The sequence below is a fragment of the Melioribacteraceae bacterium 4301-Me genome, from assembly GCA_041538185.1.
Taxonomy (GTDB): domain Bacteria; phylum Bacteroidota; class Ignavibacteria; order Ignavibacteriales; family Melioribacteraceae; genus Pyranulibacter; species Pyranulibacter aquaticus.
On the sequence record JBGORM010000007.1, the window covers coordinates 1 to 57671 of the forward strand.

At 32.4% G+C, this 57671-nt stretch carries 56 protein-coding genes and 1 tRNA gene (1 of these 57 running past the window's edge); 24 read left to right on the forward strand and 33 right to left on the reverse strand.

Annotation, left to right across the window (positions count from 1 at the left end):
- Positions 1–17: 17 nt before the first annotated feature.
- Together ABRY23_11690 and ABRY23_11695 are read left to right on the forward strand one after the other, a co-directional pair.
- Positions 18–89, forward strand: a tRNA-Lys gene (locus tag ABRY23_11690).
- Between the two features lie 16 nt (positions 90–105).
- On the forward strand, positions 106–363 hold the full coding sequence (locus tag ABRY23_11695) for a GIY-YIG nuclease family protein (GenBank protein MFA3783714.1): 258 nt from the start codon (positions 106–108) through the stop codon (positions 361–363).
- A gap of 324 nt (positions 364–687) precedes the next feature.
- On the opposite strand, the gene ABRY23_11700 is transcribed toward ABRY23_11695, so the two are convergent.
- From ABRY23_11700 to rimO, 6 genes are all read right to left on the reverse strand, one after another.
- Positions 688–1047 carry a YraN family protein gene (locus tag ABRY23_11700; GenBank protein MFA3783715.1) on the reverse strand — a complete coding sequence of 120 codons (360 nt, stop codon included), beginning with the start codon at positions 1045–1047 and terminating at the stop codon, positions 688–690.
- A gap of 4 nt (positions 1048–1051) precedes the next feature.
- Entirely contained in the window at positions 1052–1732 is a 681-nt protein-coding gene (locus ABRY23_11705; GenBank protein ID MFA3783716.1) for a ribonuclease HII, read from the reverse strand.
- 11 nt (positions 1733–1743) lie between these two features.
- Positions 1744–3507: an outer membrane protein assembly factor gene (locus ABRY23_11710; GenBank protein MFA3783717.1), complete on the reverse strand. Its 1764-nt coding sequence runs from the start codon at positions 3505–3507 to the stop codon at positions 1744–1746.
- Entirely contained in the window at positions 3482–4456 is a 975-nt protein-coding gene (locus tag ABRY23_11715) for a 1-phosphofructokinase family hexose kinase (GenBank protein ID MFA3783718.1), read from the reverse strand. The genes ABRY23_11710 and ABRY23_11715 overlap by 26 nt, the downstream gene beginning before the upstream one ends.
- A gap of 68 nt (positions 4457–4524) precedes the next feature.
- Entirely contained in the window at positions 4525–5802 is a 1278-nt protein-coding gene (locus ABRY23_11720) for a GWxTD domain-containing protein (protein ID MFA3783719.1), read from the reverse strand.
- A gap of 64 nt (positions 5803–5866) precedes the next feature.
- A complete protein-coding gene (gene rimO, locus ABRY23_11725) occupies positions 5867–7168 on the reverse strand; it encodes a 30S ribosomal protein S12 methylthiotransferase RimO (protein ID MFA3783720.1) in 1302 nt (433 codons plus the stop codon).
- A 247-nt stretch (positions 7169–7415) separates the two neighbouring features.
- Between rimO and ABRY23_11730 the strand changes: the two genes are divergently transcribed.
- The 6 genes from ABRY23_11730 (at position 7416) to ABRY23_11755 (ending at position 12362) form a co-directional block, all read left to right on the forward strand.
- A complete protein-coding gene (locus ABRY23_11730) occupies positions 7416–8351 on the forward strand; it encodes a type II CAAX prenyl endopeptidase Rce1 family protein (protein MFA3783721.1) in 936 nt (311 codons plus the stop codon).
- 2 nt (positions 8352–8353) lie between these two features.
- On the forward strand, positions 8354–8707 hold the full coding sequence (locus ABRY23_11735; protein MFA3783722.1) for a putative signal transducing protein: 354 nt from the start codon (positions 8354–8356) through the stop codon (positions 8705–8707).
- Positions 8704–9528, forward strand: a complete 825-nt coding sequence (locus ABRY23_11740; GenBank protein ID MFA3783723.1) for a phosphatidate cytidylyltransferase — start codon at positions 8704–8706, stop codon at positions 9526–9528. Before ABRY23_11735 ends, ABRY23_11740 begins: the two co-directional genes overlap by 4 nt.
- 217 nt (positions 9529–9745) lie before the next feature.
- Entirely contained in the window at positions 9746–10363 is a 618-nt protein-coding gene (locus ABRY23_11745; GenBank protein ID MFA3783724.1) for a DUF47 domain-containing protein, read from the forward strand.
- Positions 10364–10374: 11 nt separating this feature from the next.
- Complete coding sequence (locus tag ABRY23_11750; protein MFA3783725.1) at positions 10375–11370, forward strand: anion permease; 996 nt, start codon at positions 10375–10377, stop codon at positions 11368–11370.
- Between the two features lie 44 nt (positions 11371–11414).
- On the forward strand, positions 11415–12362 hold the full coding sequence (locus ABRY23_11755; GenBank protein ID MFA3783726.1) for an aldo/keto reductase: 948 nt from the start codon (positions 11415–11417) through the stop codon (positions 12360–12362).
- Positions 12363–12517: 155 nt separating this feature from the next.
- On the opposite strand, the gene ABRY23_11760 is transcribed toward ABRY23_11755, so the two are convergent.
- Positions 12518–13507: a D-cysteine desulfhydrase family protein gene (locus tag ABRY23_11760; GenBank protein MFA3783727.1), complete on the reverse strand. Its 990-nt coding sequence runs from the start codon at positions 13505–13507 to the stop codon at positions 12518–12520.
- Between the two features lie 6 nt (positions 13508–13513).
- Positions 13514–13978: a hypothetical protein gene (locus ABRY23_11765; protein MFA3783728.1), complete on the reverse strand. Its 465-nt coding sequence runs from the start codon at positions 13976–13978 to the stop codon at positions 13514–13516.
- Between the two features lie 170 nt (positions 13979–14148).
- Between ABRY23_11765 and ABRY23_11770 the strand changes: the two genes are divergently transcribed.
- Positions 14149–15648: an NTP transferase domain-containing protein gene (locus ABRY23_11770; GenBank protein MFA3783729.1), complete on the forward strand. Its 1500-nt coding sequence runs from the start codon at positions 14149–14151 to the stop codon at positions 15646–15648.
- A 37-nt stretch (positions 15649–15685) separates the two neighbouring features.
- On the opposite strand, the gene rpsT is transcribed toward ABRY23_11770, so the two are convergent.
- Positions 15686–15955, reverse strand: coding sequence for a 30S ribosomal protein S20 (rpsT, locus tag ABRY23_11775; GenBank protein MFA3783730.1), 270 nt, complete (start codon positions 15953–15955; stop codon positions 15686–15688).
- 148 nt (positions 15956–16103) lie between these two features.
- On the opposite strand from rpsT, the gene queE reads away from it, so the two are divergent.
- Both queE and ABRY23_11785 read left to right on the forward strand, forming a co-directional pair.
- Entirely contained in the window at positions 16104–16751 is a 648-nt protein-coding gene (gene queE / locus ABRY23_11780; GenBank protein ID MFA3783731.1) for a 7-carboxy-7-deazaguanine synthase QueE, read from the forward strand.
- Complete coding sequence (locus ABRY23_11785) at positions 16748–17170, forward strand: 6-pyruvoyl tetrahydropterin synthase family protein (protein ID MFA3783732.1); 423 nt, start codon at positions 16748–16750, stop codon at positions 17168–17170. Before queE ends, ABRY23_11785 begins: the two co-directional genes overlap by 4 nt.
- A 24-nt stretch (positions 17171–17194) precedes the next feature.
- On the opposite strand, the gene ABRY23_11790 is transcribed toward ABRY23_11785, so the two are convergent.
- The 7 genes from ABRY23_11790 to ABRY23_11820 all read right to left on the reverse strand — a co-directional run bounded on the left by ABRY23_11790 (position 17195) and on the right by ABRY23_11820 (position 24816).
- Positions 17195–17947: an NAD-dependent deacetylase gene (locus tag ABRY23_11790; GenBank protein ID MFA3783733.1), complete on the reverse strand. Its 753-nt coding sequence runs from the start codon at positions 17945–17947 to the stop codon at positions 17195–17197.
- A gap of 73 nt (positions 17948–18020) precedes the next feature.
- On the reverse strand, positions 18021–18803 hold the full coding sequence (locus tag ABRY23_11795; protein MFA3783734.1) for a tetratricopeptide repeat protein: 783 nt from the start codon (positions 18801–18803) through the stop codon (positions 18021–18023).
- 44 nt (positions 18804–18847) lie between these two features.
- Positions 18848–19810 (reverse strand): 3'-5' exoribonuclease YhaM family protein, encoded by a 963-nt coding sequence (locus ABRY23_11800; protein MFA3783735.1) that lies wholly within the window; start codon positions 19808–19810, stop codon positions 18848–18850.
- 33 nt (positions 19811–19843) lie between these two features.
- Entirely contained in the window at positions 19844–20350 is a 507-nt protein-coding gene (locus ABRY23_11805) for a UpxY family transcription antiterminator (protein MFA3783736.1), read from the reverse strand.
- Positions 20347–21831 (reverse strand): ATP-binding protein, encoded by a 1485-nt coding sequence (locus ABRY23_11810; GenBank protein ID MFA3783737.1) that lies wholly within the window; start codon positions 21829–21831, stop codon positions 20347–20349. Before ABRY23_11810 ends, ABRY23_11805 begins: the two co-directional genes overlap by 4 nt.
- Before the next feature lie 94 nt (positions 21832–21925).
- Positions 21926–23305, reverse strand: coding sequence for a sigma-54-dependent transcriptional regulator (locus ABRY23_11815; GenBank protein ID MFA3783738.1), 1380 nt, complete (start codon positions 23303–23305; stop codon positions 21926–21928).
- A 2-nt stretch (positions 23306–23307) separates the two neighbouring features.
- On the reverse strand, positions 23308–24816 hold the full coding sequence (locus ABRY23_11820) for a nitrogen regulation protein NR(II) (GenBank protein ID MFA3783739.1): 1509 nt from the start codon (positions 24814–24816) through the stop codon (positions 23308–23310).
- Positions 24817–24986: 170 nt separating this feature from the next.
- Here ABRY23_11820 and ABRY23_11825 point away from each other — a divergent pair, with 170 nt between their 5' ends.
- From ABRY23_11825 to ABRY23_11840, 4 genes are all read left to right on the forward strand, one after another.
- Positions 24987–26582 (forward strand): DUF4139 domain-containing protein, encoded by a 1596-nt coding sequence (locus tag ABRY23_11825; protein MFA3783740.1) that lies wholly within the window; start codon positions 24987–24989, stop codon positions 26580–26582.
- A 471-nt stretch (positions 26583–27053) separates the two neighbouring features.
- Positions 27054–29837: an excinuclease ABC subunit UvrA gene (uvrA, locus tag ABRY23_11830; protein ID MFA3783741.1), complete on the forward strand. Its 2784-nt coding sequence runs from the start codon at positions 27054–27056 to the stop codon at positions 29835–29837.
- Between the two features lie 39 nt (positions 29838–29876).
- Complete coding sequence (locus ABRY23_11835; GenBank protein MFA3783742.1) at positions 29877–30341, forward strand: EVE domain-containing protein; 465 nt, start codon at positions 29877–29879, stop codon at positions 30339–30341.
- Between the two features lie 222 nt (positions 30342–30563).
- On the forward strand, positions 30564–31436 hold the full coding sequence (locus ABRY23_11840; GenBank protein MFA3783743.1) for a mechanosensitive ion channel family protein: 873 nt from the start codon (positions 30564–30566) through the stop codon (positions 31434–31436).
- Positions 31437–31545: 109 nt separating this feature from the next.
- Here ABRY23_11840 and ABRY23_11845 read toward each other — a convergent pair whose 3' ends face one another.
- The 3 genes from ABRY23_11845 to ABRY23_11855 all read right to left on the reverse strand — a co-directional run bounded on the left by ABRY23_11845 (position 31546) and on the right by ABRY23_11855 (position 33367).
- Positions 31546–32058 carry a TlpA family protein disulfide reductase gene (locus tag ABRY23_11845; GenBank protein ID MFA3783744.1) on the reverse strand — a complete coding sequence of 171 codons (513 nt, stop codon included), beginning with the start codon at positions 32056–32058 and terminating at the stop codon, positions 31546–31548.
- Positions 32058–32630 carry a thioredoxin family protein gene (locus ABRY23_11850; GenBank protein ID MFA3783745.1) on the reverse strand — a complete coding sequence of 191 codons (573 nt, stop codon included), beginning with the start codon at positions 32628–32630 and terminating at the stop codon, positions 32058–32060. The genes ABRY23_11845 and ABRY23_11850 overlap by 1 nt, the downstream gene beginning before the upstream one ends.
- Positions 32631–32791: 161 nt before the next feature.
- Entirely contained in the window at positions 32792–33367 is a 576-nt protein-coding gene (locus tag ABRY23_11855; GenBank protein MFA3783746.1) for a DUF192 domain-containing protein, read from the reverse strand.
- Between the two features lie 71 nt (positions 33368–33438).
- Between ABRY23_11855 and ABRY23_11860 the strand changes: the two genes are divergently transcribed.
- Complete coding sequence (locus tag ABRY23_11860; GenBank protein MFA3783747.1) at positions 33439–34296, forward strand: alpha/beta hydrolase family protein; 858 nt, start codon at positions 33439–33441, stop codon at positions 34294–34296.
- Between the two features lie 32 nt (positions 34297–34328).
- Here the strand turns inward: ABRY23_11860 and ABRY23_11865 are convergent, their stop codons facing one another.
- The 5 genes from ABRY23_11865 to ABRY23_11885 form a co-directional block, all read right to left on the reverse strand.
- On the reverse strand, positions 34329–36026 hold the full coding sequence (locus ABRY23_11865) for a glycoside hydrolase family 10 protein (GenBank protein ID MFA3783748.1): 1698 nt from the start codon (positions 36024–36026) through the stop codon (positions 34329–34331).
- Positions 36027–36043: 17 nt separating this feature from the next.
- Positions 36044–37135, reverse strand: a complete 1092-nt coding sequence (gene aroB / locus ABRY23_11870) for a 3-dehydroquinate synthase (GenBank protein MFA3783749.1) — start codon at positions 37133–37135, stop codon at positions 36044–36046.
- Positions 37104–37679: a shikimate kinase gene (locus ABRY23_11875; protein MFA3783750.1), complete on the reverse strand. Its 576-nt coding sequence runs from the start codon at positions 37677–37679 to the stop codon at positions 37104–37106. The genes aroB and ABRY23_11875 overlap by 32 nt, the downstream gene beginning before the upstream one ends.
- Before the next feature lie 128 nt (positions 37680–37807).
- Positions 37808–38518, reverse strand: a complete 711-nt coding sequence (locus ABRY23_11880) for a hypothetical protein (protein ID MFA3783751.1) — start codon at positions 38516–38518, stop codon at positions 37808–37810.
- A gap of 128 nt (positions 38519–38646) precedes the next feature.
- On the reverse strand, positions 38647–40740 hold the full coding sequence (locus ABRY23_11885; GenBank protein MFA3783752.1) for a peptidylprolyl isomerase: 2094 nt from the start codon (positions 40738–40740) through the stop codon (positions 38647–38649).
- Between the two features lie 339 nt (positions 40741–41079).
- Between ABRY23_11885 and ABRY23_11890 the strand changes: the two genes are divergently transcribed.
- From ABRY23_11890 to phnE, 3 genes are read left to right on the forward strand one after another with little or no spacing between them, the layout of a single operon-like run.
- Positions 41080–42012: a phosphate/phosphite/phosphonate ABC transporter substrate-binding protein gene (locus ABRY23_11890; GenBank protein MFA3783753.1), complete on the forward strand. Its 933-nt coding sequence runs from the start codon at positions 41080–41082 to the stop codon at positions 42010–42012.
- Positions 42013–42015: 3 nt separating this feature from the next.
- Positions 42016–42777, forward strand: a complete 762-nt coding sequence (gene phnC / locus ABRY23_11895; GenBank protein MFA3783754.1) for a phosphonate ABC transporter ATP-binding protein — start codon at positions 42016–42018, stop codon at positions 42775–42777.
- Positions 42774–43850: a phosphonate ABC transporter, permease protein PhnE gene (gene phnE / locus ABRY23_11900; GenBank protein ID MFA3783755.1), complete on the forward strand. Its 1077-nt coding sequence runs from the start codon at positions 42774–42776 to the stop codon at positions 43848–43850. The genes phnC and phnE overlap by 4 nt, the downstream gene beginning before the upstream one ends.
- Positions 43851–43928: 78 nt before the next feature.
- Here the strand turns inward: phnE and coaD are convergent, their stop codons facing one another.
- The 8 genes from coaD to hrcA all read right to left on the reverse strand — a co-directional run bounded on the left by coaD (position 43929) and on the right by hrcA (position 49972).
- Positions 43929–44411: a pantetheine-phosphate adenylyltransferase gene (gene coaD, locus ABRY23_11905; GenBank protein MFA3783756.1), complete on the reverse strand. Its 483-nt coding sequence runs from the start codon at positions 44409–44411 to the stop codon at positions 43929–43931.
- A 15-nt stretch (positions 44412–44426) separates the two neighbouring features.
- Positions 44427–45005 carry a 16S rRNA (guanine(966)-N(2))-methyltransferase RsmD gene (gene rsmD / locus ABRY23_11910; GenBank protein ID MFA3783757.1) on the reverse strand — a complete coding sequence of 193 codons (579 nt, stop codon included), beginning with the start codon at positions 45003–45005 and terminating at the stop codon, positions 44427–44429.
- 20 nt (positions 45006–45025) lie between these two features.
- Entirely contained in the window at positions 45026–45946 is a 921-nt protein-coding gene (locus tag ABRY23_11915; protein MFA3783758.1) for a hypothetical protein, read from the reverse strand.
- A gap of 7 nt (positions 45947–45953) precedes the next feature.
- The gene (locus tag ABRY23_11920) at positions 45954–46511 is read right to left on the reverse strand and encodes a hypothetical protein (protein ID MFA3783759.1); all 558 of its coding nucleotides are present in this window, start codon (positions 46509–46511) and stop codon (positions 45954–45956) included.
- Positions 46512–46538: 27 nt separating this feature from the next.
- Positions 46539–46970: a ComEA family DNA-binding protein gene (locus ABRY23_11925; protein ID MFA3783760.1), complete on the reverse strand. Its 432-nt coding sequence runs from the start codon at positions 46968–46970 to the stop codon at positions 46539–46541.
- A 110-nt stretch (positions 46971–47080) separates the two neighbouring features.
- Complete coding sequence (dnaJ, locus tag ABRY23_11930; GenBank protein ID MFA3783761.1) at positions 47081–48196, reverse strand: molecular chaperone DnaJ; 1116 nt, start codon at positions 48194–48196, stop codon at positions 47081–47083.
- Complete coding sequence (gene grpE, locus ABRY23_11935) at positions 48189–48911, reverse strand: nucleotide exchange factor GrpE (protein MFA3783762.1); 723 nt, start codon at positions 48909–48911, stop codon at positions 48189–48191. The genes dnaJ and grpE overlap by 8 nt, the downstream gene beginning before the upstream one ends.
- Positions 48912–48925: 14 nt before the next feature.
- Positions 48926–49972, reverse strand: a complete 1047-nt coding sequence (gene hrcA, locus ABRY23_11940; protein MFA3783763.1) for a heat-inducible transcriptional repressor HrcA — start codon at positions 49970–49972, stop codon at positions 48926–48928.
- Between the two features lie 448 nt (positions 49973–50420).
- Between hrcA and purM the strand changes: the two genes are divergently transcribed.
- From purM to prmA, 4 genes are read left to right on the forward strand one after another with little or no spacing between them, the layout of a single operon-like run.
- Positions 50421–51422 (forward strand): phosphoribosylformylglycinamidine cyclo-ligase, encoded by a 1002-nt coding sequence (gene purM / locus ABRY23_11945; protein MFA3783764.1) that lies wholly within the window; start codon positions 50421–50423, stop codon positions 51420–51422.
- 42 nt (positions 51423–51464) lie between these two features.
- A complete protein-coding gene (locus ABRY23_11950; GenBank protein ID MFA3783765.1) occupies positions 51465–52823 on the forward strand; it encodes a YchF/TatD family DNA exonuclease in 1359 nt (452 codons plus the stop codon).
- A gap of 18 nt (positions 52824–52841) precedes the next feature.
- Positions 52842–54305 (forward strand): D-alanyl-D-alanine carboxypeptidase/D-alanyl-D-alanine-endopeptidase, encoded by a 1464-nt coding sequence (gene dacB / locus ABRY23_11955; protein MFA3783766.1) that lies wholly within the window; start codon positions 52842–52844, stop codon positions 54303–54305.
- The gene (prmA, locus tag ABRY23_11960; GenBank protein MFA3783767.1) at positions 54305–55153 is read left to right on the forward strand and encodes a 50S ribosomal protein L11 methyltransferase; all 849 of its coding nucleotides are present in this window, start codon (positions 54305–54307) and stop codon (positions 55151–55153) included. Before dacB ends, prmA begins: the two co-directional genes overlap by 1 nt.
- Positions 55154–55173: 20 nt before the next feature.
- Here the strand turns inward: prmA and ABRY23_11965 are convergent, their stop codons facing one another.
- Positions 55174–55593 (reverse strand): MarR family winged helix-turn-helix transcriptional regulator, encoded by a 420-nt coding sequence (locus ABRY23_11965; protein ID MFA3783768.1) that lies wholly within the window; start codon positions 55591–55593, stop codon positions 55174–55176.
- 829 nt (positions 55594–56422) lie between these two features.
- Here ABRY23_11965 and ABRY23_11970 point away from each other — a divergent pair.
- Positions 56423–57671, forward strand: the 5' portion of a protein-coding gene (locus ABRY23_11970) for an isochorismate synthase MenF (GenBank protein ID MFA3783769.1). 158 nt of this gene lie beyond the right edge of the window; 1249 of the gene's 1407 nt are visible here — the first part of the coding sequence; it begins with the start codon at positions 56423–56425; its stop codon lies off the right edge, out of view.

Consider the following 57671-nt stretch of genomic DNA (forward strand, 5'->3'; position numbering starts at 1 on the left):
ATGATGATAAATAAAACGGGCGCGTAGCTCAGGGGTAGAGCATTTGCCTTTTAAGCAAAGGGTCGGTGGTTCGAGCCCACCCGCGCTCACGAAGATAAAGCAAGAATGAGTTACAGCGTATATATAATTAAGTCATTAAAGACGGGCCTACATTATATAGGTCACACCTCAGATATTGAAGACAGATTAAGGCGACACAATGAAGACCGCAGTAAGTATACAAAAGGGAAGGGGCCGTGGGAAGTAGTAATAAGTTATCGATGTCGTACGAAATCAGAAGCTTACCAATTAGAGGTAAAATTAAAATCATATAAGAATCACCAGAAAGCGATTAACTACTTGAAAAACTTATCTCAGGGGTAGAGCACTACGACTTTTAAGGAAAGTCGGAGGGGTCGGTGGCTCGAGCCCACCCGCGCTCACGAGAGTAGAATCCTGCATATCAAGCAGGATTTTTTTATACTAAATTTTATTAAAGAAAGCCTTTTTTAGAATCGATAATCCTCTAAGCGTGAAAAATTTAAGCCCAACCATAATGTGAAGTTCTTATGAATACATAAGGGGTAAAAGAGTTTTGAAAATTGAACTAATTATCTTTATTTATGTTTATTATTTGAAAGGATTATTCTCTAAAGTTGGCTGCGAATTTCCACTTTTTCATTTTTCTAATGTATAATTAGGGTTTATTCAAAAAGCATTCTTAATATGTGTTATAACAGGTTCATTATTGTCTAACATTAAAATTCCAATAAAATCAAATCTGCAAATTTGGTCTTTTATATTGTTCTCGTAGAGATAAGCTTCAGCGGTTTTTTTGATTTGTTTAATTTTATTTTTTGTTATCGATGTCTCCGGGTAGCCATATTCAATGCTTTTTCTTGTTTTTACTTCTACGAAAACCAACTCGTTGCTAATTTTTGCAATTATGTCAATCTCGCCATGTCCATAAAAATAGTTTCTATCAATAATGCTAAAGCCTTTTTCTGTAAGATATTTACATGCGATATCTTCGCCGATATCGCCAAATTTCTTTTTGTTTTTGCTCATGTGGTTATATATTATTTTTTACGAGATCATTTAACAAAGGGGGATTTTCTTTATAATCTTTTTCTATAATTTTTTTAAGAAATGTTTTCCTGTGAAATTCAGATGCACCATATTTTTTAACAGCTTCAATGTGTGTTTTAGTAGCATAACCTTTATTACTTGACCAATAATATTCTGGAAAGTACATTGAAGCTTTGTCCATTAACTTATCTCTTATAACTTTTGCAATAACTGATGCTGCAGCAATAGCAAATGATTTCGAATCGCCTTTAATTATGGTTTTTGTAGGAACGTCAGAATAAAATGTTTTATTTCCATCAATTAAAATTAAGTCTGGCCTTAGTTTTAATTTTTCTACGGCAATTTTCATCGATTTAAGTGAAGCCTGAAGTATGTTAATTCTGTCAATTTCTTTATGGTCAACTATTCCAATGCCGAAACTCAATGCAGAATCAATTATTTTATTAAACAAAAATTCTCTTTGTTTGGCAGATAATTTTTTAGAATCATTTACACCTTCTAAGATTGTATCTTTGCTGAAAATTACTGCAGCGGCCACAACTGGACCTGCAATAGGACCTCTGCCTGCTTCGTCTACCCCTGCAATAAGTTTTATTTTTTTTGTAATAAAAGAATTATCGAAAGCCTTTAAACTATCATGAAGCATTGTTAAATTTTTTCGCATTTAACCCTATTTCAAAAGTTATTTATTAATCCAAAATGAATTTTGCCTTGACTAAATGAATCCCCTTTGCCGAGAGCGAAACTTACATTTAGTATGCCAAGGCTAGTTTCAATATTTAAACCCAATCCATATCCGTATTTATAATCGGATACAAATAAAATATTTTTTTGTAAATCTTCATTCCTAAGATAATACCCTGTATCAAAAAACACGAAAATAAATGTGCGTTTTTCTAATAAATAGCGGTATTCAAAATTAGACCAAAAAATTCTGTTACCTTGAAATTGCTTTTCCTTATAACCACGAAGAGTATTTGTGCCTCCCAAAAAATAAAGATCGCTTATTTCAAAATCGTTGCCCTTTAACTCTCTTGCATGCAGACCCAATTTAATAACTTGATTAGTAAATAATTGATGAAAAAGCTCTAAGTCTGCTTCAATTCGCTGGTAATTAATTTTAGTTTTAGTATCTGTAGTTATGTAGCTTGCCGGCCCAGTAATTCTTTTTGTGTTGGATTTTAAGCTGCTTATAAAAATTAAGCCTCGAGTTGGTGAGTAAATATCGTTGCGTCTGTCAATTTTAAAACTTAAGCCTGTAGTTAGTGTAGAGGAATTAAAAACCGTAAAAACGTTAACTTTTCGCTCTGTAGGAATTGTAGTTTGATTTGAAATTAAAAAGGACGCTGAAATTTCATCTGTTGCTAAAAATTCTAATTGAGCGCTTAAACTTCGTTGGATGTATGTAGAATCCTGCTTGCGTTGAAAAAATCCTGCCTCCAAGTTAAATGGATAATTAAGAATCCATGGCTCTAAATAGTGAAATTCAAGTTCTTGTGTTGATGGATTTTCCTGCTGCCATCGTATGGAAGCGTTTCTTGCAGTGCCAAATAAATTTCTTAAACCAATATTTACAAATCCAGTAAAATAGCCCGACTCGTTATATGAACTTGAAGGCACGTAACCTATAACGCCGTCAAAGTTATTTGTTTGTTGCTCTTCTATTTTAATGTTAAGAATCCCCTCGTTATTTGTGTTAAGATAGTACGTTGGTTTTTCAACTGATTTAAAAAAATTTAGCTTATTTAACTTATCGGGTATGTCATCAATTAATTTTTGAGAATACAGTTCACCTTTTCTAATGCCTGTAGCTCGTATTATCACATCGCTTTTTGTTTTTGTATTTCCAGTGATATTTATGTAATCTATTTTTGCTCTTACATTTTTGTCTATTTCCAGTTGCAAATTTGCTTGATGTTCGTTAGAAAGTGTATCATCAAAAAACTCTACCGAGATTATTTTAATTACGGCGAAAGGATAACCGTTATTTTCAAAAGAGTCTAAAATGTTATTGAAAGCAACATTGATATTTTCTCTCGAAAAAATTTTGTTTTTTAATTCATCTAAGTAATCTTTAATAACTGATGTATCCTCGAAGTTGGAAGTAAAATTAATATTTTTAATAAAAGTTGGATTTCCCTCATCAATATTAATCAATAATTTGTATGAGAGTGAATCTTCTTTGACAAACTGAATATAGTTGAAGGAAAAGTTATAAAAGCCTTCGGCTGATAAATTGTTTGCAATATTCTTTTTAACAGTGTCGATAAGTTCCTTATTGAATTTTGCCCCAATTGAAGCACCGCACCAATTTATGTATTCAGTTTCAGGAAAATTTACTGAACCTTTTACTTCAATTGATTTGATGGTTTGAGGGAATACAGAGTTTGTAATCAGAAGAACAAAAATTAATTTACGAGATTGTATTAGGTGTATCATCAATAATTTTCATTTTTTTACCGACAGATTTAATTTGTATTAAATCAATGTAATTTTCATACTCATCTACAGTAGAATTACAAGTTTCAATTTTTACTGCATTTGCTGTGCCGAGTGAAGTAGCAATTTTAAGTAAGTCATCGAATACGAAAGAATGATATAGGCCAAAAACAACTCCAGCTGTAAAGGCATCACCACTTCCAGTTGAATCAACTAACTTGATTTTAGGTGGTGATAGTTTATAATGGAAGTCAAATTTAGCAGCAAATACATCGTTAGAGCCATCAGTAAGAAAAGCAAGTTTAATTCCCTTAGAATAAAGGAATTTTAGGAAGTCAATTTTTTTTTGTTCGTTGCTTAAATCAATATTTAATGAATTTTCCAGTTCTGTAATATTATTATGAATAACTGTAGGTGCGGAATCAATACATTTTTGTAAATGGGTGCCGTAGGTATCTAATACTGAAATTTTATCAAGTTGATTTGCAAGATTAATGCCGTATGAAAAGATATCATCTGTTTGAGTGCAAGGAGAACTTCCAGAAAAAACTACAATTGAACAGTTTCTTATCATTTTTTCAAGTTTATTTTTGAACTCATTTGATTCTGCTTCAGTTATTAAATTATTTGGAGAAATAAATGTAGAAACCCTTTTAATTTTTTCTTCTACAGCTAAAAATGCTTCTCTTGTTTCGTTTTTAGTTGGCACAAAACTAAAGCTAATTTTTTCGTTTGATAATACCTTGCGAAGCAATTTACCAGTGTCTCCACCTAAAAAAGTAAGAGCATGATTTGGGATATTTAAACAGTTCAATTGTCGACTTACATTTATACCTTTTCCGCCTGCAGTAAAGTAAATACTTTTAGCTCTCTGTGTGTTCCCAAGTGTAACTGATTTAAAAGTTAACCTTTTTTCTAATAATGGGTTTAATGTAACTGTAAGCACCATAGCGTCTACGAGATTTAAGAAAAACTGAAGGTTTTATGTTGAGAAAATTCTTTTTGCTAACGACTTAATTATTGTCTATAGCCGGGCCAGCGACTGTAATCTGGGTTGACCAAGTAATAATCTCCAAAACCTGTGTTATCTACAAAAACGAAGTATCTGTTTTGCTCGTAATATTCCCAAATTTCATAAGGTTTAGAATCCATTTCAAAAGCGTGGCGTTCTACATTGCTTGGCGGTCCAAAAGTTACATAAACCATTCCCATATCTGTACGCCACCCTTCACCAATACCTCTAAAGTTTTTATTTGCGTAGTCAATTCTTCTGTAATATTCGTTGAGAATTGGATTTTCATCTGAATTTTTATTTGGCTTTTTAGAGTTCCAGAATGCCATGAACTTATCTAATTTTTCTTGATAAGTTTTTGAATTTTTTATTTCATCAATTTCTTTTGAGGAAGCAATATAAATCATCTGTTCAATTGCTTTGTTTAGGTTTACAATTGTACTGGGCAACCCGAAAATCCTAGAGTTTATAGTTTTAGTAACTGAACTTATAGTTTTGTTTTCCAAATTTTGTAGTGAGACTTCCAATTCATATTTGCCAATTATGAAGTTTTGGTAATTAATTGTGTAGTAAATTGGATTTGTCCCCTCTTTTATTGTAAGTGTGTCTTTAGTTTCAAAAATTTTATTGTCATCATTATCTTTTATTAAATAATTAACAAAAACATTACGATTAGTCGAAGAGTATATTTCATAAGTTAACTGGAGGTTCTTAGTTTTATTAGTTATTATTCTTGCAGCGTTTGGAACGATGTTTTCGACATCACTATTATGTATTATGTCACTTATCAGCAGTATATCGCTAATTCCAAGTGTGTCATTAATTTTTCTGATTGTTATAGGGAAAGTTTTTTCACTTTTCTTTTCAGAGTTATTATCTTCTATGTAACATTTTAATACGTATTTGCCAGGTGTCAAATCAAAATTTTTGTAACTGATATTGTAGTTGTTTTGAGAGGTCGTTTGTCTGAAGTTTGCTGTTTTAACTTGCTCTTGCCACATCTTTTCAAATAGAATATTTGATTTGTCTGAATCGTAAAAAGTCAACGTAACGTTATAAGTACCAAAGAAAATGGAATCCCTTTTTATGAACTGAATACTGCGATAAGGCACTTGAAGAAAAACATCGAAACGAGTCTTGCCGGGTAACTGGCTTTTATTACAAGTGTAATCAATATAAAAAGATGCAACAAGTTGCGTGTTCTCATCAGGTCTTGAAAGCTCAACTTGTGATAATATCATACTGTTTATAACAAAAAACAAAATTATAATTATATATCTCATTTTTTAAACTCCTCAAAACTGCGGCTAAAAATTATTTAGCTTCAGTTTTGTTAAAAAATTTTGTTCATTGTTTCATAACTATTAACTTACCAAATAAATCATACTCATTGCAATCGTAAATTTCAACATAATAAAAGTTGCCTATTGATAAAGAATTTTCAGAACTTAATATTATTTCTCCATCTACTTCTGGTGCATCTCTTTGCGACCTGCCTACATAATTATTTTCAGTAAAATCATCTATCAATACTTTAATTTTTTCACCGATGAAATTTTGATTTTTCTTGAGGGATATATTCCTTTGGATTTCCATCAATGTGGCTTTTCTTTCTTCCTTTAATTCATTAGGGATTGGGTCACCTAAAATAAAGCTTGGAGTTTTTTCTTCTACCGAATAATTGAACACACCAAACCTGTCAAATTCAAATTCTCTAACAAAATCACTTAGTTCGTTGAAGTCTTTTTCTGTCTCTGCTGGATAACCTACAATAAAAGTTGTGCGTAGTGTTAAATTAGGTATTTTTTCTTTCAACTTGTAAAGCAATTCTTTAGTTCTTCTTTGGGTTATTCCGCGTCTCATTGACTTTAATACTGAATCTGATATATGTTGAAGCGGTATGTCAATATATTTGCATATCTTTTCGTTTGAGGCTATGGTATCTATTAAATCATCTGGGAAATGAGAAGGGTAGGCATAAAGCAGACGTATCCATTCTATCCCATTAATATCAGAAAGTCTATTGAGAAGCTCAGCTATGTTTCTTTTGCCATATAAATCTTTGCCATAGTCTGTTGTATCTTGACCAATAATAATCAATTCTTTTACCCCTTTGGCTGCTAGGGATTTTGCTTCACCGATGAGTTGTTCGATAGGGACAGATTTATGAAAGCCTCGCATTAACGGAATTGCGCAAAAAGAACAAGGGTTATCGCATCCTTCTGAAACCTTTAAATAAGCATAATGCTTTGGCGTAGTTAATTCTCGCTCGCCTAAAAGTTCTCTTTTTAAATTGCCTCCTAATTCTTCAACTATTTCTTTGTATTTTTCAGTGCCAAAGTATGCGTCAACTTCTGGAATTTCTTTTGCCAATTCATTTTTATATCTTTCCGATAGGCAGCCTGCCACTAAAATTTTTTTGATTTTTCCTCTTTTCTTAAGTTCAACTGCAGATAAGATAGTGTTTATTGATTCTTCTTTAGCAGCATCAATAAAACCGCAAGTGTTTATTATTATTGTGTCAGCTTTTTTAGGGTCATCTGCTATATTGAGTTTGTTTAGTTTTAATTGATTTATTAAACGTTCGGAATCGACAGTGTTTTTTGCACAACCTAACGTTAGTACCGAAATTTTGCTTGAGTCTTGCATTAAATATTTGTTGTTGGTTTTTTAATTAGTGCAAAGATAGATAATTGAGAAATTAAAAGTAATGTAGGATTTTGACTACTGCTAAAAAACTTTAGAGGGGCTAATAAAAATATTACTACTGGAGATAGATGAGGAAGCTAAATAAAGATTATTTGGGTAAATTTTGTCTATATTATGCTTAAACAGAGTTTGTTTAAATACTAAAACACAATAGGAAATATTTTTTCTTTTTCATATCTTCACATATATGAACGATAGTGTAAATAATACTGAACCAGGTGGGGACAGGTTAAAAGTAATTTCTTCTATCAAACCTGTTACTGCAGCTTTTCTTTCCTTATTAGCCGTTTTTTTTCTTTACCAATTTGGCGGTGGCCTGCTTACAATTGCTATCTTCGGTTTGAATTTCGAAAATGCAGATGTAAATGCAATGCGTTTGTTAACTATGGGTGGACAAATATTGTTGATTTTGCTTCCTGCTTTAATTTTTGCCAGACTCGTTTATGAAAATGTTACTCAAGCCTTGCGTGTTAAGGTGCCCCGTTTTAAAGAGATAGCTTTATTTGCTATGGGCTTAATTATCATCACTCCATTGCTGCAGGAGTTAATCTTTATTCAAAATTATCTTTTCTTAAAGTTGGCTCATGTAAACAGTTTTTTTGGCAATTTAAAAGAAATTCTTGATAAAGTAGATCAAATGGTTGAAAAAACTTATGGTAATTTGCTTTCTTCAAATTCTTTTTTTGAGTCGTCATTTGTGATATTTGTTGTAGCTGTTACCCCTGCAATTTGTGAAGAAACTTTTTTCAGGGGATTCGTACAAAAAAGCTTTGAACAAAAATTTAAGCCGTTCTGGTCAGCTGTTATTACAGCGTTATTCTTCGGATTATATCATTTTAATCCGTATGGATTAGTTTCCCTTGTAATTTTAGGCATTTACTTCGGCTTTGCGGCTTATACTTCTAATTCAATTTTTGTTTCTATGTTTCTTCACTTCTTAAATAATTCGATTGCATTAACAGCATATTTTATTTTTGGAGAGGAAGAAATAATAAATACAAAAGTAGAATTGACAGATAAAGTTGCACCCCATGCAATCAATCTTTTTGCGTTAATAGTTATTTTTTCTTTTTTTATTTATTACATAAAAAAGTATTATAAAAAAACCGAATTAGCGAGGTAATTATGATTTGCCCCAAATGCGAATACGAGTATGTGGACGGAATAGAGGTTTGTCCGGATTGTGGAACTGAATTAGTCCCCGTTGAAGAGTTTGAAGGGCATTTAGTACATCCGGAAGATTGGGTGGTTGTATACAGCACAGATAGAACTTATGAAGCTGAAATGTTAAAAGCCAACTTAGAAAGTGCAAATGTAGAAACACTTATTCTTTCGCAAAATGATAAAAATTTCCCCACCGTGGGGGATCTTTCTGTTATTAAATTGCTTGTTAAGAAAAATCAGGTTCAAACTGCATTGGAAATAATTAATGATATTAATGCCAATTCTGAAGATAATAGTCAAAAAAGTGAAGAATGAACCTGAGCAATACAACAATAAGAGTTATAGTTGCATTTGTTGGTATTCCAACAATGTTATTTGTTTGTTGGTATGGTAAGTTTCTTTTTTATTTACTAACCTTAGCAATAGGTCTAGTTGCTTATTATGAATTTTCTAAAATAATCAGGAAAAAGAACAGCAATGCCAATTTAATCATAGGCTGTCTGGCCATAATTTCGATTGTTACAGAAGCTTATAATTCTTTCGTTGATTTTAAAGTGCTTGTCCTGTGTATCATTATTTTGACTTTATCTTTTGAACTTTTTCGAAATAAAGGTTCTGCAGTTAATAATTTGGGCGGAACTTTTATTGGAGTTTTTTATATCGGATTGTTCGCTTCGACTTTGATTTTAATACGAGAATATTACAATCAATCCGAATTTTTATACAATCGCGGCGGCTACTTAATTATTTCTGTTTTAGCGACCATCTGGATTTGTGATTCGGCTGCATTTTTTTTGGGCTCCAGTTTCGGTAGACATAAACTGTTTCCACGAGTTAGCCCAAATAAAAGCTGGGAAGGAGCCATTGCAGGATTTATGTTTTCTTTAATTACAATGATAGTAATGAAAGAATTATTAGTAAATTTTATTAGCATTTTGGACGCTGTTGTTTTGGGGGTAATTATTGGGGTTTTTGGTCAATTAGGGGACTTAGTTGAAAGCCTCTTAAAACGCGATGTTGATGTAAAAGATTCATCTTCAATTCTACCAGGTCATGGCGGTATATTCGATAGATTTGACTCGCTCCTTTTTAGCTCACCATTTATTTATCTTTATATGTTTTTCTTCTTTCGCTGATTTTCGCTTAGCTATATAGTATTAACTTTGTTAAAATCTTTAAGAAGTTGATTCAATAGAAAAGAGTTCATTTATACTAGAAGGATAAAAATGATTTGAATAAAAAGACGGTTTGACTTCTTAATTTTGTTCATCTGCCATAAAATAGATATTTTTAAAATATAGACTGTCATTATATAGTTCTTAAGCTTACTTAGAAGTATCAAAAAGGAGAGAGATGATTAAGTTTTTAATTCCAAAAGAAGAAAAATATTTTGACCATTTCAATGATATGATTGATAACACTTTTGAAATGGCAACATTAATCAAGGAATTATTTAGCAACTCAAAACTAAATTTCGAGGTTCAACAGAGAATATTTTCGTTAGAAAGGCGTTGTGATGAGGTTTCTGATAAGATATTAAAAAGACTTAATAAAACATTTATTACTCCATTCGATAGAGAGGATATTGTTAATCTTTCCCATAGGATAGAAAGTACAAGTGACTCGTTAAAAGCTCTTGCATCGAGATTAGAAATCCTGAATCTCGAAAGGAAAATTGAAGGTGCCCAAAAGCTTACCGATATAATTTATCTTCAAGTAAAAAATTTGCACGAAGCTATTCACGAGCTTAAACATAGAAATAATACGACAAATTTATGCAAAGCTGTACAAGATTTGGAATCTGAAGCAGACACGGTTTATAAAGAATCAATGAAAAATCTTTTTGCCAATGAAACTGACCCCATTGTGCTAATAAAGAATAAAGAAATATTGGATATGCTTGAAAAAACTGTAGACAAGCTGCAATTAGTTGCAAATGCTATCCTTACAATTTATGTAAAAAATAGTTAAATACTCTTATTATGGCTTTTCCTATAATAATTATCCTGTTAGCAATGGTATTTGATTTTTACAACGGCATGAATGATGCTGCCAACTCTATAGCTACTGTCGTTTCAACAAGAGTATTAACCCCATTGCAGGCTGTTGCATGGGCTTCATTTTTTAATTTTGCAGCCGCATTTACTTTTGGAGAAAGTGTAGCAACTACAATAGGAAAAGGTATTGTAGATGTTAACATAATTGATAACGTTGTAATCTTATCGGCGTTAATTGGTGCAATTTTTACTGCTGCTTCGGCGACCCACATGGGTTTGCCCATTAGCGTTTCTCATGCGATAATTGGTGGCTTGGGGGGTGCAGCACTAATTAAAGCTGGCCCAAGTTCAATTATTGCTGATGGGTTTATTAAAGTATTTGCATTTATTTTTTTAGCTCCAATCTTAGGAATGTTCTTTGCTGTAGTTTTCTCTATTGTTACTTTATGGGCAGTTAAAAATTTTCAACCGCGCAAAGTTGATAAGTATTTTAGAAAATTACAATTAATTTCTGCGGCTATTTACAGCTTAAGTCATGGCTCTAACGATGCTCAAAAAACTATGGGCATTATTGCTGTGGTATTGTTTACTAATGGTTTTTTAGGAAACACTTTCTATGTCCCTGTATGGGTAGTATTTTTAAGCTATACTGTAATAGCTCTTGGAACATTTATTGGCGGCTGGCGCGTTATTAAAACCTTGGGAATGAGCTTGACTAAACTTACACCATTCGGCGGCTTTAGTGCAGAAACATCAGCTGGACTTACAATTTTACTCGCTTCTTATTTTGGAATACCAGTTAGTACTACCCATACTATTTCTGGGGCAATTGCCGGTGTTGGTTCAGTTAAAGGAATGAGTTATGTAAGATGGAGCGTTGCAAGGAATATAGTTTGGGCTTGGGTATTAACTATTCCATTATCAGCTTCGTTTGCAAGTATATCATTTTTATTTATTAATTACTTAATGTCTCTTTTTTAATTATTATCATCAATTTAATCTGGACTAAAATATGGAGGTAAAAAATGTTAAAAAGAAAACTTGGTAAAAATGGACCAGAGTTGACAGTTATAGGTTTTGGAGCATGGGCTATCGGAGGTCCGTGGAAATGGGGCTGGGGAAAGGTTGATGATAACGAATCAATTGAAGCTATTCGCACTGCTTTAGATAATGAAATTAACTGGATAGATACTGCTGCTGTGTATGGACTTGGACATTCGGAAGAAGTAGTAGCTGAGGCAATAAAAGATAGAAGGAAAGAGGTTTTTGTTGCAACAAAGTGTGGTATGGTGCCGGATGGTAAAGGCGGAGCTAATATTAACAACCATCCTAATAGTATTAGAAAAGAAATTGAAGATAGTCTTAGAAGATTGCAAACCGATTATGTGGATTTGTATCAGATACATTGGCCCGACCCAAATGTACCTGTTGAAGATTCATGGGGAGAAATGGTAAAAATTAAACAAGAAGGGAAAGCTCGTTTTATAGGTGTATGTAATTTTGATGTTAACCTGCTGGAAAGGTGTATGAAGATTGAACATGTACAATCTTTACAGCCACCGTTTAGTATGTTGAGAAGAGATGTAGCAAAAGAAATATTGCCATATTGCGAAAAAAATGGGATTGGAGTCGTTGCCTATAGCCCTATGCAAGCTGGCTTGTTAACAGGAAATTTTCATACAAAAAAACTAGCTGAAGACGATTGGAGAAAAAATAATCCATATTTTCAAGAGCCATATCTTTCTAAGGCGTTAGAACTCGTTGAGCGATTAAGACCTATTGCTGCAAAAGCTGATAAAACTGTTGGTAATTTAGCAGTTGCTTGGGTATTAAGTCATTCAGCGATTACATCTGCTATTGTAGGCGCTAGAAATAAAAATCAAGTGCTGGAAAATATTAAAGCTGCCGAGTACGTTCTAACTAAAGAAGACCTTAGCGAAATAGAAAAATTATTAAAAGAGTTTGAGCTTTGATTTTAAAGTGACCTAATATAGGCTGGGCTGTCTTAACAAAATAATAGTTGTAATTTTTATGAGTTCTCATTGATTGATGATTTGAAACTGCATATCAAAAAATAAAGTTGTGTAACTGTTGTAATATGAAAACGTAAGGGTTGAACATTCCGTAGTTATTGAACTAAACTTTTTGAATGAGCAAAGACTGATGGTATTCCTCCTGTATGCCAGAATAATACGTTGCTTGTTGGGGATATTTCTTTATCCCTTATAATGTTAATTAGTCCACCCATTGCCCTGCCTGTATAAATTGGGTCTAAAATTATTCCTTCATACTTGGCAGTTAATTTTATTGCTTCAATTTCAAGATTGTTAATTACGCCATAGCCTTTTCCCTCATAATCGTGATTAACAATAACATCATCAGAAGCAAATTTTATATGTAGATTAAGCAAGTTTGCAATTTCGTTAGCAAGATTTAAAATACGTGTTTCAAGTAACTCATTTTCTATCTTTTCTTTGTCAATTCCTATTCCAATAATTTTTGTATCTAAATTAAAAACTTTTTTCCCTACTATTAATCCTGCATGTGTACCTCCCGAGCTGGAAGGGAAAATAATATAGTCAAATTTATAATTAAACTTTTTTTGCTGCTGCTTTAATTCATTAATAGCATATACAAATGCTGCAGCTCCAATAGCATTTGAACCACCGTAGGGAACCACGTAAGGTTTATTACCTTCTCTTATCAACTTATCAACGATTTCAGGAATTTTTTCTCCTTTTCGAAATTTTCCTGACCAATGAATCTCTGCTCCCAGCAAATAATTCATCAAAAGATTCCCCTCATAAGTTTTTGGCTTGTTTCCACCTAAAACAAGATGGCATTTTAAGCCGCTCAAGGCGCAGGCGGCAGCTGTTTGGCGACAATGGTTTGATTGTTCAGCTCCACCAGTAATTACAGTATCACAATTTTTTGAAATTGCATCAGCAATTAAAAACTCGAGCTTTCTTGTTTTATTGCCACCTAACGCAAGTCCTGTTAAGTCATCTCTTTTAATAAAAATTTTTGGCCCACCTAAAAAATTGCTCAATCTTTTTAGTTCATGAATTGGTGTGGGAAAAAATCCTAAATTAATTCTGTGTAATTTTTTTATACGCATAGTTATTTATCGAAAGAAATATCTTGCACCAATTGATAAATCTAAGTTTAAAGCTGTTGACGGCAATAAAGTAAAAACTGGTGCAGCTTCAAGAAAAATATCTATGGGATACTCTTTATTAAACCACGACAATCCTGCTAAACCCCGTGCGCCCAAACTGTTTTTATCGTTGTTAACAAATCTAATTCTAACACCAAAACCATAATATAAAACAAACTTTTCTTCTGAAGGAAAAATATCAAACTTATGATATAAGTAATCACTGTGAATGGAGACCGAAGAATTTTTGCCTACAAAAGAATATGCTAAAGCAAGGTCAACTGCATTGATTTCATTTAACCAGTATTTTCCAATTAAGCCGGTTGGTTCACCAATTATTAAACCAATGCCCGTTCCTTTTTCTTGTCCAGTTATTTTAATCGAACATAGAATGAACAAGGATGAAAGAATAATAAAAACCTTTTTGCTCATAAATGTTTTGTGTGATTAAAAGAATTATTACCAATTAACAAAATTTATTTTAAACAAAAAAATAACTCAAAGAAAAAGTAAATAAAAAGTCTCTGATAAAATGTTAATAATTGTTAAATTTTGATTAGTCTTAAGTAAGTTTCTTTCTAAGCTTTAACATTAGGTGAGACATGGAAAATCAAACGAACATACAAGCTTTATTAAATGAATATTCATCGCAATTTGATTACACAAAGAAATATACATCAATTATTTTAGCTGCCGGTCACGGGAAAAGAATTAAATCACAGACATCTAAAATGTTGCATAAAATTTGGGGAAGAACAACAGTAGAAAGGGTGCTTTCAGCTTGTAAAAAGGGTTTGCCTGATTCAAATATTATTATAGTGGTTGGAATAAAAGCTGAAGATGTGATTAAAACATTAGGAAAAAATGAGTCTGTAATTTATGCTTACCAGGAAGAACAATTGGGAACTGGTCATGCTGTTCAAACTGCATTGGGGATTATAGATTCGACTAAATATAAAGGAACTATTTTTATTCTACCTGGCGATATGGGCTTAATTGAGTCTTCAACTATAGAAAATCTACGAAAAGAGTATGAAAACTCTAAAGCCGACATGATGGTTTTAACTGGAATTTTTCAAGGACCTGTTGAAGAAAATTATTATGGCAGAATAGTTCGAGCAAAGTCTGCTAAAAATAAAAAAGATAAAAGCTTGCAAAACGTACTGGAGATAATTGAGTATAAAGACATACTAAGCATGAAAGATAAGGAAAAACATGTTATTAGCTATAAAAATAGATTATACAGATATTCCAAAAAAGAATTATTGGAAATTCGAGAGTTCAATTCGGGCGTCTTTGTATTTGATTTTAAAAAGTTATCTAAACTTGTGTATAAACTCAATACGGCTAATGTTCAAAAGGAAATTTACTTGACGGATCTTATTTTGCTGTTTAATAAACAAGGTTATAGGGTTCAAGCTGTTTCTCCGAAGGACCAAACAGAAATATTAGGCTTTAACAATAAATCTGTTTTGAAAAAAATGAACGCTGTTGCGCGCAAAAGAGCTTATGAAAGAATCAAAGATCTAATTGTAATAGATGACCCTGATGATTTTTTTCTGGATGAAGAAATTTTAACACAAATTGAAATGATGGATTCTAACGGAATTCCGCTTGATATTCAAATTGGACAAGGTGTTTACGTGGCTAAAGGAGCTAAGTTAAATTATAACCTAACTTTAATGAAAAATGTTTATATCGATGGAAATATTTCTTTCGGTAAAAATGTTGTAATCAAAGATAATGTTCAATTAACTTGTTTTTCTGGACAAACCATGGAAATTGGTAATAATGTTGAAATATTTAGCGGTGATATTATTAAAGGGAATGTGAAAATTGGCGATGATGTTAAGATAGAATCTGGCGTTAGAATAACAGGGAGCGATGAATATCCAACATTAATAGGAAAAAACGTGATTATAAAAGGTGTTACTTATATTTTCGGCTCAGAAATAGAAGAGAATTTTTTTGTTGAACATTGTGTGCTTGTAAGAAAAGTTTTATCAAAACCGCCAAATTTTAACGGCAACATATTTACGGTGAGGTATTATTTACCCGAAGCAGAAGGTATTGAAGCAATAAAAAATAAACAAACACCTTAGAAAAAGTTTTTCTCCTAAGGTGTTTTTAGAAAAAAAATTATGCTTCTTTGGTAGCTGAAAGAGTATTAACATATTTAGTTAATGCTGCCTTCTTGCGAGCCGCATTGTTTTTATGTAGTCTGCCCTTAGAAACAGTTTTATCAAGAAAAGACACAGCTTCTTTTAATGCGATTTCAGCTTGCTGTTTATCTTTAGTAGAATAAACCTTTTTGATTAACGTTTTTGCTTTTGAAAGCGAAGCTTTGTTCCTTTTTCTCCTTATTTCACTCGCTCTTGCTCTTTTTAAAGCGGATTTGTGTTGAGCCATTTTTCCCTTTTGTTTGTTATTTTTGGGGTGTAAATATAACTATTATACTATCTATAAATCAAACTTTAAGCATAGACTAAAAGATTGGCTGTTAATGAATATCCTAATTTATAGCTTATATTGCTGAACAAATAAAAAAGGATGTAATGTGAACGGCATACTAAAAGTAAATGAAATATTTTTTTCGGTTCAAGGCGAAAGTTCGTTGGCTGGATTGCCCTGCGTTTTCGTGAGGCTCACTTACTGTAATTTAAGATGTTCTTACTGTGATACTGAGTATGCATTTTATGAAGGTGTTGATATGAGCATTGATTCCATCATAGAAAAAGTGAAAGAGTATAATTGCAAGTTAGTGGAAGTTACAGGCGGAGAGCCTTTATTTCAAAAAGAGTCATTGAAGCTTATGGAGAAACTATGCGATAATAGTTTTTTAGTGATGCTGGAAACTGGCGGTAGCCTGCCTATTAAAGATGTAGATAAAAGGGTCAAAATTGTAATGGACTTAAAAACGCCTTCAAGTAAGATGATGAAAAAAAACTTATATGAGAACATTAACTACCTTAAGCCCACTGATGAAATAAAATTTGTTATCGGCAACCGCGAAGATTATGAATGGTCAAAATCAATTATTGAAAAATATAACTTGAATGATAAATTAACTGTTCTCTTTTCTACTGTTTTTGGGGAACTACAACCCCTTACTTTAGTGAACTGGATTTTAGAAGATAAGTTAAATGTCCGATTTCAACTGCAGATGCATAAATATATTTGGGAACCTTCTACAAAGGGTGTATGATGAAAATTGCTAAAGAATTTAGATGGGAAATGGGTCATAGACTTCCTTATCACAATGGTAAGTGTAAAAACCTGCACGGTCACTCATATAAAATGATTCTTGAGTTTGAAGGACAGGTAAATCAAGACGGTATGGTAATTGACTACTTCGATGTAAAATCTTTAATTAATCCTATTGTTGATGAGCTTGATCATTCAGTTCTTGTTTATGAGAAAGATTACGAGCTAATTGAATCATTAAAAAAATTAAACTCCCGCTTTGTGATTGTAAATTATCACACAACTGCAGAAAATATTTGCAAGTATTTTTTGGAAAGAATTAAGAATATTGATCTGCCTCGAAATATTTTTTCGATACGAGTTAGAATTTATGAAACAGAAAATTCTTATGCGGAAGACTTTATCCAATTAAATAACTAAAAGTAAGAAAGAGCATGCTGAATTTTATTGTTTAATTGCTCTTATTTTTTTTAATTCATCTACAATTAAGGGCAGCACTTTCCCGGCTTCTCCTAAAATAGAATAATTTGCATAATATGAAAATTCAGTATGCTCAATGTTAATTTCAACCATATATGCGCCGCTTTGCTTTGCCGATAACGGGATAAACGCTGCTGGATAGACGACTGCCGAAGTGCCAACTACAAAACAAATATCACACGCTTGTGCTGCTTTCTCGCTTTGAGTATATTGATCTTCTGGCAGCATCTCACCAAACCAAACTACATCAGGTCTAATTAAGCCGCCGCATTTTTTACATTTGGGCACTCCTTCGGTAATTTCAAGCTCGGGCGTGTTATAAAATGTACCGCAGTCAATGCAATAGTTTCGTTCTATGTTACCGTGTAATTCAAATATTTTTTTGCTGCCAGCTCTTCTATGTAAGTTATCTATGTTTTGAGTGATTACAACAACATCATCAAAGTAATCTTGAAAATCGGCAATAGCAAAATGACCGGCATTGGGTTTGGATTCGTGTATTATTTTTTTTCGATGTTGGTACCATTCCCACACCATATCCGGATTTTTCAAAAACGCATTGAAATTTGCAAGTTCTTCTGGTTTTAGTTTATTCCATATACCATCTTTACCTCTAAAGGTTGGGATACCGCTTTCGGCAGAAATTCCTGCCCCAGTAAAAAAAACTATCTTCTTTGCAATATTAAGTCTTTCTAAAAATTCTTTTTTGAATTCCATAGCGAAAAGCCAAAAAAATTGCCTTAGTTTTATATAACTATAAATTTTTCATAAGCATTTGCAGTTTATGCTTTTACTCATTTTTCCATTTATTTAGTAGCGACTTAGCTTCTTCTAATTTCTTTGGGTCTTCTTGATTTTTGATTGGTAGAGTTAATGCTTTGTTTAACATTGCCTTTGCTTCTTTGTATTTGTCCTCTCTGCCCAAAGAAACAGCATAGTCAACATAGAACATTATATATTCGGGATAAAGTTCTATTGCTTTTTTGTATTCTTTAAGAGCTACTTCATTATCAGCCCAGCCAAGACCAATAATTGAACGAGCAGGTTTCCATTTTTCACTTGCTTTTGCATGAGTTCTTGCTAACACATAATGGGCAATTGCTTGAACAAAGTTTCCGCCATTGCCAAGTTGAATAGCTTTTAAGCAATCATCTCTAACTGAATTTACGACTCCTGCAACTGAGAAAACCCCTTTAAAAAGAGCAATTCTGCCATTAGCTATTGCACGACGAACATAACTATTAGCTTTATCCGGACCAAGTTTTACGGCTTTTTCAGCATAATCCAGCGCTTTTTGATAGACGGCTAATTGAGCGTTTTCTTCTTCGCTTGTTTTGTTCGGCATTTTTTCGGCAATATCAACGTATGCTTTACTTATACGCCAGGTTACTTCCCAATTATCGGGATAAAGTTTTTCAGCTTTTTGAAAAACTGCAAGTGCTTTTTCATTTTCAAATTTGTCGGCAAATTGGTCGCCTTCGCTTAGTAATTCATCTAATGATTGTGCGCAAATGATGCTTGCTATAACTAATGAACTAATGATTAGCTGCAATAAAAATAATTTTGTTTTCATGTTTCCCTTCTGTTTTGTTGTTAAATTTATTATTAAAAAATCAATTAACTCTGATTATTTTTGGGAATAAACAATGAGGTTTCGGCAAGAGGAAGATATTTAGTCCAACTTACATCTTTATTTTTTTCTGCAGCTATAGCAAGTTTATATGCATTTGTCTTTGCACTTAGTTCATCAGCTTGGTAAAGTGTAATTGCTTCAAGTGTGCGAGGCTCTACAGGAGATGCAAATTCTAATTTGCCTTGATGGCTTAAAATTAAATGTAAAATTTGCTCTTTTAGCTCTTCAGGAAAATCATTTATCCGGTCAATCGCTTGTTGAACTTCTAATGCGGCTATCACAATGTGTCCTAATAATTTACCTTTATCAGTATAATCAAAAAAAGTTTGATATGTTAACTCTTCTATTTTGCCTAAATCGTGAAGCAAAGCACCACTGATTAACAAGTCTCTATTTAATTCTTTGTGAAAAGTGCACATAAGCTCGCATATTTTAGCAATCTCTATGGTATGTTCAAGTAATCCATGAATGTAAGCATGGTGCCATCCTTTACCAGCCGGTGCAGTTTGAAATTTTTCAAGAGTTTTTCCGCTGAAAACAGTAACTAACAACTTATTTAAGAAAGGATTTTTTACTGACTCAATAAAGCTATTTAGTTCATTAATCATTTCTTCCAATTTTCTATTGGACTTTGCCAAAAAGAATTCGAACGAAATACCATCGCTTTCAACAGCAGGTCTTATTTTTTCTATTTTTATTTGAGGGTTCCCGTTAAATTCTTCCATTTTACCAGCAATTTTAACAATCGAATTAGGCATAATTTGAGAATACGTTTCTTCAGCACGCTCCCAAAGTTTAGCTGAAATTGATCCCGTTTTATCTCTCAATTCCAAATTTAAATACGGATTACCACCCTTAGTAGTTTTTAGTTCAATTTTATCCACTACTAAAAAAAGAATAATTTCCTCGCCAGGCTTTATTTCATTCAAATTTTTTTGCTTGTTCATTCTATTTTATCAGCTGATTTATTTAGTTATAAATTATATGTATTTAATCACACTATCGTAGGGCAATGTTACTCTTATTGATCTATTCATCATTTCAATTGAAACGGAGAGGATTTGTTGGTTGTGGGAATTAAGAATCACTACTCCACTTACCCCTTGAAATGGGCCAGCTACTACTTTTACTTTGCTCCCTTTCTCAATTCTATTTACCACTACAATATCGTTAGTTTCACTTAGCATTTTTTTTATATTTTCAATTTCTGTCTGATGTATTATTGCTGGTTTGCCTTCAAACATTACACTTTTTACTATTGATGGCTGTTCTAACGAAATTAATCTTTCTTTTTCGGTTGAGTATATAAAAATATATCCTCTAAAAATTGGTTCGATTATTTTTTTCTTTCTATCGCTCCATTGTTTTATTTTCTTAATTGTGGGCAGATAGTGTTCAATTTTATGTTGTTCTAACTGCGCTGCAGCTTTAAATTCTTGACGCGGTTTTGTGTACAATACAAACCAATTTTTATTTTCGTGATTCATAAATTATTAAAAAGGCAATTATTAATAGCATCAACAAGTTGTTTTTCGTCTACTGGTTTGGTAATTATTTTTTGTACTCCCAGCCTTTCGTATTTACGTCTGGTTTCTTCAGTTAATGTATTAGCAGTTACGATAAAGGAGATATTGTAGTTTGCTTCCTTGTTATGAACTGCTTCAATTAGTTGTATGCCATTCATTAATTTCATATCGTGTTCGGTAATTATTATTGTTGGGATAATTTTTTGGAAAGCACTAATTGCTTCATAGCCGTTTTTTGCATAGGAAATTTCAAAGTTATTGAATTCTCTTTCGATAATATTTTTTAGTAATAATTTGTCTTTCTCATCGGCTTCAACGATAAGAATTACATTTTTTGCTTCGGGAAAAGTTAAATGAAACTCGCTGCCCTCATTTAATTGGGAGTAGAACCATACTTTACCACCATGTTTTTCCACAATTTCTTTTACAAGTGTTAAGCCCATACCACTTCCTTTTTCTCCAGTGGTACCAGCTAAAACAAATTTTTCATCTATTCTAAAAAGCTTGTTATAATTTTCTTCGGCAATTCCTACTCCTTCATCTTTAACAATAATTTCAATTACCCCTTCTTTAAAACGTTGTGAAGATATATAAATTCTTTTGCCCTCAGGAGTAAACTTAATAGCATTGCTAACAAGATTGAAAATTGCTTGTCCAAATAGTCTTTCATCTGCATTAATATTGAATTCTGGTGGGATGTCCTGCTTTATTTCTATATTTTTTCTTATTGAGTCGCCTGTAAGAGGAGTAATGGCATTGGCTACAGCCACTTTTACATTTAATCTGACGGGTTCAATTTTCACTCTTCCGGTTTTTAACCTAGACCAATCAAGTAAACAATTAATCAGTTGTAATTGACTTTTAGAAGCCTCGTAAATGTATTTTAAGTACTCCTCCTTTTCTTCTTCAGATAAATCTTTTTCATTTAGAAGAATTTCAGAGAACCCAAGCAGAGTAGTAAACGGAGCTTTTAAATCGTGGGATACGATTGAGATAAATTTATCTTTTGACGCATTTAATTCCTTTAAGGACTCGTAAGCTTTTTGCAGTTCATTCTCGTTGTTTTTATTGTTGTTGCAGATGTAAAGACTTTTTTGTTCTTGAATTTTCCCGGATTTATTTCTAACAACATGAATAAATTCCTTAAGCCATTTAATTTTTCCGTCCTTTGTTTGGATGCGGTATTCTAATTCAAAATTAGACTTGGAAAGATTATTGTTAATTTCTGCCAAAGATTTTTCTACTTTCTCTTGGTCTTCTGGAAAAACAATAGAGAAAAACCCTGATGGTAATTCTAATATTTCCTTTTCAGTGTAGCCTGTGCACGGCAGTATAGTATTAGTAAAATATTCTTTGTCGTTTTTTTTAATGGAATAAAATATTTCGGTAAATCCTTCTGTGAAGTAATTAAGCAGTGATATATAATTATTAGAGTTAGCCATTTGTTGGTTTTAATTGAAACTTATGTAATATAACAAAATAGCAGATTAGTTCATAAGATAGTATTAGCAAAAAATATTGTTTTATTTAATATTGTCAATCATCCTTGTTTTCGTCAGTAAATTTTGTTGGGATACCTAATTCATCCATTTTGCGATATAAAGAAGAAAGCCCAATATCCAAAGCCTTTGCAGCTTCTTCTTTGTTATAGTCATATTTTTTAATTGTTTTAATTATGTGTTCACGTTCAAAATTTTTAACAGCTTCTTTGAGTGAGTCTGGATAAGCCTGGTAAGCTGAATCACCCCTCAAGTAGTCAGGTAAATCGTCAATAGTGATAAAATCGTTTTTGCAGAAGATTATTGCTCTTTCAATTATATTTTCCAGTTCGCGCACCCCGCCTTTCCAATCGTAACCAATAAGAATTTTCATAGTTTCGTTATCTACGCCTAATATTTTTTTGCCCATTTCGTTGCAATACTTTTCAATAAAATGGTTCACTAATAATGGTATATCTTCTTTTCTTTCATTTAACGTGGGCAATTTAATTTCAACGACGTTTAATCTGTAAAATAAGTCTTCTCTAAATTGACCGTTTTTAATTTTTTCTTGTAAATCTTGATTAGTGGCAGCAATAATTCTTACATCAGTTGTAACAGGTTTAGTAGAACCGACTGGTATGAATTCTTTGTCTTCAATGGCGCGTAAGAGTTTAACTTGCAAATTTAATGGAAGGTCGCCAATTTCATCTAAGAATAAGGTTCCGCCGTCAGCGTATTTGAAAAGACCAACTTTATCTTCTGTAGCGCCTGTAAAAGCGCCTTTTTTGTGCCCGAATAATTCACTTTCAATTAAGTTCTCAGCTATCGCACCACAGTTAATCGGCAAGAAAATATTATCTTTTCTTTTGCTGTTATAGTGGATTGCTTTTGCGACAAGTTCTTTGCCTGTTCCGCTTTTGCCAAAAATTAGAACATTACTATTTGTCGGGGCTACTTGTTCTATTAGTCTAAAGATTTTTTTCATCGATTCACTTTTGCCGACTAGATTAGTAAACTTAGCTTCTAATGAAACTTTTTGTTTAAGAGCTTTATTTTCGAGAGCAAGTTTTTTATAGTTTACCAGTCGCTTGACGCGAATTATTAAATCGTCAAACTCAATTGGTTTAATTAAATAGTCGAAAGCCCCTTTTCTAAGTGAGTCAATTGCGGTGTTTACTGATGCATATGCTGTCATAATTATAAAGAAAATTCCGGGATGAGTTTCAGATATTTGTTCCAGCAGCTGCATGCCATCTATTTTAGGCATTTTTATATCAGTTATTACTATTTCGATATCATTATTACTGTTAATTATGTTAAGTGCCTCTTCGCCGTCGGAAGCTGTTAAAGTCTGAAAACCTTCTTCTTCCAATATCATTTTTAATGAATCGCGAATTGTTTTTTCATCGTCTACAATTAAGATTTTTGCTGACATTGTTACTCCTTCAACTTATCTGCAATTGGTATTATTACTGTAAAAGTACTTCCTTTGCCAGGTTCACTTTTAACTTTTATTTCACCATTAATTTTTTTAATTATGCCGTAGCTTACAGAAAGACCCAGACCTGTACCTTTGCCTGTTTCTTTTGTTGTAAAGAATGGGTCAAAGATTTTTTCTATAATATTTTTGTCCATACCGCAGCCGTCATCAGTAATTTCAATAAAAACATGATTGTCCTTGCTGTATGATTTTACGAATATATTTCCTTCGCCTTCAATAGCATCTAATGCATTTAGAAGTATATTTACAAAAACTTGAAGTAGCTGATCGGCAGGTACGGCAACTTTGGGTAAATTTTTTTCTAACTCACTTTCAAATTTTACCTTTTTAACGCGTTTATCATACTTTACAATTCCAAGTGCGGTCTTAATTATGTCTGTCAAATCAAAGAGTCCGATTTCATAAGTAGGTGGCCTAGAGAAATCAACAAGTTCTCTTACGATTTTGGAAATGCGGTCAATATTTTCTTTTATATTGGCCAATTGCTCACTAATAAATTCATCTTTACTTCTCCTTTGAAGAATTTGGACCAGTGAAGAGATTGATGCAAGTGGGTTACCAATTTCGTGGGCTACCCCGGCAGCTAATTGACCAATAACAGCCAATTTTTCGGACTGATTAACTTGTGCCTGTAGTTTTTTAAATTCTGTAAAGTCTTTAATAATTACATTTCTGCCTACGTATTCACCGTTGTTGCTTGGCAATTTTGTAACATTAAGTTTAACAGTAATAATATCCCCGTACTTTGTTTTTCGTTCGGTCTCAAATATTTTTATTTCTCCCTTTTCGTTTACAACATCTTGGATTAGTTTCAGTTCGTTTAGATATTTTTCACCAGGTGGCAAAAGCAGTGACGAGGGTTTTCCAATAACTTCTTGCTCAGTATAACCAAAAATTTTTTCTGCACCTTTGTTCCAAGCAATAAATTTTTCGTTATTATCTATTACCATAATTGCAGAATCTGATAAATGTAAAATGCTTTTAAGGTACTCTTGGTTATTGCTAAGTTTAGCTGCAAGTCTGTCTCTATCATTTTTTAAATCCTTTAATTGAGCTTCTTGGTGTAGCATCCCATACCTTGCAAAAGTCTGTTCAAAAAGTTCATCGACGTAGCCGTTAACTAATAAGGGGTCGAAATCATTTGAATGTTCACTTTCTATAAATGGTATGAATGAGTATCTGCCTGAAGTAAAAATTTGGCTGATTTCAAGCAAATTTAAATTCGAACTTGTAAAAAGATTGTAAGCTTCTATTAAATAATTGTCAGCAGCTGAATAATCAGATTTATCGATAATTTCCATGAATGTACGAAGACTGCTTTCAACAAATGTTGTAACTTGAGAGTCTGTAAGTTTGCCTTTTAGCAATTTAACAACCCTTGCAGTCCAATTCTCAGTTATTGAATCAAAATATTTTTTGAAGAAATCTAAAAGGAGTTTTTTCATTGGTTAATCAAGTAGACTTTTACTTGGCTTATTTTTTTAATAACTTATTATTTAAAATAAGTAATGCATGTTTCATTTGAAAGAAATCTGATTTAATTATAAGGTTAACATTAACTACAAGTGTAAATTGTGTATAATTAATAATTAGTGAGAAAATTAAAAGAGACATTATGAAAAAAACATTCATTTTTGCTTTAGTTTTATTTCAGTTAATTAATTCATTATTTGCATCTGAACAACTGATAGTTGAACCAAAATTAAAAACTGCAAAAGTGTTTATTAATGGGGCTCAGTTGTACTATACTGCTGAGCTGCAGCTTAAGAAGGGGGTAACAGAGGTTACATTAACTAATCTTGCCGAAGGAATGGATAACAACAGTGTTACAGTTACTGGTAATGGCAACGCTGTTATATTATCGGTGGTTCAGAAATATGATTATTTGCAATTACCTAAAAGAGATGCTGCGATTAAAATCCTGGAAGACTCACTGGAATCCTTAAATAATTTAATGAACACAAAAAAAGTAGAAAATGAAGTTTTATTAAGTGAACAAGATCTCATATTAGCTAATAAACAACTTGGCGGAAAAGAAGGTAAGGTTACTGTGAGTGACCTTCAAAACATGGCAGCTTTTTATAGAAAAAGATTAACCGAAATAAAAAATCAAATGTATAAGGTAGATTTAGAAATAAAAAAAATGCAGTTAGTAATTGACAGGATAAAAAAACAAATCGAAGAGCTGAAAAACAAGATTAATCAAAGAATAAATCAATTAGTGGTAACTATCTCTGCAAAATCTGATGTCAATTTCAACTTATATGTTTCTTACGTTATTTCCAATGCGGGTTGGAGTCCTTACTATGATATAAGAGTACCCAATATTTCTTCTAAGGCAAGGTTAAGTTATAAAGCTAATATTTGGCAGAAAAGCGGTTATGATTGGAATAATATTGAAATTATTTTGTCGACCAGAAATCCAAACCAAAGTAATCAAAAGCCGGAACTACAACCCTGGTTTATTGATTTTTATGAACCTGTACCTATTTTGAAAAAAGCCCCAAACACATTGATGGAAAGAGCAGTTACATCTGAAACTGAAGCTAAGATAAATGATAATTTACAAACAATGGCAGATTATACTGCTGTTGCTCAGAATCAGCTTGCTGTAGAGTTTTCCCCCTCATTAAATTTTTCTGTGCCATCTGATGGTAAGATGTATACATTAGAAGTTCAGAATAATGAGCTTCCTGCTGATTATGTTTACTATGCAGCGCCTAAATTAGATGATAATGCTTTTCTAATAGGGAGCCTTAAAGAATGGTCGAATTATAATTTGCTGCCCGGTAACGTAAACGTCTATTTCGAAAATTCTTTTGTGGGCAAAACTTACTTAAATCCGTTACTTGCAAAGGATTCGTTAATTATTTCGTTGGGAAGAGATCCCAATATTGTTTTGAGCAGAGCCGTATTGAAGGATTATACGGAAAGTAAATTTCTTAGTAACAGGGTGGAAAGAACATTTGCTTATGAAATTAAAGCAAAAAATAATAAAATGCTTCCCATAAAAATGTTAATTGAAGACCAAATACCAATCTCAAAAAAGGAAGATATTGAAGTTAAATTAATTAATGCCAGCGGCGCAAATTTTAACCCGGAGACAGGTTTACTTCAATGGTATGTTCAGCTGAAACCCGGAGAGACAATAACAAAACAATTAATTTATTCGATTACTTTTCCTAAAAATAAAATAATACAAAACCTCTAGGCAATTAGAGCAATAAATGTTTTTGACTATAAATTGCGGCCAGCTTGCTAATCCATCCGTTTATAGTTCTTTTTAGCAAGTGCTGAATGTAACTTAAAGACTATAAGTTTGTTTCAAATAATGTTACTCTAACAAAATAATATATATTTTTTCCTTAAAACAAAATTAATTATGAATTAACCTAAGCTTTTGAGCCTTTCTTTCAATTCCAAAAGAAATGAATTTTTTGAGTTGGTTGTTACTTCTTGATAATAAGCTGTCTAAAACACTTTTTACTCAGCTTACGAGGCGAATAAGTTATTGTATTTTTTTGAAAAAAATCACATGAATAATACTACAATCTCGCGCAATAAATTTTTATAATAAAAAATTATTATGGGCAGATACAACTAATTCAACTAACAAGACTTCTAATCAAAAAGAATTTTTTAGTAACTTAAAAAATCGATTTTATTAAAATTCTTTTTGTAAATGGACAATACAAATAAAATTATAGTAAAAGGTGCACGTCAACATAACTTAAAAAATATTTCTATAGAAATTCCAAGGAATAAACTTGTTGTGTTTACTGGAGTAAGTGGAAGTGGGAAATCATCTTTGGTGTTTGATACAATTTACGCTGAGGGACAGAGACGCTATGTTGAAAGTCTCTCATCGTATGCTCGTCAATTCTTAGAAAGAATAAATAAACCAGATGTAGATTATATAAACGGAATTTCTCCGGCAGTTGCAATTGAACAAAGAACAGGGGCTCGTAACCCCCGATCAACTGTAGGAACAACAACTGAAATTTATGATTTCTTAAGATTATTATTCGCGAGAATTGGTAAAACAATCTGCTTTAATTGTGGTAATGTTGTAAAAAAGGATTCAGTTACAACAGTTACAGAGTGGTTGGAAGAACAAATAGAAAACACGAAATTTTATCTTGGATTTCCACTTCATACTCATGAAGGAAGAACTATTAAAGATGAAATTGATTTATTGAAAAAAAAGGGATTTTTTCGCATTTACTCAAATGGTCGGCTAATAGATTTAACCGAAAACAAAATCCTTCCTAAGACAAAAGAGGGAATAATAGTAGTCATTGACAGATTTAAAATAAAAAAAGGTAAGATGCGCGAAATTCTTGCTGATTCGATAGAAACTACGTTTAAAGAAGGTGAAGGGATATTATCGATTATAAATGCTGAAGAAAAAACAGATTCAAATCAATCTGAGGAGATAAAAAATTTCACTAAGTTTTACGAATGCTGCGGCATCAGGTACGAAGAACCTGAGCCAAGATTTTTTTCTTTTAATAATCCTTTTGGTGCATGTCCAGTTTGTCAAGGCTTCGGCAAAACTATGGGTTACGACATGGACCTGGTTGTTCCTAATCCAAATTTAAGTATTATGGAAGGTGCTATTGCACCTTGGCGAACAGTAAAATACAGCAAATACTTACGTGACCTTATTAGAGCTTCAAAAGGAAAAATACCAATTGATGTTCCATTTAATAAGTTGACTGAAAAACAAGTGAATCTAATAAAAGAGGGATTTGATGGCTTTGCAGGTATAAATGGTTTCTTTGAACACCTCGAAACAAAAACTTATAAGATGCATATTAGAATACTTTTAAGTAAGTACCGCGGGTATACAACTTGTTCAGCGTGCAAAGGTTCAAGATTAAGGCGTGAAGCACTCCAAGTAAAAATTGCTGGTTTATCAATCTATGATATTGTGGTTATGTCAATCGAAAAGGCACTTGAATTTTTCAAAAATCTTAGTTTGACCAATTACGAACTCGAAATTGCAAAAAGAATATTAGATGAAATAATTAAACGCCTTACTTTTCTAAATGAAGTAGGATTAGGCTATTTAACTTTAGATAGATTGAGCAGCACCCTTTCCGGTGGTGAAACTCAAAGGATAAATCTTGCTACTTCTCTCGGCTCAGCTTTAATGGGTACTCTTTATGTGCTTGATGAACCAAGTATTGGACTACATCCGCGTGATAATTTGCGATTGATAAAAATTTTGAAAACACTTAGAGATATTGGCAATACAGTTCTTGTTGTTGAACATGATGCAGAAATGATGAGAGAAGCTGATTTAATCTTTGATATGGGTCCAGGTGCAGGTTCTAAAGGCGGCGAAGTTGTTGCTTGTGGGACTTATAGTGATTTAATGAACAATGAAAAATCTTTAACGGGCAAATATTTATCTGGCAAACTTAAAATCCCATTACCACAGAAAAGAAATACAAAAAAAACAGAAACAATAAAAATTTATGGTGCCAAAGAAAATAACCTGAAAAACATAGACGTTGAATTTCCTTTACGTAAATTTGTAGTAGTAACAGGAGTAAGTGGGTCCGGTAAAAGCACACTAATTCACGATGTTCTCTATGGTGCAATAGTTAAAACATTCGGTGGTAACCCGCCTAAACTTGGCAAATATGATTCAATAGAGGGGACTAAATATATCGATGATGTAGAAATTGTTGACCAGACACCAATAGGCAAATCCCCCCGTTCAAATCCAATTAGTTATGTTAAAGGTTATGAATATATAAGAGAACTTTTTGCTTCTACCCCTCAAGCCAGGTCCCGCGGGTATAAACCCGGTTTCTTTTCATTTAATGTGCCGGGAGGAAGATGCGAAACATGCCAAGGTGAAGGATATGTGAAAATTGAAATGCAGTTTTTAGCCGACCTTTATCTTGAATGCGAAGACTGCAAAGGAACAAGATTCAAAAAAGAAGTACGGGATATTACTTACCACGGCAAAAATATAGTTGACGTTTTAGATATGACAGTTGAAGAAGCTCTAAATTTCTTTTCCGGCAGAGATAAAAAAATTGAAAGTGCATTACAAGTGCTGTCCGATGTTGGTTTGGGTTATATAAAATTGGGACAACCATCAAACACACTTTCTGGAGGTGAGGCTCAAAGAATAAAACTGGCATTGCATTTAAGCTCGCAAAATAAATATAAACATACTCTTTTTATTTTTGATGAACCAACAACTGGTCTGCATTTCGATGACATTAAAAAATTGTTAAATTGTTTTAACATGTTAATTGAAAACGGAAATTCAGTTATAATTATTGAACATAACTTAGATGTAATTAAATGCGCAGATTGGATTATTGATTTGGGACCTGAAGCAGGAGAAAAGGGTGGTGAAATTGTTGCAACTGGTACCCCTGAAGAGATCGCTGAGAATGAAAAATCTTACACAGGAAGATTTCTATTAAAATATCTTTCATGAAAATTTCAATTGAGTTGAAAAGCTGGAGAAACAATGGCAATAAAATATTGGCTTGTAAAATCGGAACCCGACGTTTTTTCAATTGATGACCTTGCAAAGGCAAGGAACCAAACAACGTACTGGGACGGTGTTAGAAATTACCAAGCAAGAAATTTTATTCGCGACGAAATGAAAGTAGGTGATAAAGTAATTTTTTATCACAGTAATTGTGAACCGCCTGCAGCAGTTGGAATTTGTGAAGTTGTTAAAGAAGCTTACCCTGATTTTACTGCTTTTGATCCGGACAACAAGCACTACGACCCCAAAAGCAATAAAAATAATCCAACATGGTTTATGGTTGATATTAAATTAGTTCAGAAATTTAAACGACCTGTAACTCTACCTGAAATAAAACAAAATCCAAAATTGCAAAAGATGAAACTTGTACAGCGAGGGAATCGCCTCTCGGTAATGCCAATCACTAAGACAGAGTTCGAAGAAATCTTGAAAATGGCTGATTTGTAATTTTTATAAATAAAGTAATCAATAAGATTAGTTAAAGACAGTTGCTTCTCTTAGTAGGTTGTAAACTCCCTTATTTCTAAAACATTTTTTTGAATCGTTTATAAATAAGAAAAAAGTTGTTTAGAAAGACTGAGCAGATAATTTATAATAGATGTAAAATAAAATTGATTTGATTAACTATATAAAGTAAATTAAGCAATAATTAATCTGGATAAAACTTAAATGACAAAAGAAGCTATTAACCAAATAAAAGAGATAATCACTTCACCAATATTTACAATTAACCAAACCCCGATTAGTATTTTATCTATTTTCGTATTCTTTTTAATCATTTTTGGGTTTATTCTCTTTGCTAAGTTTCTGAAAAACAAAATCCTGAAAAACATATTAAACAAATTTAATATTGATCATGGATTACAATTTACACTTTTGCGGTTAACACAATATACTATTGTATTTATTGGACTGGTTGTTGCACTTCAATTTGTGGGTATTAATTTAAGCGGATTAGCGGTAATACTTGGTTTTCTTTCCGTTGGAATCGGGTTTGGATTACAAAATATTACATCAAATTTTGTTGCAGGATTAATTCTTCTTTTTGAACGTCCGATAAAAGTGGGTGACCGAGTGACAGTCGGTAATACCGAAGGTGATGTAATAAACATAAATATTCGTTCAACAACAATTCAAACGTTAAATAACATTTCCATAATTGTTCCAAATGAACAATTTATTTCACAGCCAGTAATAAACTGGTCGTACGGTGATACAAAAATTAGAGTCGATATAGAAGTCGGCGTATCGTATAATTCCGACTTAGACAAAGTCATAAAAGCATTAAAGGAAGTTGCTGCGGAAAATCCGGAAGTTTTAAAAACTCCACCACCTGATGTACTTCTAAGCGAGTTTGCAGATTCCTCATGGAATATGAAATTACGAATTTGGATTAACGACCCAAAACGTCATTATATTGTACGTTCGGATATTAATTGTGCTATAGTCAGAAAGTTCAAAGAATATGGGATTGAAATACCTTTTCCACAGAGAGATTTACATTTACGGACTACCGTCGCTGTTCCAACAAAAAATTTATAGTATAATAGGACTGCTTCCGTTTTAATTATATCTCTTGCTTAAGCTTATCCTGGCAAACTTTTTAGTTATAAAGCCATAAAAAAATATTGATAATTATAAAACGAAAAAATTATTTAAGAAGCCTATCCAGTTCGTTCTTAAATATTTTATAAGTTTGTTTGCCTTCGAGCAGTGAAACCTTCTTGCCTGATTTATCAAAAATAAATGTTGATGGTAATGCTCCATTCCAATTTTTGTCAAGCATGTTTATTAAATCTTCATCCTTATCAAATCCGTTAACAAAGGAAGTAAAATTTGCTTTTTGTTTTTTCAAAAAAGGAATAACCTTTGAGTTAACCTCATCCGGGTAATCAATGCTAATTCCGTAAAAGTCAATTGGTTTGTTTTTGTAGTCGTTAACAAGTTTAATTATATCGGGAAATTCTTCTCGGCATGGAACACACCACGTTGCCCATAAATTTAAAAACAATAGTTTTTGGTTTCTGTTTTTTAATATGTCCTCAAGTTTCTTTTTGTCAATTTTTTCAACTTTGAGCTCTCTTACTTGTGCTTCGTCTGTAGTTAAAATTAAAATGGAGAATAGAAATAATAATGCAGTCAATAAATTCCCTCTGGGTTTCATTATTGTTCAACCCTTTTTATTGTGCAACCAAAGGCTTTTGTTTCTTTAACACTTACATTTTTGTTTGATAGAATTTCATCTAGTGCTTTTCTTAGGTCTTGATGCTGAATGTTATCTCCGCGCCTTGAATCATCTATTCTTCCGTGATACATTATGTTGAAATCCTTATTCAAAACAAACACTTCAGGTGTAACAGAGGCATTGAACATATCCGCTATTTTATTACCTGTGTCTTTCAAAATGGTAAAATTGAGATTATGTTTTTTTGCATGTTCAGCTATTTCTTCAATACTTTCTTGTTTGTTGGAATTAATACCAATAAATGCTACATTCTTATCTTTGTAATCTTGGTAAAGTTTTTCCATTCTTTCGTTGTAAGCATTTGAAACAGGGCATTGTGTAGCAATAAAAATTATTACTATTGCTTTTGAGTTTTTGTAATCGGTTAGTGAATGTTCTTTCCCATTGTAATCTTTTAAAGTAAAATTAGTTACTTTAATTGGCTCATCTGCTTTTGTATTAATTAAGGAAAAAATAAGGAAAAGTAAACTTATGAATGTATTTCTTTTCATAATTATGCTCCTATTTTAGTGTAATATAATTTTTTGACTTTATAATAAGAGTAGCTTGGTTAACTTTCAAGACTATTAGTGTTACAGAATTTTGCACTGCAAGAATTTTATCTGTAAATAATGTCTAATAGTGCCAAGTTCAAAATCATTCAAAAAATTGTTTATAATACTCTCCACGTAATTTTATTGCCTTCTTTAATTCCATGTCTATCGCAATAACCAGCATTTACTTCGATTACGTATTTAGCCGGCTTTTCAGAGGAATAAGACTGCTCTGAATAGGGTATAGTATTTTTTTGAATTTTTATAATCTCTTTATTAGCATTTATAAAAATCATGTCGAGCGGGATGATTGTGTTTTTCATCCAAAATGATTGATATGTTTCTTGAGGAAAAATAAACAGCATTCCTCTATTTTCTTCCATTTTGTCTCTATACATTAGACCCAATTCTCTTTTTTCATCTGTATCAGCAATTTCTATATCAATTTTAGAAATAAGAGTACCTTTCGCATCTAAAAAAGACAACTCACCATCTTTATGAAAAGAGTAGGCAGTGTAGTTGTTTACAGCGTTTTCTAGTTCCTTATTCTTTGGAGAAGAAGATTCATTTAATACGAATTGTGATAAAACATAGTAAGCGACAAAAGCTAACAATACAAGTCCAGCAGCTATCTTAGCAAAGAGGTTTTTCTTTTTATTGGGTTTCTTTGAAGATTGAGTTTTATTTTTCGACATAGCTTTAAAAAGTTTTAATGAAGAAAATCATTTTTTATTGCAAAATTAATTTAGCAAAAATCGATTAAAATATGGTTAGCAAAATTATTAAAAGAGAAACAATAAACTTGACAGCGTTTCAGAAAAAAATGGTGATAAGCGGCTGGGGAGAAGAAGTTCTTAATAAAACTACCGTTGAAAAAATTTTGTATATGTCAGATGGACTAAGAATTTCTGGCTACTTGGCTTATCCTAATTATAATAAAACTAAATATCCGTGCATCATTTGGTGCAGAGGTGGTATGGGGAATAATGGTGCTATCGATGAATTTAATGCTCGAGGAATGTTTGGCACAATTGCAAGCTGGGGTTACGTTGTACTTGCTTCACAATATAGAGGTTCTGCCGGCAGCGAAGGTATAGATGAATTCGGCGGAAGTGACGTGAACGACGTCTTAAATTTAATACCCTTAGCTGATGAGTTGAATTTTGCTGATAATAGAAGTTGGGGTATTGAAGGATGGAGTAGAGGAGGAATGATGACGTATTTAACACTTACTAGGACTAATATTTTTAAAGCTGGGGTTATAATCGGTGGAATTTCGAATTTACATTGTGATTCAAACGATATTGCTCTCAACGAATATATAGTTAAAATTACTAATGGGGCAATAAATTCACAAAATTTTGAAGAAGAATGTAAACGCAGGTCTATAATAAATTTCCCTGAAAAGCTACCTGATACTACTCCTTTGCTTTTACTTCATGGCACTGCAGATGAAAGGGTAAATGTTAGCAACTCAATCGAGTTAGCTGAAAAACTAAAACAATTAGGAAAGCCGCATAATTTAATTCTGCTAAAAAATGGAGACCACTTTTTGAAATCTTATAGAAAAAAAGTCAACGAGTTAAGAAAGCAATGGTTTGATAAATACCTTAAAGCAATGTAAAAAGTAACTCTGATTGTGTCTGCAAAAAATGTTTATTCTAAGCTTAGGTTGAACTTCTTTTTTGTGGTTTCAAATTCAATTTGAATTTCTCGGCTTGCTGTCAAATCATTTTGAATAATTAGAACGTTTTTACCCGGATAAATTGTTCGGCGTTCTGTCATGTTAAGATTGCCAAAAGAAATCTTTACAGTTTCCTTTTCTTTTGAAAAAAGCAAGATTTCTGAATGGTCATTATTATTTTTTAATAGCATTGGCTTTGGTAATAAGTCGTCTAAATAGGCAAACTGACTAAGTTGGTTAAGCTTAATTTCAATTACGTTTGATGTTTCATTACTTTCCTGCCAGAATCTATTTAATGATTTCAGTGCAAAGTAGTAGTTAATTTTTTGGGGATTTTTTATCTCGAATGTTACTGTGTTCTTGTTGGCATCAATAATATCTAGTAGAAATTGAGACTTTGCACCTGCTGAAGGTTTGGGCAAATTGTAAAGGGCAATATAAACGGCGCTATCATACTTTGAAGATGATTTTTGAATTTGCCACGAAAGCTTAACAGTATATGGATTATCTTGTGAAAGTGTAAATGATAAATTCTGTGGAGGTATCGGATAAAATTTATTTAACCAGCTCATTTCTGAAGGAATAGCCTTATAAGAAAAGCTTTTAAAATTATACTCTTTTATGTTAGAATATCTAAAAAAACTAACACCGTTACTGTGAATGTCTCTGCAATATTCAATTAATTTATCTATCTGTTCTTTTACATTATTTTTATATGCAGCAATTCCAATAATAATGTTTCTGTTAAAGCTGCTGCTTACCCAACTCTTAGCTAAAGCTGCAAAATCTGGTTTATCGTTAATACCCCAATAAACTTGAGGGACTAAGTAATCTACAATACCCTTTTGTAGCCAGGCTTTAGAGTCTTGATACACATCTCCATAGCCTTCGAAGTAATAGCCGTTCTCATTTTTGTATATGCCGATTGGAGCTACACCAACTTTAACATAGGGTTTAATCGACTTAATTTTTTCATAAACTGATTCAAGAATTTTGGTAATATTTTCTCTACGCCATTTATCCTTTTGCTCACTGTTTCCGTATTGGTTATAGGAAAATGAATCATTAAAATTTTTGCCAGGATAGCGTAGAAAATCTAATTGAATTCCGTCTATATCATAATTTTTTACAATTTCTGTTATTAAATTGGATAAATAATCTCTAACCTCTGGAAAGCCGGGATCTAACCAATAACTTATATTTCCGCTGTCGTTATACTCAACAACCCATTGAGGCTTTCGTTTAAAAATGTGATTTGAGTCTGTTAAAATGAAATTATCTTTACCCGAAAAACATCTTACCACATTAACCCATGCATGAATTTCTAGACCTCTTATATGAGCTTGTTCTATTGCAAAGTCTAATGGATCATAATCTGCTTTACCATTAACTTTGCCTGTAATATAAGGCGATAGCGGTTCGAAAGATGATTTGCAGAGTAATGTACCATTGCTTCTTACTTGGAAATAAACAGTATTCAGATTTTTTGATTTAATATTGTCTAATATTTCAATTAACGATTGTTTTTGTAAGTTCGACTCAAAAGTAGGTGGCGGCCAATCTAAGCGGAAATTAGTTGATACCCATACTGCTCTTGTTTCTTTTTCAATCTGAGAATATAAGTCAGAAAAAAATATAATAGTAAGCAGAATCAGAAATTTTAATACCATAAAACTAGGAAATGTTATTAAGAAAAGTTTTGAAGCCCCTTTTCTATTGCCGAAAATATATGCTGTTTACTTGCTTCAACGTCTACTAATATTTTGCCAAATGCTTTCAACAATACGAAACGAATTTTACCATCTCTATTTTTCTTATCAGTGAACATAGATTTGTATGTGGTACTTTTATCTATCGAACTTATTGAGACATATTTTTTAAAATTCATAAGGAGCTTAAGAAATTCATCCAATTGACTTTTGCTTATAAGCTCTAATTCATAAGATAAGTGAAAAGAACAAGCTAATCCCACAACTACTGCCTGGCCGTGTTTAATTTTGTAATTAACAGCTGTTTCAATTGCATGTGCAAATGTATGACCAAGATTTAAAATTTTTCTTAGTCCGCTTTCTTTTTCATCTGTTGTTACTACACTTGCTTTAAAGTTTACTGAGTGTGAAACTAATTTAATAAGCTCTTTAGCAGTTAATGAATTAATTTTTTTGCTAAGCCTATAAACGTAATTAAAAAAGTAGCTGTTTGTTAAATAAGCATATTTAACAATTTCACCAAAGCCGCATACCAGCTCCTCAAACGGAAGGGATTTGAAGAAGCTGGGGTCAATTAGGACGAAAGATGGCTGGTAAAAAGCACCAATTTGGTTTTTGTATTTGCCAAAGTTAACACCAGTTTTCCCGCCGACAGAACTGTCTGCAGCGGCTAAAAGTGTAGTTGGAACTTGAACATACGATATTCCACGCATGTATGTTGCCGCAGCAAAGCCAGCTATATCGCCAATAATTCCTCCGCCAATAGCAATCATTAACGTATCACGACCAAACCCTTTTTGTTGAAGGTTGCTGAATATATAACTAACAGTTTTGAGTGTTTTATTGTTCTCATTTGCTTCAATAATAATTTTACTTGACTTATCTTTTATTAACTTTTCTATTCGTTCAATTTTTTTATAGTGTATCTTGTGAACATTAGAATCAATAACAAAAAAGATATTTTTTGGCAATGCGTGTTTATCCACAAGTCTATGCAATTCATTAAATAAGTTTTCACCTATGTAAACAGGATAACTATTACCGGGTACTTGTACGCTGATTCTTTTCATTATAGCTCTCTTTTATGGCTTTTGCTAATTCATCTACTGTAATTCCGATTGGCCTGTCTTCCGAATCGATAATTATATCTGCCTGCTCATAAAATTTTTTTCTGTTGTTAAGTACTTCTTCTATTCGTCTTAAGAATTCTTTTTCATTTTTTTCACTAAGAACTAAATCTCTAAAAAGTGGACGATCGATTTTATTTTTAAGTCTTTTGTACAAAGTTTCTGTCGAAACTCTCAAGTAAACAATTGTTCCAGTTTTTTTCATAAGCACAAAGTTGTGAGGGGAAATTATAGTTCCACCCCCTAATGAAATTACTACTCCCTTTTCCATAGCTAATTTGGAAAGTATTCTACTTTCTAAATCGCGAAAATATTTTTCTCCTTTTTGCTGGAAGATTTCGACAATTGTCCTGTTTTCTATTCTTTCAATTTCTTTATCTAAGTCGTAGAAATTTAATCCTAACACATTGGCTAATATTGGACCAATTGTGCTCTTACCGCTAGTCATAAAGCCTGTTAAATAAATTTTTGCTTCCTTTATAAACATAGACAAAGTAATATGTGTAATTAATTCTTAGTTGTTAATTTAAATCAATTTTTCTTAATGAAAAATTTGATTTTAATTAGAATTAAAAATCTGGTGTTAACCAGTCTGAAAAATTAGCAGGGTTTAGCTTATAGAATTATTGCAATGCCAAATGAAAAAGTAATTCCATCAATATTTACCTTGGTTTCAAAAGGGGAAGGTGGAAGTAAAACTTTTCTGTTTTGATAAGTTACTGCTTGGGTATTATATTGACTTTTCATTTGAAATTCCGGGTCTCTAAAGCGCATCTGCCAGCGCAGTGCGATGTGGTCATTAAATAAATAATCTATGTTGGTTACTACATGAATGCCGTAACCGATTTTTCTGCTAATATTGTTTACAGATGCTTCTAACAAATTTCTTATTTCGCTGCCAAAATATAAGCCTCCGCCACCGCCCATAATGAACTTAAAGTGCGTTGTAGAAAAAGGAAGAATATAATAGAGTGTTAATTCTACTGGGGTAACAATATATCCTTCTTTCATTTCCAATATAATTCCGTTTACTCTCACATTAATGTTTGAAACAGATTTTTTGATATATTCATAGTTCAAACCGAGCAACAATGATTCAGTGAATCTATACCTCAGTTCAGCCGAGAGACTTCCTATATCATTTAGTTCCAAATATGAACTGCTTAAGACAGGGTCGGGTGAATTTGGATTTAGAAAAAGTTTAGAAGTGGTAGTATAATTGTAATTGAGCGATAGGCTAAAGTTATCTTCATTATACTGAGCTATGGTTTGTGATGAAGCTGTAAGAATGAATAATAGAAATATTAGTAAAAAAGTTCTCATCATAATATGAAAATATAAAAAAAGAAGGGGTAGAAAAGGGCATAAATGCAGTTATTTTATCTCTGTAAAGCTTTGATAAAATAACTGCAGTTTGCTTCCAAATTATTTCACTTTACTGGATAAAGATAGTTTTATCTATAAAATAAGTATCTATTATCAACTATATCAGCTTCTTTTTTCAAGTCTTGAATCCATTGTGAAAAATAGTAGTTCTTTTTTCTTTGAAGTATTTGATTTCTTAATGATTCCTTTGCAGCTTGAAAAGCACGCTGGTCAAATTCAGTTCTTGAGGTAACTCGTATTAAAAAAGCTCCACGAACACCTCTAATTGGTTGTGATAGCTTGTTTAACTCAGCATTTAATGAATATTCGGAAAATGCATACTCACGTCCAAGTCCAGGTATAACACCGTTAGAATTGAATTCGGTTTCTGTAGAAGCTATTTTAGCTTGCGGGTATACTTGTGAAGCAATAGATAAGTCTGTGCTTTCGCCAATCTTAGAACGAATAGTTGATGCAATTTGCATAGCCTTGTCAATTTTCTTTTGTCTTAGAAGCGTGTTTTTTATTGCTATTTCTACGTCTTCTAATTTTTTAAATCCAGGTTTAATAATATCAGAGACCATAGCAACAACATAACCAGCAGGTACTTTCACTACATCACTTATTTTTCCAACACCCTCATCAAAAGCGAATTTTACTAATGCAACACTTTGACCAATACCAGCTATTGCAGTTGCATCTTCTGTAAAGGGCGGTGTTTCAATTACTGAGTAATTCATAAGTTTAGCTTCGCTTTCAAAGCTATTTTCTTTTGCAATGTAAGCAAAGTCGTTAGCATCGTTGTACAATTTATCTAAAGTTGTTCCTGATGGTTGAATTTTATTTACAATTTTTTCAATTACAAAATCGTTATCATTTTTACCAGTTATTTTGATGATATGATAACCGAATTGAGTTTTAACAGGTTTAAGAATTTGTCCAACTTTTCCAGAATAAACGGCTTCTTCGAATGGCTTAACCATTTGGCCCTTGCCAAACCAGCCCAAATCCCCTCCCTTCAATGCAGAGCCTGGATCTTGAGAATTGGCTTTAGCCAGACTAGCAAAGTCGGTGCCTTTAACGGCTTCTTGGTAAATTTCATTTGCTCTTTTAAGATCATTCTGGTCGTTTCCAGTAGATTTAATAAGTATATGCGAAGCCTTAACCACCTCATTTTTTGATTTAATTTTATCTACTAATTTATAGACAGTATACCCATCAAAAGTTTTTACTGGACCAACAATGTCACCAACACGAGCAGTTAGTAACAAGTCCCTAGCGGATTCTGGTAAGGTTAATATTGAAACTGTATCTTTAGAATAAGGCTGTTCGGAATAAATTTGTGCGTAAGTTTTGAAAGAAGAGGTGTCGTTTTTTAGTTTATTAACAATTGCAATGAGATTGTTAAATACTGCAGTTGAGTCATCTTTAGAGGCAACTTTTCTGAACATTACATACTTTAATCGTCTCTGTGCTTGAATTTTGTAGTCGTCCAAATGCTTATCATAATAATTTTTTATTTCATCTTTAGTGACATTTATAGTAGAGTCTGGAATTGTATTAGCATCAACTAAGATGTAATCTGCTTTCATTTTAATGTTTTGTTGTATGAACTGGTCCAACAATTCCTGATTGCTGACGTTAATAGAAGCAAATAAATAATCTTGAAGTTTTTGTTGAACTAATTGTTCTCTAATTTGGTCTTCAAGCTGAATTACAATTTGTTTGTTGCGCGGGTCCCTTAAAGCGCTTTCGTAAAGCTGCCTGTTAAATGTTCCGGTTGAATCTGTAAATTGTTGTTTTAAGCCTGCAGGGGGATTAGGACCAAGCAGTTGATTTCTAATTTCGTCATCGCTAACAACTATTCCAAACTCTTTAATTTTTTCATCTATTAATTTTCTGGTAACCATTGCATCCCAAACTTGATCCCGAAAAAAGTCCATTTGAGATTCGTCAATATCTCTACCGGTTGCGGCTTGCTGGTTTCTTCTCGCGGCTTCTAAAAAGTCTGAAAATTCTTTGTCTGTTATCACTTCGCCATTTACAGAACCAATGTTATGCCTGGTGGTTTGTATAAAATCAAGCACTTTTGAATCAGTTATAACCATGAATAGAACAAATAAACCACCTACTCCTAAAATAAACCACGGCGCTAAATTCCGCATCCTGGCCATCATACCCATAGCAAAACTACCTCCGTTTTTAAATATAATTAAATTTTAAGTCGCTTAATTTAGATACCATTGCTCTTAAATGCAATTATTTTTCAAGTATATAAATGCATTTTATCTAATGGCTTATCTAAGCTTTATCTCTTACTTGGCAAGTTAATAAGAATCTCTTTGCAGTACTATCCTAAATTGGTTCCTCGTGAATTTTTTGGTTTAATTATAATTACTTTTAAGTCCCTCTATTAATTTTTAGTTAATTTTTTGACTGAAAAAGAAAATTGCTTTGAACGTTATAGCTTATTTTTTAATTTTTTATTGCATTATAAAAATCTTAAACAAACTTAGAATTTGATGAAATTAATAAAATACTTTTTCTATCTGTCGCCAATATTTATTTTTATTTTGATTAATGTTTCAAGGCATTTAAAAAGTGCTGAATTAGGTTCCAAATCTAATCCCATCAAATTTTACCTTACTCCTTCGGAAGATGCTAACAAGCTTACAACCACAGCAAAACCATTAATGGAATTTTTACAAAAGGAAACAGGTTATTATTTTACTTCAGCTGTACCAAGCAGTTATGTAGCTATAATTGAAGCATTTGGTACTGGCAGAGCAGATGTTGCTATTGGTTTAAGTGCGTTTGCATATCTGATGGCAAACGAGAAGTATGGTGCTACTGCACTATTGAGAGTAGTTAGGGATAATGGTGAAACAACTTACAGAGGACAATTTTTAGCAAGAGTAGATTCTGGTATAGATAGTATAAGTGACCTTCAGGGAAAGTCAATAGCTTATGTGGATCCATCGTCAACTTCTGGTTACCTTTTGCCTAAGGCAATCTTAAAACGAAAACACATAAAGCCTTCTGAAGAAGTTTTTGCAATGAGACACGATAACGTTGTTACAATGGTATATCAACGGCAAGTTGATGCTGGAGCTTGTTTTTATTCACCGCCTGACCCTAAGACAGGTAAAATTTTAGATGCAAGAATGAAAGTGCTTCAACAGTTTCCAGATGTTGCCGAGAAAGTAAAAACTATTGGGTTAACCGAAGAAATTCCAAACGATCCAGTAATTTTTCGCAAAGATATGCCGGAAAAAATGAAACAAAAAATCGTTAACGCACTACTGGATTTTGTTAAAACTCCACAGGGTCAACAAGATTTATATGATGCGTATGGTGTTGTTAGTTTTGTCCCTACCAAAGACAGCGACTATGATGTATTAAGAAAAATGCTTAAGGAGCAAAATATCGATTATGAAAAACTGATTGGTAAATAAAATATGCTGCTGCGTGTTAATAAACTTCATAAAATATATCCTAATGGTACTCACGCACTTAAAGGTGTCAGCTTTGATGTTAAAGAGGGTGAATTTTTAGTTGTAATTGGATTAAGCGGGTCGGGCAAGTCTACCTTGCTGCGATGTATTAATAGATTGATTGAACCTACTTCCGGTACTATAGAATTTATGGGTAAAAATATTACTCACATCAAAGGTGCTGAACTTAGAAAAGTGAAATCCCAAATTGGAATGGTTTTTCAACAATTTAATTTGATAAAACGGAGATCGGTTATGTTAAATGTTTTGAGTGGGAGTTTGGGACGCATGAGTACGTTTCCCTCGTTGTTGGAAAAATTTCCATCTGAAGTTTATGAATCTGCTAAAAGAGCACTTTCAATTGTTGGAATTGAAGAGAAAGCTGATTTGAGAGTTGATTCATTAAGCGGAGGCCAGCAGCAGCGTGTAGCTATAGCTCGCAGTTTGGTGCAAAACCCAAAATTATTATTGGCAGATGAACCAGTTGCTTCATTAGACCCTGCAACTTCTAATTCGGTTATGCAATACTTTGAAAAAATTAATAAAGAATTAGGAACAACAGTAATTTGCAATCTTCATTTTTTAAGCCTGGTTAGAAAATATGCTACACGTGTAATTGCGTTAAAAGCTGGTATTATTGTTTATGAAGGCTTGCCTTCAGAAATAAACGAAACGTGGTTTAAAACAATTTACGGCGAAGAAGCAGAAGAGGTGGAAATAAAATGATAAATGAACCTGAATTGGAAATTAATCCCAAACATTTACTCGACCAAAAATTAATGAGAAAAAGTAAATTTAATTTCTTAAAGGCTTTCCTGCTCGAAAGTTTTTTTGCGTTTTACTCGCTTGTTGTTGTAATTCGTATCATTTATTATAAGTTCATACTCGAGTTAAATGATATGCCTTTTTCTTGGGGGCAAATCGGTATGATTTTCTTTGTAAGCTTAATAATAGGTGCTGTTTGGACTTACTCAAAGACTTCCATTTCATGCAAGATTTTTGGAATTGCTAAGGATAATAAAGTAACAAAATGGACTGTAGAGATTTATGGTTTCTTTTTGTTTGATATTACATTTATTGCCGGATGGATTGTAACAAGAATATCGTTAATCGATTTATTTTCTGCTGAGGGAATAGAAGGCGCAAAACGAATTTTCACTGCTTTGTTTCAGCCTGAGTATGGCATTTTTAACGATGCACTCTTTGCAATGATAGAGACAATTTATATAGCATTAATTGCTACTTTAATTTCTATACCATTTGCACTTATAATAAGTTTTTTTACAGCAAGAAATTTAATGAAAGAAAATAAAATTACTTTTGCTATCTATTATTTGCTTAGGGTTATATTAAACTTTGTTCGCTCAATTGAACCTTTAATTTGGGCTATAATATTTTCTGTTTGGGTAGGCATTGGTCCTTTTGCCGGAATGATTGCACTTTTAGTACACACTATAGCATCCAATGCAAAATTATATTCAGAAGCTATAGAAAGCATTGAAGAAGGTCCTGTAGAGGCAATAAGTGCAACCGGTGCAAATAAAATTCAAATTGTCTGGTACGCTGTGGTTCCTCAAATTGTTTTACCTTTTTTATCGTTTACTATTTATCGATGGGATATAAATGTAAGAATGGCAACTGTTATTGGTTTAGTAGGTGGCGGCGGTATCGGTACAATGCTTATTCAATATCAAGGGCTAGCAAAATGGCACGAGGTTGGTTTGATAGTAATTATAATTGCAGTTGTTGTGTGGATTATGGATTATATTAGCGCACGAATAAGAGAAGCAATTTATTAATGATAGAGATGAAATCTTTACCTTTTTTACACTCTCATCTCACTTTCAACTTTTTACTTTTACCTTTTTACTTTTACCTTATTGCTGGTTAAACTTCTCCTTTAGTTTTTTTGCTACAGGTGGGGGGACAAAATCCGATACATCACTATTGAACTGTGCTAAATTTCTAATAATAGTTGAATTAAGATAAGTATATTTTTCATGCGGCATTAGAAAGATTGTTGTAAGCCCGTCGCTTAATTTTCTGTTCATCAATGCCATTTGAAATTCATACTCAAAATCACTTATTGCTCTTAGACCTCTTATTATTCCTACTGCGCCCAGTTGTTTAGCATGGTCTACTACAAGTCCATCGAACGAATCTATTTTTATTCTTGTAAAATCTTTTAGACTTTCTTCAAGCATTTGGATTCTTTCTTCTAAGGAAAAAAGACAAGTCTTTGAGGGATTTTTAGCCACTGTTACAATCACTTCATCAAACAGTTCAGATGCTCGTTTTATTATATCGATGTGACCATTAGTTACTGGATCGAATGTGCCTGGATAAATGACTTTTTTCATTTTATTACCTTTTAGTTATGTTATGCTTTTATTAAAAAGATCAACGTCGCTACAAAAGAATTGGTAAATTAAACTGTCGCCAATTCTTTTAAAAGCTTCTTTTTTAAAACTTGCTATGTCTTTTTTTTCAGTCTGGATTGACCTTTCTATAATTAATCTCCCGTTCGGTTTTAAAAAATGATTAATTAACAAATTTGGCACAATAAGATGAATTTCATATTTAAAAAAAGGAGGGTCTGCTAAAATTAAGTCATATTCTTCATGGTTTTTCATTTTGCTAAATCTTACCGCATCCATTTTGAAAATATTGTAACTTTTATCTGTAATTATATTTTCTATGTTTTCTTTTAGTATTTTGGAAACATTAAAATTACTTTCAACGAAATCACATTTGGAAGCGCCGCGGCTCATAGCTTCTAAGCCTAAGGAACCTGAACCGGCATAAAGATCACAAACAACTATGTTATTGAAATCTATTTGGTTTTGTAAGTAATTAAAGAGAGACTCTTTAACTTTGTCAGTCGTTGGTCTTACCAGTTTAGAATTGGGAAATTTTAGCATTCTTCCTTTGTAAATCCCCGATACAATTCTCATTTTACAATGATTAGTTCTAATTAAATAATTCTTAATGCAATTCCAGCCGCAGCGCAAAATGAATAATTTTTCTTTCTAAAGAAATTATTTTTTTGAATTGACTCATCTGTCAAAAGTTTTGTAAAAGGATTAGTTCTTATAATCGATATACTAAAATTTGAACGCAATTCTTCTAAGAAATTATCATTTACTGCGTCACCAAATAAAAATAATTTTTTAATTATAGTGTTTATTTTTTTAGATTCACTAATGGCTGTAAGCTCACTTTTAATGAAGTCAACATGCAGTGAATTTGACAAGTTAGTATGCTTAAAATAAACCGGGTAGTTGCCGTCTAATATTGATATAGAACAATTGTTAGCATTTAAAAGTAAACTGCCAACAGTCTCGTTTTGTGAGTTAAGCCCTTCTATTACAATAATTGCATTAGAAGCTATATGTGCATTGTCGACAAATCTTAATTCGAGTCTGTTTTTAACAGAAAAATTATGTAAAACATTTATCAGTTTTTTGCTTAATGCAAATACAATTGCTTTTTTTTGTTTGCGTATATTACTTTTATCCACTTCAATATGTTGAATATAGAGATCATCTTTGTTCGTCTGTGGAAAGAGTATGGAAAGTTCCCACTTGAAATGATTCAGCAAATCTTTTTTAATTAATGAAGCATCGTAAGGCAGTTCACATATTTTAAAAAATTCATTGGAAAGAGTGAAAGAGACATTTTTAGAATTTAGCTTTCTGCGCGAAGATATTTTATTGAAAGAATTTTGGAGAATGGTGATTAGAACGTTTTCATTTAAGCTTTCCTCAAAGCTTGTTTCGAAAATTTCTTCATCAACATTCTCCAGATAAAAACCATTTTGTTTATATACAATTTCAACTAACTGAATTTTACTGCTTGTTAAATTTATGCCGGCATGGTTTTGAAACAAGGGCATTTCATTTTTATTCCCATGAAGCAGTATTTTTTAGAGCATCGTTATAAAGGTCGCCTATTTTACCGTAGCCATCGGGGTCTTCAATTAAATACCTTGACCCAATTTTAATTGTCGAATCTATTCTTACGATTTTACCTCGTCTGTCAATTACAGTATCGTAATTTGTAGATGTGTCAATTTTTAAGGTGTAAGGCTGATGAGATTTTGGAGTAAAAGCCAAGGAATCCCAGCTGTATTCTCCGTTCGAGAGCTTAACAAAAGGATTAGCTGGCCTGCCTGTTATGGAATCAACTTTGTTCATTGCTTCTTCTACTAACGGGCTGGATTTTAAAAAAGTTATTAAGCTATCAAGTTTATCTGTATATTTTCCGAATTTAGATTGCCAGAGATTTTCGGCTTCGCGTAAATTAACCATTCTTAATCTTGATTCAGCTTTAAAATATTTTTCCTTTTCCATTACCTCTTGCGGTTCAACTATTGCGACGCGGATTAATAAATAAACAAGTATAAGAATAATAACATATAATCCTGCATGAAGATACCAAGGTTCACCTTTTTGCTGCATTTAGATTTCCTCCGGAATTAATATTATTTATTTAACTGTAATATATTTTTTGATTCGTTCTAATTTAGAATTACCAATGCCTTTAATGTTTAGTAAGTCTTCAATTTTATTAAATTTTCCGACTTTATTTCTATAATCAATAATTTTTTCTGCAGTCTTAGTTCCAATTCCTGGCAACAAAACTAAATTGTCAATGCCTGCTGTGTTAATGTTTATTTTTTCGTTATCTAATGTTTCTGTTGAAAGTGACTCTTGTTTTTTGTTGTTTCTAAAATCTAAAAGTTCTTGTTGAGAATCAATATTTTTTTCTACATTTTTTTGTTCGGCCGGTTCGGCTTCATCCTTGTAATTTATGCTATTAAAAAGACTATCTTGATGTGAATAATCAAAATTTTGATAGGGTTGCTGCTTTTTGTCTTTAATAATGTGAATAGAAAGTCCAACAAAAAAAGTAGCCAACAGGAAGAAAATTACCTTAGCTTCTGTTTTAGTAAACCCAAGAGTTCTACTTATTTTGTCAAATAGATTGATAAATCCTCCTTTAACATTAGGAGAAAGTAGCAGTAAAGTTAATTAGAAGGTTTTATATTCGGCATTTTTGCCAGCTCTTTCAATAATTCTTTTTCTCTTGCATTTACATTTTTTGGCACGTGGATATTTACTTTTACTAGTTGGTCTCCTGCGCCATGGCTATTGAGGTGTTGTATTCCTTTTTCTCGCATTTTTAGGAATTTACCAGGTTGAATCCCGGGTTCTATTTTTAACTTTGCTCTACCTGTAAGAGTAGGCACTTCAACTTCGGTGCCGAGTACTGCTTCTGGGTAGCTAATGTAAAGATCATAAATAACGTTGTCGCCGTCGCGAGTAAAATGCTCGTGCGGCAATTCTTGGAATACAACTATAATATCACCTGGTGCACCACCATTTTTCCCTGCATTTCCTTCACCTCGCAATGTCATGTAACTGTCGTTATAAACTCCGGCAGGCACATTTATTTTAATTGTTGATTCTTCATAAACTCTTCCCTCACCTTTACATTTGGCACACGGTTCGTTAATTATTTTTCCAGTTCCACCACAATTATTACATGTTGATATGTTAACAAATTGTCCAAATATTGATCTTGAAACTTGACGGACCTCACCAGTGCCGTTGCAAACTGGGCATGTCTTAAACGATGAACTGGTTCTAGCTCCTGTACCGCCACAAATGTCACATTTGTTATACTTTTTTATTTTAATTTTTTTAGTTGTGCCGGTTGCAATTTCTTCTAAGGTAAGTTTTAAAGTTACTTTTAAGTCAGAGCCAGGCGTGCCAGTGGTTTTTTGTCTTGTTCTTTGAGATGTAGAAGTACCAAAGAAATCATCGAAGATTGAACCGCCAAAGGCGCTTCCAAAGATATCTGAAAAATGGCTGAATATGTCGTTAACATTGCTCCACTCATGGAAATCTGTCCCGCCCCTTAATCCGCTGTGACCATATTGGTCGTATTTACTTCTTTTTTCATCGTTGCTTAAGACCTCATAAGCCTCGGCAATTTCTTTAAATTTTTCTTCGGCTTCCGCATTTCCAGGATTACGGTCGGGATGATATTGCATGGCCAATTTTCTGTAAGCTTTCTTTATATCTTCTTTAGATGCATTTCGAGGCAGACCTAAAATTTCATAATAATCTTTTTTACTCATTATTGTTTGTTCCCTCTGATACTTTATCGTCTTTTAAATTAGTTCGACTTTCTTTTTCTTGATCATGCTGCAAATCTTGACTAACAATTACCTTCGCATGTTTAATTACCTTATCCTTAAGCATATAGCCGGGTTCAACAACTTGGAGTACGGTATGAGGGGGAACATTATCTGCCTGTTGTTGCATCAAGGCCTCATGCAAATTGAAATCAAAAGGCAATCCTTTTGCTTCTATTTTTTTTACGCCTTGCGATTCCAGCACCTTACTAAATTTGTCGTAAACTAATTTCAATCCCTTTTTAACTGATTCAAAATTGTTATCGTCATCAATATGAATAAGCGACCTTTCAAGGTCGTTGTAGACCGGAAGTATGTCTAAAATTAAATTTTCATTTGCAAAGCTTAGAAAGTTTTTTTGCTCGCTCTCTATCCTTTTTTTATAATTCTCAAATTCAGCTGCTTTCCTTAAAAGCAGGTCCTTTAGTTCAGAGTTTTGCTTTTCTAATTCTTCTATTTTTTTCAATGCTTTTTCCAAGTTTGTTTGATTGTTTTGTTCCTCTGTTAATTGTTGCTGATTAGAGTCTGTATCTTGTAATTTATTTTCTTCTGTTGTGTTTTCAGTTTTAGTTTTCCTCTCATCGTTCTGATTATGTGTTTGATTTTTTGTTTCTTCAATATTGTTTGTTAAGTTATTTTCATCCTTCTTGCCTTTCATACCAACTCCGTTTTTTAGCCGATTTGTGTAAGTTCTTTTGATAACTGTTCTGCAATATATTCAATTGTTGCAATCATTTTAGGATATTCCATTCGTTTCGGACCCATTATTCCTAAAGTTCCTTTTACATCACCAATGCTGTATTCTTTTGTAATCATACTATATTCCGAAAGCTTCTCATCGTTGATTTCACCACCTATACTTACAGATACTTTATTTGGGTCATTTTCTCTTCTGTTATCTAATATGTGAATTATAATATCTTGATTTTCAATAAGCTCAATTATTGTTTGAATGTTCGAAGGGTCTATGAATTCCGGATGTTTCAAAATATTTTTGGTACCAGTTACTAAAGCTTTATCAGTAGACGTATCCTTAAATATTTTGTCGACCGATTCTATAAAAACTCTTATTACCGGCTGTAAGGAATCTTTGTTAACATCGCGCATCCTTTCTTCAAATGAGTTTTTTATCTCTGTGAAAGTTAACCCGCAAAGTTTTTCGTTAAGGTAGTTTTGCACTAATTCAATGTGTTCCTCTTTTGATTCAGCATTTATTTCTAAGGTGATGGTTCTTACCATACCCGACCTAATACTAACAACAACTAAAACTCTAGTAGATGAAAGACGTACAATTTGAATTTTCTCCAGCACCGCCTGGTCGAACTTGGGATATGTGACCAATGCTAATTGATTGGTCAATTCACTTAAAACGTATGATGTTATTCTAAGCAGCTCTTCAGCATCAGAAAATTGTGTTTCGAAATTCATGTCTATAATTTTTTTTGCTTCTCTATCTAACACCGGCGGATCCATTAACGAATCAACGTAAACTCTGTAACCTTTGTCAGTAGGAATACGCCCAGCTGAAGTGTGAGGATGGTCTAAATATCCCATTTCTTCTAAGTCAGACATTATGTTCCTAATTGTTGCAGAGGAAAGCCCAAGGTTATATTTTTTTGATATTAATCTTGAACCTACCGGCATAGCATTTAAAATAAACTGGTGAATCACGTATCTGAGTATGGCTTTTTCTCTTTCTTTTAAAATATTCTCAGTCATAAGTCAATTCTTAAAATTTCTAAAAAAATCATTAGTGTCAACTCGCAAAACTATTAAAAAATGGCAAATTTTTCACTTGACCAGTTACTACGATAATTAAATCGCTTGTCAAAGAAAACAAAATATTTTTTTGAATTTTCATTTCATAAGAAAAATAACTTGAATTTTTAACTTGCTAAATGATGCCTTTTACTAATACAGTTCAACAGCATTTTCTAATAATTGTTTTCAATCCAAAAGATGCATTTATTATCTCTATGATAGCTTAGGAACTCTTTATTAGATGAAGAAAATGTGATTAAGAATCATTTCTAAACGGAAATTTTAACAGAAAAATTCTAATTAAAGTTTCAAAAGGCTTTGTGAACTATTAATTTATAGTATATTGTTTTATTTTGGCAGTCAATAAAACGACAATTTTTATTTTGCTGAAACAAACGAGGTAAAGTTGGGTAATTTATATAAATCAGCTGGTGTGGATATTTTAGCTGGTGATAAGACTGTTGCCGGCATTAAACAAATTGCGCGCAGAACTTTTAATAAGTATGTCTTATCGGGCATTGGTTACTTTGGCGCTTTTTATAATATTGATTTGAAAAAGTACCATCGGCCAGTGCTGGTTTCCAGTGTGGATGGTGTTGGCACAAAACTAAAAATAGCATTTATGATGGATAAGCACGATACTATTGGGCAAGATTTGGTAAATCACTGTGTAAATGATATTGCAGTGTGCGGTGCTGACCCTCATTTTTTTATGGATTATCTTGCATTTGGAAAGTTAAATGTAAACACGGCAACCCAAATTATAAAAGGATTTGCAAAAGCTTGCAAAGAAAATAATGTGGCTTTAATTGGCGGAGAAACCGCTGAAATGCCCGGCTTTTATAAAAAAAATGAATATGATATTTCCGGGACAATTATCGGCATTGTGGATAGAGACAAATTAATTAATGGCTCATCAGTTAAAAGTGGGGATGTTGTAATTGGATTTGCTTCAAATGGATTGCATACAAATGGCTATTCACTTGCAAGAAAAGTGTTGCTTAAAAAATTTAAACTAACCAGTAAAATTGATATCCTAAATTCTACTTTAGGAGAGGAACTTTTAAGAATTCATAAATCATATTTGAGTTTGATTAAAGAATTAACAAGAAAATCTAAAGTTAAGGCTTTCGCACATATAACGGGTGGAGGAATAATTGGGAACACAAAAAGAGTTCTGCCGAAAAATTTGGATCTCTATATAAATTGGGATGCTTGGGAGATGCCTCAGATTTTTAAACTCATCAAAAAAACTGGGAAAATTCCAGATGAAGAGATGCGTGAAGTTTTTAACTTGGGAATAGGATTGGTTGCAATTGTAGGAAAAAATGTAGCTGATAAAGTGATTACAATAGCAGAAAAAAAGGGTGAAAAGGGAATTGTTATAGGTGAGATTAAGAAATTATAAACAGTATATTTATTTTGTTCAATAACTAAAAGAAAGCAACTTATGTTTATAGATACACATGCTCATTTATTTTATCCAAATTTTAACAGCGACTTGGAAGATGTGATAAACAGAGCCCAAGATTCAGGTATAGATTATATTATAGTTCCCGCTACTAATCTTGCTTCTTCAGTTTCAGCTTTGGAGCTTGCAGAAAAACATGACTTTATTTATGCTGCAGTGGGAATTCATCCTCAAGATACAAAAGAATGGGGTGATTCAACAATTAATCAAATAGAAGAGCTTGCAAAAAATAAAAAAGTAGTTGCTATTGGTGAAATAGGTCTTGATTATTTTTACGATTACTCGCCTCGTGAAATACAAATTAAAGCCTTTGAATCACAAATTGAACTTGCATTACATCTTAATCTTCCAATTATTGTTCATAATAGAGAAGCTAACGATGATATAATGAAAATTATTAGGAAGTATAAAGGCAAAAACTTAAAAGCACAATTTCATTGTTTCGCAGGTTCATTGGAAGATGCAAGAGAACTTATCGAAATGCATCATTTTATTTCATTCACGGGAAATGTTACTTTTAAAAAAGCTGATAACCTGAGAAAAATTCTTTCCCGTATTTCGGTTGAAAATTTGCTCTTGGAAACTGATTCACCTTTTATGACCCCAGTACCTTTTCGAGGACAACGAAATGAACCAGCACATGTAAAACTAATAGCTGAAAAAATTGCTGAAGTTCATAACTTAAGAACAGAGGATGTGGCAAAAGCAACTTCTTATAATGTTCATAAACTTTTTGGAATTGGAATGAAACCTAAATTAAGTTTTACTTATCAAATTGGAAATTCTCTTTACATTAATGTAACGAACCGATGTAACGCCGATTGTGTGTTTTGTGATAGAAAAGGTGATGCTGTTATTAATGGTTATAATCTTAAAATGAAAAAATCAGAAGAACCTTTGGCTGAAGTTTATATTAAGGAAATTGGTGATCCCAAGAAGTACAAAGAAATTGTCTTCTGTGGCTATGGCGAACCAACGATAAGATGGGATGTTGTAAAACAAATCGCAAAATACGTAAAAGAAAATGGTGGAAAAACAAGATTAAATACTGATGGTCATGGTAATTTTATTAACAAAAGAGATATTACTCCTGAGTTAAAAGGATTAATTGATACCGTCTCAATAAGCTTAAATTCAACTGACCCAATCCAATATTCAAAACTTATGAGAGTAAAACCAGAAATGCATGCTGAAATGTTAAATTTTGCACGTCAGGCAAGTAAGTATTCTCATGTGGTAATGTCAATAGTTGGTTTAAGCGAAGTAGATACTGAGGCAGCTAAGAAATTTGTTACTGAAGAACTTGGAGTGGATTTTAGACTAAGAGAATATTTTTAAATAAATAATCATTCCATTATGAGTAGAAAGAAGTTTAATTTAATCGTTGCATCTGCATTAAGTTTGATGCTGATTTCTTGTGCGCATGGAATTTCTACTGTACGCACTACCGGGGAATTAATAACCGAACAGAATCTTAACGAAAAAATAGACTCTCTTTTGCATGATGATTTCTTTAAAAGCTGTCAAATTGGAGTCGATGTTTATGACCTTACAAGTGATAAATATCTTTACCGAAAAAATCAAAAATTGCTTTTCCATCCAGCGTCTAATCAAAAATTGTTAACCAGCTTAACAGCCCTTAAATTTTTGCCTAAAGATTACAATTTTACTACTTCAGTTTATTATGACGGTCTGTTACAAGATTCTGTTATAAATGGTAATATAATATTTGTAGGCGGCTATGATTCTGAATTTTCTACAAAGGATTTAGATTCAATTGCTGCGGCAATAAAAAAAATGGGCATAAGTAAAATTACAGGTAATATTTATGCTGATGTAAGCGCTATGGATTCTTTGTATTGGGGAAATGGTTGGATGTGGGATGATAATCCAGAGATTTATAGCCCTTACCTATCACCACTTTCAATTAATAGGAACGGAGTTAAATTTATTTTTCAGCCTGGTGAACTTGGATATCCTGTTAGAGTTATAATTTGCCCGGAAAGCAAGTATTATAATTTTGTAAATACATCTAAAACTGTTAACTCAGATTCTTCAACATTTCAAATAACTAGAGATTGGATGAACAATAAAAATGAGTTTATTGCTTACGGTAATTTATCTGTAAACTCACCTAAAGATTCATTAGAACTAAATGTAATTAGTCCAGAAAAATATTTTTTAACCTTAGCAAAAGAAATTTTTGAAAGGAATGGAATAAAAACAGGCGAAATTAAAGATATACTTCTGCTGCCAATGAGAGCAATCAAGTTGGTTGAATTCAAAAGACCGCTTGATAGTTTACTTGTTTATATGAATAAACAATCTGATAATTTAAGCGCTGAACTCTTACTCCGTAATATTGGAATGTATGCTTACGGTAAACCCGGTACAGCAAAAAAAGGAATTAAACTGATTGATAGCTTAATAACGCTTGCTTCATTTAATCCAAAAGATTATAAAATTGTTGATGGCTCTGGACTTTCTGAATACAATTTAATTTCTGCTGAATTGATTGCTGGTCTGCTAAAGCATACATATAAAAATGATTTCGATAATTTTAAGAGACTTATTAATTCACTCCCAATTTCCGGTAAAGATGGAACATTGAAAAATAGATTGAAGGATTCTCTCACCTACCAAAAAATTAGAGCAAAAACAGGTACGTTAAGTGGCGTAAGCAATTTATCTGGCTATTTGCAAACTCAGTCTCAACATTTGATTTGTTTTTCAATTTTAGTACAGCACTTTGTGGGTAGCAGCGCTGAAGCTCGTTCGTACCAGGATAAAATATGTAAGATATTAACACAACTTCAATAATGAAAAAATTCAAGCAGTTCAATATTGTTTTCGAACCATTTGTACCAGATTTAGTTTCCGGCGAACTATGGGAACTGAACATAACAGGAATAGATGAAAGAGAATCAGAGCTGGTAGTTTATTCAGATGAATCTTCAATGCTTACAAAAGAAATGTTTGAACGTATCTTAAATAAAATAATATCAGAAAATTTAATTATAAGTTTTAATGTTACTGAGACAGAGATAGAAAATAAAAACTGGAATGAAGAGTGGGAAAAGAAAATTCAAGTAATTGAAGTGACAGATAAAATTGTGATTAAGCCATCGTTTAAAGAATACAACGCAAAAAAGGGACAAATAATTATTACTATTGATCCTAAAATGTCTTTTGGTACTGGTGAACACCAAACGACTCAATTAATGCTTCAATTAATTGAAAAATACATTGTTAAAGGTGATAAGGTTCTTGATGTAGGCACTGGTACAGGAATACTGGCTATAGCTTCGATAAAATTAGGAGCAGCAAGGGCTTTAGCAATTGACAATGATGAATGGTGCTTTAATAATGCAAACGAAAATGTAAAAATAAATTTGGTGGAAGATAAGATAAGAATTCAATTAGCTGAAATACATGAAATTCAAGAAAAAAACTTTGATTTAATTTTAGCTAATATAAACAAGAACGTATTGCTAAGTATTGCTGATGATGTTTATTCAAAAATAAAAAAGACCGGCAGATTAATTCTATCCGGTCTTTTATTAAATGATGAAAAAGAAGTAATAAATAAGTACACTTCAGTAGGTTTCCAGCTTGCCGAGAAAAAGTATAAAGACGAATGGCTCGCTATTGTTTTTACCTCTGCTTAGAATTTGTTGCAATTAGATTATTAACTCAACTTTGCTAACAAGTTTATTAGTTCCTTGTGCTCTTGTTCTGATAGTGCATTCGTGATAGCTGAAATGTTCTCTAAATATGTCGGCATAATTGAGTTGATTTTCGCCTTCCCCTTTTCAGTTAAGTCGGCTAAAATTACTCTTCTATCTTCTTTAGAGTGAATTCTTTCAACTAATCCTTCTTTTTCTAAGTTGTCCATTACACAAGTTATGTTCGCACCTGTAACCATTAATTCCTCGCTAATTTTCTTTAATGGAACAGGTCCAGTTTTGGACAAAACTTCAAGAACCTGAAATTGCGGCGCTGTAAGTTTTTCTTTGTACATCTGTTTAATTTGTACCTTTCGGAATTTATCGTAAGCTTTTGATAGCTTATCCAAAAGGTCTACTGTTAGCTGATGTCTTGTCTCCATACTCCCTTCCTTTTTTTGTTTGATAAATGAATTGATCGGCTGAGTTTTACTCCTCTTTCATAAAATAACATTTTATGAAAATGATAGATAAACTTACTATTAAAATACATTAGTTTAGAATTAAAAGAAAGACTTTTTTTGTTTTATATTATTAAACCTTAACACCATTAAAATAATAGTTTTTCCACAAATTAAAAACTTATTTCGCACACTAAAATTTAACTTTTTCTAAGATAGGACACTAATTTCACAAATTATCAAGAATATTTTAATAAGGGAGTAAAATTAATAGAGACTTCTGAAAAATTCGATGAGTCATTCCCGTGAAAATGGGAATCCATTGTTTTCAAAGTAGATTTTCACTCATCACTTTCGTTGAGAATTCACCACTTCGTGGGAGGACAGGTTTCGTGGGAATTATAAACGCTGATAATTTTATTTTTCAGATGTCTCTAATAATCAAGATAAAATTCATTGTAATCATTAAAACCCTGCTAACGCTGAAGAAGTAATCTCAGTTCATGAGTTAGCCACTGTTTTTATTTTGTTAGCCGATGAAAATAAATTGTTGATAAGAATACGATGTGTTCTAATAAAAAAGTAATTTCAATTTCTTCATAATTCATGAAAATTCGTCTCTAACTTTTTAGTTAATCTTACCTTTAAGACAATCACTTGCAAGAACTAATTTAGGAATTTTTTGTATCCTCAAAAAATAAGTGTAAGACTAATGTTCAGTAACCGAATTTGACCAGTCAACAGGTTTGAAACTATTTTTAATAGGTTTATATTTGATAAAGCAAAATAAAATAGTTTTAGAGACTGCCGATTGGAAATTTTAAAAAATTTTAAGTCTTTTTTTGACTCCTCAAGCGAGTTTGATAACACAATAAAAATTAATCCTAATGAAAAGCTGTTGGTTAGCTATCTGTTTAGCTCAGCTCAAACTAACTTCAAAAAATTAATTAATAAGCTAACTAAAACAAACGTAAAATATTTTTATTGGTCAGAAGTTGAACGTAATGTAAGATTTTTAGCTATTGATTCGCTGTTCACTATTAAAACCAATGGACAAGAAAGAATTAATGACGCTGAAAATCTTATCAATTATTGGCAGAAAAAATTCATTAACAACTGGCAGGATTATAATCTAAACTGTGTTCCATTATTTGTCGGGGGTATTAAATTTTCTCCCGATCAACAAGATTCTATTTGGAATGATTTCGCAGATTCTGAATGGTTTGTCCCAAAATATTTGTTTCTCGAATACAAAAATAATTTTTACACGGTCATCAACATTTTAACTTATAAACGTGATACAAAAGAATTTGAAAAACACCTTAATATTATTTCTCACTTTTTTGAAGAAGATGATTATTCAGTTGAAGCACCTGTTAAATTCATTACAAATTTACCAGATGATAAGAATGAATGGGAAAGTAAGGTTAAGCAGACTTTGCAAAGAATACACCAGCATGAATTTAAGAAAATTGTTATATCCAGACGCGTTGAAATGACACTTTCAGGCAATCCTGATGTATACAAATTATTGAACGAGCTTGAAACAAAGTATCCCACATGTCATGTATTTGCATTCAGAGCCAGCCACTCAACTTTCTTTGGCGCTACTCCAGAAGTATTAGCAAGAATTTATGATGGGTATATAGAAGCTGATGCGCTTGCAGGCTCGTTCCCCCGCGGTAAAGATGAAATTGAGGATAAGAAATTTGAAAATGAATTATTACACAGCAAAAAGAATTTAGCTGAGCAATCTGCAGTTGTAGAATTTATTACTGATTCATTCTCGGAGTTCTCCGAAGGAATCATCTTTGACGCTGAGCCAAAAGTAAAAAAATTGCCTAATATTCAGCATTTATGGACCCCAATTAAGGCTAAAATAAAGCAAGACCAATCCATTTTTTCCATTATTAAATCAATATTTCCAACTCCAGCTATTTGTGGTATCCCATGGTCGGAGTCAATGGATTTTATCCGTGAGGTTGAAGGTTACAGCAGAGGTTTATATGCTGGTGTAATTGGCTGGTTTAATTTTAATAAGGAATCAAAGTTGGTTGTTG

Excerpts from the sequence above, each read along its gene's own strand:
- phnC (MFA3783754.1), top strand. The coding sequence starts at position 42,016 with ATGCTGCTGCGTGTTAATAAACTTCATAAAATATATCCTAATGGTACT.
- ABRY23_11950 (MFA3783765.1), top strand. The coding sequence starts at position 51,465 with ATGTTTATAGATACACATGCTCATTTATTTTATCCAAATTTTAACAGC.
- ABRY23_11880 (MFA3783751.1), bottom strand. The coding sequence starts at position 38,518 with ATGATGAGAACTTTTTTACTAATATTTCTATTATTCATTCTTACAGCT.
- ABRY23_11785 (MFA3783732.1), top strand. The coding sequence starts at position 16,748 with ATGATGAAAATTGCTAAAGAATTTAGATGGGAAATGGGTCATAGACTT.
- ABRY23_11915 (MFA3783758.1), bottom strand. The coding sequence starts at position 45,946 with ATGCCCTTGTTTCAAAACCATGCCGGCATAAATTTAACAAGCAGTAAA.
- ABRY23_11825 (MFA3783740.1), top strand. The coding sequence starts at position 24,987 with ATGAAAAAAACATTCATTTTTGCTTTAGTTTTATTTCAGTTAATTAAT.
- ABRY23_11875 (MFA3783750.1), bottom strand. The coding sequence starts at position 37,679 with ATGTTTATAAAGGAAGCAAAAATTTATTTAACAGGCTTTATGACTAGC.
- rsmD (MFA3783757.1), bottom strand. The coding sequence starts at position 45,005 with ATGAGAATTGTATCGGGGATTTACAAAGGAAGAATGCTAAAATTTCCC.
- ABRY23_11850 (MFA3783745.1), bottom strand. The coding sequence starts at position 32,630 with ATGAAAAGAAATACATTCATAAGTTTACTTTTCCTTATTTTTTCCTTA.
- aroB (MFA3783749.1), bottom strand. The coding sequence starts at position 37,135 with ATGAAAAGAATCAGCGTACAAGTACCCGGTAATAGTTATCCTGTTTAC.
- ABRY23_11845 (MFA3783744.1), bottom strand. The coding sequence starts at position 32,058 with ATGAAACCCAGAGGGAATTTATTGACTGCATTATTATTTCTATTCTCC.
- ABRY23_11800 (MFA3783735.1), bottom strand. The coding sequence starts at position 19,810 with ATGAACAAGCAAAAAAATTTGAATGAAATAAAGCCTGGCGAGGAAATT.
- ABRY23_11710 (MFA3783717.1), bottom strand. The coding sequence starts at position 3,507 with ATGATACACCTAATACAATCTCGTAAATTAATTTTTGTTCTTCTGATT.
- rpsT (MFA3783730.1), bottom strand. The coding sequence starts at position 15,955 with ATGGCTCAACACAAATCCGCTTTAAAAAGAGCAAGAGCGAGTGAAATA.
- rimO (MFA3783720.1), bottom strand. The coding sequence starts at position 7,168 with ATGCAAGACTCAAGCAAAATTTCGGTACTAACGTTAGGTTGTGCAAAA.
- ABRY23_11765 (MFA3783728.1), bottom strand. The coding sequence starts at position 13,978 with ATGAGCAAAAAGGTTTTTATTATTCTTTCATCCTTGTTCATTCTATGT.
- ABRY23_11730 (MFA3783721.1), top strand. The coding sequence starts at position 7,416 with ATGAACGATAGTGTAAATAATACTGAACCAGGTGGGGACAGGTTAAAA.
- ABRY23_11890 (MFA3783753.1), top strand. The coding sequence starts at position 41,080 with ATGAAATTAATAAAATACTTTTTCTATCTGTCGCCAATATTTATTTTT.
- ABRY23_11790 (MFA3783733.1), bottom strand. The coding sequence starts at position 17,947 with ATGGAATTCAAAAAAGAATTTTTAGAAAGACTTAATATTGCAAAGAAG.
- phnE (MFA3783755.1), top strand. The coding sequence starts at position 42,774 with ATGATAAATGAACCTGAATTGGAAATTAATCCCAAACATTTACTCGAC.
- ABRY23_11865 (MFA3783748.1), bottom strand. The coding sequence starts at position 36,026 with ATGGTATTAAAATTTCTGATTCTGCTTACTATTATATTTTTTTCTGAC.
- ABRY23_11745 (MFA3783724.1), top strand. The coding sequence starts at position 9,746 with ATGATTAAGTTTTTAATTCCAAAAGAAGAAAAATATTTTGACCATTTC.
- ABRY23_11840 (MFA3783743.1), top strand. The coding sequence starts at position 30,564 with ATGACAAAAGAAGCTATTAACCAAATAAAAGAGATAATCACTTCACCA.
- ABRY23_11715 (MFA3783718.1), bottom strand. The coding sequence starts at position 4,456 with ATGGTGCTTACAGTTACATTAAACCCATTATTAGAAAAAAGGTTAACT.
- grpE (MFA3783762.1), bottom strand. The coding sequence starts at position 48,911 with ATGAAAGGCAAGAAGGATGAAAATAACTTAACAAACAATATTGAAGAA.
- prmA (MFA3783767.1), top strand. The coding sequence starts at position 54,305 with ATGAAAAAATTCAAGCAGTTCAATATTGTTTTCGAACCATTTGTACCA.
- ABRY23_11750 (MFA3783725.1), top strand. The coding sequence starts at position 10,375 with ATGGCTTTTCCTATAATAATTATCCTGTTAGCAATGGTATTTGATTTT.
- ABRY23_11740 (MFA3783723.1), top strand. The coding sequence starts at position 8,704 with ATGAACCTGAGCAATACAACAATAAGAGTTATAGTTGCATTTGTTGGT.
- ABRY23_11735 (MFA3783722.1), top strand. The coding sequence starts at position 8,354 with ATGATTTGCCCCAAATGCGAATACGAGTATGTGGACGGAATAGAGGTT.
- hrcA (MFA3783763.1), bottom strand. The coding sequence starts at position 49,972 with ATGACTGAGAATATTTTAAAAGAAAGAGAAAAAGCCATACTCAGATAC.
- ABRY23_11705 (MFA3783716.1), bottom strand. The coding sequence starts at position 1,732 with ATGCGAAAAAATTTAACAATGCTTCATGATAGTTTAAAGGCTTTCGAT.
- dacB (MFA3783766.1), top strand. The coding sequence starts at position 52,842 with ATGAGTAGAAAGAAGTTTAATTTAATCGTTGCATCTGCATTAAGTTTG.
- ABRY23_11855 (MFA3783746.1), bottom strand. The coding sequence starts at position 33,367 with ATGTCGAAAAATAAAACTCAATCTTCAAAGAAACCCAATAAAAAGAAA.
- ABRY23_11860 (MFA3783747.1), top strand. The coding sequence starts at position 33,439 with ATGGTTAGCAAAATTATTAAAAGAGAAACAATAAACTTGACAGCGTTT.
- ABRY23_11885 (MFA3783752.1), bottom strand. The coding sequence starts at position 40,740 with ATGGGTATGATGGCCAGGATGCGGAATTTAGCGCCGTGGTTTATTTTA.
- ABRY23_11770 (MFA3783729.1), top strand. The coding sequence starts at position 14,149 with ATGGAAAATCAAACGAACATACAAGCTTTATTAAATGAATATTCATCG.
- ABRY23_11810 (MFA3783737.1), bottom strand. The coding sequence starts at position 21,831 with ATGGCTAACTCTAATAATTATATATCACTGCTTAATTACTTCACAGAA.
- ABRY23_11755 (MFA3783726.1), top strand. The coding sequence starts at position 11,415 with ATGTTAAAAAGAAAACTTGGTAAAAATGGACCAGAGTTGACAGTTATA.
- uvrA (MFA3783741.1), top strand. The coding sequence starts at position 27,054 with ATGGACAATACAAATAAAATTATAGTAAAAGGTGCACGTCAACATAAC.
- ABRY23_11700 (MFA3783715.1), bottom strand. The coding sequence starts at position 1,047 with ATGAGCAAAAACAAAAAGAAATTTGGCGATATCGGCGAAGATATCGCA.
- ABRY23_11965 (MFA3783768.1), bottom strand. The coding sequence starts at position 55,593 with ATGGAGACAAGACATCAGCTAACAGTAGACCTTTTGGATAAGCTATCA.
- ABRY23_11815 (MFA3783738.1), bottom strand. The coding sequence starts at position 23,305 with ATGTCAGCAAAAATCTTAATTGTAGACGATGAAAAAACAATTCGCGAT.
- ABRY23_11795 (MFA3783734.1), bottom strand. The coding sequence starts at position 18,803 with ATGAAAACAAAATTATTTTTATTGCAGCTAATCATTAGTTCATTAGTT.
- ABRY23_11720 (MFA3783719.1), bottom strand. The coding sequence starts at position 5,802 with ATGAGATATATAATTATAATTTTGTTTTTTGTTATAAACAGTATGATA.
- ABRY23_11695 (MFA3783714.1), top strand. The coding sequence starts at position 106 with ATGAGTTACAGCGTATATATAATTAAGTCATTAAAGACGGGCCTACAT.
- ABRY23_11805 (MFA3783736.1), bottom strand. The coding sequence starts at position 20,350 with ATGAATCACGAAAATAAAAATTGGTTTGTATTGTACACAAAACCGCGT.
- ABRY23_11820 (MFA3783739.1), bottom strand. The coding sequence starts at position 24,816 with ATGAAAAAACTCCTTTTAGATTTCTTCAAAAAATATTTTGATTCAATA.
- dnaJ (MFA3783761.1), bottom strand. The coding sequence starts at position 48,196 with ATGAGTAAAAAAGATTATTATGAAATTTTAGGTCTGCCTCGAAATGCA.
- ABRY23_11920 (MFA3783759.1), bottom strand. The coding sequence starts at position 46,511 with ATGCAGCAAAAAGGTGAACCTTGGTATCTTCATGCAGGATTATATGTT.
- coaD (MFA3783756.1), bottom strand. The coding sequence starts at position 44,411 with ATGAAAAAAGTCATTTATCCAGGCACATTCGATCCAGTAACTAATGGT.
- ABRY23_11760 (MFA3783727.1), bottom strand. The coding sequence starts at position 13,507 with ATGCGTATAAAAAAATTACACAGAATTAATTTAGGATTTTTTCCCACA.